The organism is Paraburkholderia sp. J76 (genome assembly GCF_905220295.1).
Taxonomy (GTDB): Bacteria; Pseudomonadota; Gammaproteobacteria; order Burkholderiales; family Burkholderiaceae; genus Paraburkholderia.
The window spans coordinates 171,329-228,360 of record NZ_CAJMZJ010000007.1 but is presented as its reverse complement, the minus strand read 5'-3'; the positions used below and the strand labels follow the sequence as shown (position 1 = coordinate 228,360).

48 protein-coding genes and 1 tRNA gene (2 of these 49 running past the window's edge) are annotated in these 57,032 nt (G+C 65.7%); 29 read left to right on the top strand and 20 right to left on the bottom strand.

Annotation, left to right across the window (positions count from 1 at the left end):
* Positions 1 to 83: the end of a precorrin-4 C(11)-methyltransferase gene (cobM, locus tag U5768_RS15995; protein WP_322031381.1), read on the top strand. The gene continues 649 nt to the left of window position 1, outside the view; only the last 83 of its 732 coding nucleotides appear in the window; its start codon lies beyond the left edge, outside the window; it ends in the stop codon at positions 81 to 83.
* A gap of 2 nt (positions 84 to 85) precedes the next feature.
* On the opposite strand, the gene U5768_RS15990 is transcribed toward cobM, so the two are convergent.
* The gene (locus tag U5768_RS15990) at positions 86 to 532 is read right to left on the bottom strand and encodes a MarR family transcriptional regulator (RefSeq protein ID WP_322031380.1); all 447 of its coding nucleotides are present in this window, start codon (positions 530 to 532) and stop codon (positions 86 to 88) included.
* 116 nt (positions 533 to 648) lie between these two features.
* Here U5768_RS15990 and U5768_RS15985 point away from each other — a divergent pair, with 116 nt between their 5' ends.
* Complete coding sequence (locus U5768_RS15985; RefSeq protein WP_322031379.1) at positions 649 to 1,014, top strand: hypothetical protein; 366 nt, start codon at positions 649 to 651, stop codon at positions 1,012 to 1,014.
* Positions 1,015 to 1,027: 13 nt separating this feature from the next.
* Positions 1,028 to 1,645, top strand: coding sequence for a glutathione S-transferase family protein (locus U5768_RS15980; protein WP_322031378.1), 618 nt, complete (start codon positions 1,028 to 1,030; stop codon positions 1,643 to 1,645).
* Positions 1,646 to 1,706: 61 nt separating this feature from the next.
* Here U5768_RS15980 and U5768_RS15975 read toward each other — a convergent pair whose 3' ends face one another.
* Positions 1,707 to 3,182, bottom strand: coding sequence for a sodium:solute symporter (locus tag U5768_RS15975; RefSeq protein WP_322031377.1), 1,476 nt, complete (start codon positions 3,180 to 3,182; stop codon positions 1,707 to 1,709).
* The gene (locus U5768_RS15970; protein WP_322031376.1) at positions 3,179 to 3,406 is read right to left on the bottom strand and encodes a DUF3311 domain-containing protein; all 228 of its coding nucleotides are present in this window, start codon (positions 3,404 to 3,406) and stop codon (positions 3,179 to 3,181) included. Before U5768_RS15970 ends, U5768_RS15975 begins: the two co-directional genes overlap by 4 nt.
* A gap of 240 nt (positions 3,407 to 3,646) precedes the next feature.
* Between U5768_RS15970 and U5768_RS15965 the strand changes: the two genes are divergently transcribed.
* Together U5768_RS15965 and U5768_RS15960 are read left to right on the top strand one after the other, a co-directional pair.
* A complete protein-coding gene (locus U5768_RS15965; RefSeq protein ID WP_322031375.1) occupies positions 3,647 to 4,324 on the top strand; it encodes a MarC family protein in 678 nt (225 codons plus the stop codon).
* Between the two features lie 53 nt (positions 4,325 to 4,377).
* Positions 4,378 to 5,211 (top strand): class II glutamine amidotransferase, encoded by an 834-nt coding sequence (locus tag U5768_RS15960; protein WP_322031374.1) that lies wholly within the window; start codon positions 4,378 to 4,380, stop codon positions 5,209 to 5,211.
* 27 nt (positions 5,212 to 5,238) lie between these two features.
* Here the strand turns inward: U5768_RS15960 and U5768_RS15955 are convergent, their stop codons facing one another.
* From U5768_RS15955 to treF, 4 genes are all read right to left on the bottom strand, one after another.
* Positions 5,239 to 7,218: a PAS domain S-box protein gene (locus U5768_RS15955; RefSeq protein ID WP_415913914.1), complete on the bottom strand. Its 1,980-nt coding sequence runs from the start codon at positions 7,216 to 7,218 to the stop codon at positions 5,239 to 5,241.
* Positions 7,219 to 7,289: 71 nt separating this feature from the next.
* On the bottom strand, positions 7,290 to 8,204 hold the full coding sequence (locus U5768_RS15950; RefSeq protein WP_322031372.1) for a glycosyltransferase family 2 protein: 915 nt from the start codon (positions 8,202 to 8,204) through the stop codon (positions 7,290 to 7,292).
* Positions 8,205 to 8,445: 241 nt separating this feature from the next.
* Complete coding sequence (locus U5768_RS15945) at positions 8,446 to 9,120, bottom strand: HAD family hydrolase (protein ID WP_322031371.1); 675 nt, start codon at positions 9,118 to 9,120, stop codon at positions 8,446 to 8,448.
* 72 nt (positions 9,121 to 9,192) lie between these two features.
* The gene (gene treF, locus U5768_RS15940; protein WP_322031370.1) at positions 9,193 to 11,022 is read right to left on the bottom strand and encodes an alpha,alpha-trehalase TreF; all 1,830 of its coding nucleotides are present in this window, start codon (positions 11,020 to 11,022) and stop codon (positions 9,193 to 9,195) included.
* Between the two features lie 230 nt (positions 11,023 to 11,252).
* Here treF and U5768_RS15935 point away from each other — a divergent pair, with 230 nt between their 5' ends.
* Positions 11,253 to 12,425: a 4-hydroxybenzoate 3-monooxygenase gene (locus tag U5768_RS15935; protein WP_322031369.1), complete on the top strand. Its 1,173-nt coding sequence runs from the start codon at positions 11,253 to 11,255 to the stop codon at positions 12,423 to 12,425.
* A 59-nt stretch (positions 12,426 to 12,484) separates the two neighbouring features.
* Here the strand turns inward: U5768_RS15935 and U5768_RS15930 are convergent, their stop codons facing one another.
* The 4 genes from U5768_RS15930 to U5768_RS15915 form a co-directional block, all read right to left on the bottom strand.
* Entirely contained in the window at positions 12,485 to 13,540 is a 1,056-nt protein-coding gene (locus tag U5768_RS15930; RefSeq protein ID WP_322031368.1) for an Ldh family oxidoreductase, read from the bottom strand.
* A gap of 41 nt (positions 13,541 to 13,581) precedes the next feature.
* Complete coding sequence (locus U5768_RS15925) at positions 13,582 to 15,078, bottom strand: DASS family sodium-coupled anion symporter (RefSeq protein WP_322031367.1); 1,497 nt, start codon at positions 15,076 to 15,078, stop codon at positions 13,582 to 13,584.
* 304 nt (positions 15,079 to 15,382) lie between these two features.
* Positions 15,383 to 15,703 (bottom strand): DUF4148 domain-containing protein, encoded by a 321-nt coding sequence (locus U5768_RS15920; protein ID WP_322031366.1) that lies wholly within the window; start codon positions 15,701 to 15,703, stop codon positions 15,383 to 15,385.
* Between the two features lie 196 nt (positions 15,704 to 15,899).
* Entirely contained in the window at positions 15,900 to 16,583 is a 684-nt protein-coding gene (locus tag U5768_RS15915) for a DJ-1/PfpI family protein (protein ID WP_322031365.1), read from the bottom strand.
* 177 nt (positions 16,584 to 16,760) lie between these two features.
* On the opposite strand from U5768_RS15915, the gene U5768_RS15910 reads away from it, so the two are divergent.
* Complete coding sequence (locus U5768_RS15910; protein ID WP_322031364.1) at positions 16,761 to 18,287, top strand: oligopeptide:H+ symporter; 1,527 nt, start codon at positions 16,761 to 16,763, stop codon at positions 18,285 to 18,287.
* A gap of 95 nt (positions 18,288 to 18,382) precedes the next feature.
* Here U5768_RS15910 and U5768_RS15905 read toward each other — a convergent pair whose 3' ends face one another.
* Positions 18,383 to 18,820 (bottom strand): carboxymuconolactone decarboxylase family protein, encoded by a 438-nt coding sequence (locus tag U5768_RS15905; protein WP_322031363.1) that lies wholly within the window; start codon positions 18,818 to 18,820, stop codon positions 18,383 to 18,385.
* Positions 18,821 to 18,956: 136 nt separating this feature from the next.
* Between U5768_RS15905 and U5768_RS15900 the strand changes: the two genes are divergently transcribed.
* From U5768_RS15900 to U5768_RS15890, 3 genes are all read left to right on the top strand, one after another.
* Positions 18,957 to 20,444: a PLP-dependent aminotransferase family protein gene (locus U5768_RS15900; RefSeq protein WP_322031362.1), complete on the top strand. Its 1,488-nt coding sequence runs from the start codon at positions 18,957 to 18,959 to the stop codon at positions 20,442 to 20,444.
* Between the two features lie 323 nt (positions 20,445 to 20,767).
* The gene (locus U5768_RS15895; protein WP_158760958.1) at positions 20,768 to 21,214 is read left to right on the top strand and encodes an HU family DNA-binding protein; all 447 of its coding nucleotides are present in this window, start codon (positions 20,768 to 20,770) and stop codon (positions 21,212 to 21,214) included.
* Between the two features lie 253 nt (positions 21,215 to 21,467).
* Positions 21,468 to 22,367 (top strand): LysR substrate-binding domain-containing protein, encoded by a 900-nt coding sequence (locus U5768_RS15890; protein WP_322031361.1) that lies wholly within the window; start codon positions 21,468 to 21,470, stop codon positions 22,365 to 22,367.
* A gap of 207 nt (positions 22,368 to 22,574) precedes the next feature.
* Here U5768_RS15890 and U5768_RS15885 read toward each other — a convergent pair whose 3' ends face one another.
* Positions 22,575 to 23,759, bottom strand: a complete 1,185-nt coding sequence (locus U5768_RS15885) for a porin (protein ID WP_322031360.1) — start codon at positions 23,757 to 23,759, stop codon at positions 22,575 to 22,577.
* Between the two features lie 220 nt (positions 23,760 to 23,979).
* The gene (locus tag U5768_RS15880) at positions 23,980 to 25,389 is read right to left on the bottom strand and encodes a YihY/virulence factor BrkB family protein (RefSeq protein WP_322031359.1); all 1,410 of its coding nucleotides are present in this window, start codon (positions 25,387 to 25,389) and stop codon (positions 23,980 to 23,982) included.
* A 184-nt stretch (positions 25,390 to 25,573) separates the two neighbouring features.
* Here U5768_RS15880 and fdnG point away from each other — a divergent pair, with 184 nt between their 5' ends.
* The 8 genes from fdnG (at position 25,574) to U5768_RS15840 (ending at position 36,044) form a co-directional block, all read left to right on the top strand.
* The gene (gene fdnG, locus U5768_RS15875) at positions 25,574 to 28,645 is read left to right on the top strand and encodes a formate dehydrogenase-N subunit alpha (protein WP_322031358.1); all 3,072 of its coding nucleotides are present in this window, start codon (positions 25,574 to 25,576) and stop codon (positions 28,643 to 28,645) included.
* Positions 28,646 to 28,657: 12 nt separating this feature from the next.
* Complete coding sequence (gene fdxH / locus U5768_RS15870; protein WP_322031357.1) at positions 28,658 to 29,596, top strand: formate dehydrogenase subunit beta; 939 nt, start codon at positions 28,658 to 28,660, stop codon at positions 29,594 to 29,596.
* Positions 29,583 to 30,209, top strand: a complete 627-nt coding sequence (locus tag U5768_RS15865) for a formate dehydrogenase subunit gamma (protein ID WP_322031356.1) — start codon at positions 29,583 to 29,585, stop codon at positions 30,207 to 30,209. The genes fdxH and U5768_RS15865 overlap by 14 nt, the downstream gene beginning before the upstream one ends.
* Before the next feature lie 131 nt (positions 30,210 to 30,340).
* Positions 30,341 to 31,273, top strand: a complete 933-nt coding sequence (gene fdhE, locus U5768_RS15860) for a formate dehydrogenase accessory protein FdhE (RefSeq protein WP_322031355.1) — start codon at positions 30,341 to 30,343, stop codon at positions 31,271 to 31,273.
* A 15-nt stretch (positions 31,274 to 31,288) separates the two neighbouring features.
* Positions 31,289 to 32,755: an L-seryl-tRNA(Sec) selenium transferase gene (gene selA, locus U5768_RS15855; RefSeq protein WP_322031354.1), complete on the top strand. Its 1,467-nt coding sequence runs from the start codon at positions 31,289 to 31,291 to the stop codon at positions 32,753 to 32,755.
* Positions 32,752 to 34,680 carry a selenocysteine-specific translation elongation factor gene (gene selB / locus U5768_RS15850; RefSeq protein WP_322031353.1) on the top strand — a complete coding sequence of 643 codons (1,929 nt, stop codon included), beginning with the start codon at positions 32,752 to 32,754 and terminating at the stop codon, positions 34,678 to 34,680. The genes selA and selB overlap by 4 nt, the downstream gene beginning before the upstream one ends.
* 59 nt (positions 34,681 to 34,739) lie before the next feature.
* Positions 34,740 to 34,835, top strand: a tRNA-Sec gene (locus tag U5768_RS15845).
* A gap of 129 nt (positions 34,836 to 34,964) precedes the next feature.
* Positions 34,965 to 36,044, top strand: coding sequence for a tartrate dehydrogenase (locus tag U5768_RS15840; protein ID WP_322031352.1), 1,080 nt, complete (start codon positions 34,965 to 34,967; stop codon positions 36,042 to 36,044).
* Between the two features lie 25 nt (positions 36,045 to 36,069).
* Here U5768_RS15840 and U5768_RS15835 read toward each other — a convergent pair whose 3' ends face one another.
* The 4 genes from U5768_RS15835 to U5768_RS15820 all read right to left on the bottom strand — a co-directional run bounded on the left by U5768_RS15835 (position 36,070) and on the right by U5768_RS15820 (position 41,513).
* Positions 36,070 to 37,167, bottom strand: coding sequence for a PAS domain-containing protein (locus U5768_RS15835; protein ID WP_322031351.1), 1,098 nt, complete (start codon positions 37,165 to 37,167; stop codon positions 36,070 to 36,072).
* A gap of 673 nt (positions 37,168 to 37,840) precedes the next feature.
* Positions 37,841 to 38,803, bottom strand: a complete 963-nt coding sequence (locus U5768_RS15830; protein WP_322031350.1) for a PDR/VanB family oxidoreductase — start codon at positions 38,801 to 38,803, stop codon at positions 37,841 to 37,843.
* A gap of 79 nt (positions 38,804 to 38,882) precedes the next feature.
* Complete coding sequence (locus U5768_RS15825) at positions 38,883 to 40,355, bottom strand: NAD-dependent succinate-semialdehyde dehydrogenase (RefSeq protein ID WP_322031349.1); 1,473 nt, start codon at positions 40,353 to 40,355, stop codon at positions 38,883 to 38,885.
* A gap of 9 nt (positions 40,356 to 40,364) precedes the next feature.
* Positions 40,365 to 41,513 (bottom strand): ring-hydroxylating oxygenase subunit alpha, encoded by a 1,149-nt coding sequence (locus U5768_RS15820; protein WP_322031348.1) that lies wholly within the window; start codon positions 41,511 to 41,513, stop codon positions 40,365 to 40,367.
* Positions 41,514 to 41,914: 401 nt separating this feature from the next.
* On the opposite strand from U5768_RS15820, the gene U5768_RS15815 reads away from it, so the two are divergent.
* From U5768_RS15815 to U5768_RS15800, 4 genes are read left to right on the top strand one after another with little or no spacing between them, the layout of a single operon-like run.
* Positions 41,915 to 43,360 carry a cytosine permease gene (locus tag U5768_RS15815; protein WP_322031347.1) on the top strand — a complete coding sequence of 482 codons (1,446 nt, stop codon included), beginning with the start codon at positions 41,915 to 41,917 and terminating at the stop codon, positions 43,358 to 43,360.
* A gap of 33 nt (positions 43,361 to 43,393) precedes the next feature.
* Positions 43,394 to 44,536, top strand: a complete 1,143-nt coding sequence (locus tag U5768_RS15810) for a porin (protein WP_415913918.1) — start codon at positions 43,394 to 43,396, stop codon at positions 44,534 to 44,536.
* The gene (locus U5768_RS15805) at positions 44,536 to 45,546 is read left to right on the top strand and encodes a LysR substrate-binding domain-containing protein (protein WP_322031345.1); all 1,011 of its coding nucleotides are present in this window, start codon (positions 44,536 to 44,538) and stop codon (positions 45,544 to 45,546) included. The genes U5768_RS15810 and U5768_RS15805 overlap by 1 nt, the downstream gene beginning before the upstream one ends.
* On the top strand, positions 45,543 to 46,799 hold the full coding sequence (locus U5768_RS15800; protein WP_322031344.1) for an aromatic ring-hydroxylating dioxygenase subunit alpha: 1,257 nt from the start codon (positions 45,543 to 45,545) through the stop codon (positions 46,797 to 46,799). Before U5768_RS15805 ends, U5768_RS15800 begins: the two co-directional genes overlap by 4 nt.
* Before the next feature lie 13 nt (positions 46,800 to 46,812).
* Here the strand turns inward: U5768_RS15800 and U5768_RS15795 are convergent, their stop codons facing one another.
* Complete coding sequence (locus tag U5768_RS15795; protein WP_322031343.1) at positions 46,813 to 47,577, bottom strand: IclR family transcriptional regulator; 765 nt, start codon at positions 47,575 to 47,577, stop codon at positions 46,813 to 46,815.
* A gap of 222 nt (positions 47,578 to 47,799) precedes the next feature.
* Between U5768_RS15795 and sauS the strand changes: the two genes are divergently transcribed.
* The 3 genes from sauS to U5768_RS15780 all read left to right on the top strand — a co-directional run bounded on the left by sauS (position 47,800) and on the right by U5768_RS15780 (position 52,265).
* The gene (gene sauS / locus U5768_RS15790) at positions 47,800 to 49,245 is read left to right on the top strand and encodes an acylating sulfoacetaldehyde dehydrogenase (protein WP_322031342.1); all 1,446 of its coding nucleotides are present in this window, start codon (positions 47,800 to 47,802) and stop codon (positions 49,243 to 49,245) included.
* Complete coding sequence (locus tag U5768_RS15785) at positions 49,242 to 50,807, top strand: AMP-binding protein (RefSeq protein WP_322031341.1); 1,566 nt, start codon at positions 49,242 to 49,244, stop codon at positions 50,805 to 50,807. The genes sauS and U5768_RS15785 overlap by 4 nt, the downstream gene beginning before the upstream one ends.
* A 75-nt stretch (positions 50,808 to 50,882) precedes the next feature.
* Complete coding sequence (locus U5768_RS15780) at positions 50,883 to 52,265, top strand: MFS transporter (RefSeq protein WP_322031340.1); 1,383 nt, start codon at positions 50,883 to 50,885, stop codon at positions 52,263 to 52,265.
* Between the two features lie 41 nt (positions 52,266 to 52,306).
* Here the strand turns inward: U5768_RS15780 and U5768_RS15775 are convergent, their stop codons facing one another.
* A complete protein-coding gene (locus U5768_RS15775; protein ID WP_322031339.1) occupies positions 52,307 to 53,227 on the bottom strand; it encodes an NAD(P)-dependent oxidoreductase in 921 nt (306 codons plus the stop codon).
* Positions 53,228 to 53,410: 183 nt separating this feature from the next.
* Here U5768_RS15775 and U5768_RS15770 point away from each other — a divergent pair, with 183 nt between their 5' ends.
* From U5768_RS15770 to U5768_RS15755, 4 genes are all read left to right on the top strand, one after another.
* Positions 53,411 to 53,614, top strand: a complete 204-nt coding sequence (locus tag U5768_RS15770; protein WP_322031338.1) for a DUF3311 domain-containing protein — start codon at positions 53,411 to 53,413, stop codon at positions 53,612 to 53,614.
* A gap of 66 nt (positions 53,615 to 53,680) precedes the next feature.
* Positions 53,681 to 55,093, top strand: a complete 1,413-nt coding sequence (locus tag U5768_RS15765; RefSeq protein ID WP_322031337.1) for a sodium:solute symporter family protein — start codon at positions 53,681 to 53,683, stop codon at positions 55,091 to 55,093.
* Between the two features lie 15 nt (positions 55,094 to 55,108).
* Positions 55,109 to 56,785 (top strand): amidohydrolase, encoded by a 1,677-nt coding sequence (locus U5768_RS15760; protein ID WP_322031336.1) that lies wholly within the window; start codon positions 55,109 to 55,111, stop codon positions 56,783 to 56,785.
* Positions 56,782 to 57,032: the start of a CobW family GTP-binding protein gene (locus U5768_RS15755; RefSeq protein ID WP_322031335.1), read on the top strand. The gene runs 775 nt beyond the window's last position; only the first 251 of its 1,026 coding nucleotides appear in the window; its start codon is at positions 56,782 to 56,784; its stop codon lies beyond the right edge, outside the window. Before U5768_RS15760 ends, U5768_RS15755 begins: the two co-directional genes overlap by 4 nt.

Here is a 57,032-nt window from a genome sequence, read left to right as displayed (position 1 = left end):
GTACCGCGCTGATTCTCGTGGGGCGGGTGCTCGCGGCGGAAGGGTTCGCGGATTCGACGCTTTACGGGGCGGGGAAGCGGTAGGGCTACGAAAGCGCCCGCAAGTGCGCGCGTAGCTTGTCGACCTCGCCCTTTGCAAATCCCTTTTCTATCTCCTCATGCGTTTCCTGCCAGACCGGAAACGCGGCGCCGAGCAATCGATGCCCTTCGTCAGTAAGCCTGATCAAACGGCTGCGCTTGTCATCGGGGTCCTGCTCGATGACCACGAGGCCGCGCCGCTCCAGCGGCTTGAGCGCGGCCGTGAGCGTCGTGCGGTCCATGGCGAGCAGCGCCGCCACGTCTTTCATGCCGGGCGGATGCGGCCGGTTCAGCGACATCAGCAGCGAAAACTGCCCGTTCGTGAGATCGAGCGGACGCAGTACGTCGTCGAAGATGCGCGCGAGATTGCGCGCCGCCCGCTGCATATGCAGACACAGGCAGCAATCGCGCACCAATAGCGTGGTTTCGAAGGGAAGTTTCTTTGTGCGGGCCATGTTGCAATTATGTTGATATCAACCTATGCTGTCAAGGCCGGACGGGCGGCACGCCGTTGCCCCCTGTTTTTAGACCCGTAATCGAACCCGTAACCCGACCCGCAGTTGGAGGACACATGAGCGATCAGAAACTGTTTCTCGCTGTTTTTCTCGGTACCAAAGACAACGCCCCCATGAAGGCGTGGGCGGCGCTTCCCGAAGCCGATCGGCACGCGAAGGAGAAAGAGGGCATTGCCGCCTGGCATGCGTGGGTCGACAAGCACAAGGCGTCGATCGTCGATATGGGCGGTCCGCTCGGCAAGACCAAATCCATCGGCGAGCACGGCATCTCCGATACGTCCAACGCGCTAACGGGCTATACCGTGCTGCGCGCCGCATCGCACGAGGAGGCAGCGAAGCTGTTCGAAGGGCATCCGCAATTCACGATTTTTCCGGGCGCGGGCGTCGAAGTCATGCCCGTTCTGCCGATTCCCGGCGCATGAACGGAGCCGCGTCATGAAACTCTACGGTTTTGCCGGCACGCGTTCGCAACGCGCGCTATGGGGTCTCAAGGAGGTCGACGCCGATTTCGAATTCATCTCGGTCAATCTGCTCGAAGGCGAACACAAGCGGCCCGAGTACCTGCGCATCAATCCCGCGGGCAAGGTTCCGGTGCTGATCGACGGCGACCGCGTGATTCCCGAATCGGCTGCGATCGTGCTGTATCTCGCGGATAAATATCCGGAGAAGGCGCTCCTGCCCGCGGATCTCGAAGAGCGGGCGCAGGTGTATCGCTGGACGCTCTTCGCCGTCACCGAACTGGAGCAGCCGCTCTGGCGAATCACGCGGCACACGTTCGTTTATCCGCCCGAACAGCGCAGTCCCGCCGATATCGAACTGGCGCGAGAGGACTTCAAGGCGATGGCCGCGGTGCTCGAAAAGCATCTCGAAGGGCGCGAGTTCATCGTCGGCAACCAGCTCTCGGTGGCGGACTGCGTGACGGTTTATCTGATGGACTGGGCGAGCGTAGTCCAACTGCTGGATGGCTTCCCGCGTTTGCAGGCGTATCTGGACCGCCTCTACGCGCGCCCCGAGGCGCCGCAGCGCATAGCGGAAACGCGCAGGGCGGCATAAATGGAAAACGGCCCAATCGGATCACACCGATTGGACCGCTTCGTTACCGCACTACCTGAATTCAATGCGCCCGCGCATGCTCATGATCGACATGCGTGCGCGGCTGCGTCACCGTACTCACCACCGCAAGCACGATCACGTTCACGAACAGCGCGAGGAAGCCGATGTTGATGTCCTTGAACGCATCCGGCGCGAACGGAATCAACTGCGCCACGCTCACATGCGTGAGCGTCGTGACGATCACCACGAGCACGCCCGCCACGATGCCGCAGAACGCGCCTTGCTTCGTCACGCGGTTGCGCGCGGAGAGGCTGCACACCATCGCCGGGAAAAGCTGCGTGACGAAGTTGTAGCCCATCAGCAGCAGCGCGACGATGGTGTCGCCGCCATTGAGCGTGAAGCCCACCGCGACGAGCGCGACGATCGGCACGAAAATACGCGCGAGCTTCGCGACTCGCGCGTCGTCCGCGCTCTTCGCGAGGCCGCCGCGATAGATGTCGTTGGCGAGCAGCGTCGAAGCCGTGGTGAGAATCATCGAGCCCGGCACGAGCGCGGTGAGCACGCCCGCCGCGCCGATCACGCCCACGAACCACGGATCGAACGTCTGCAGCGCGAGGCGAAAGAGCGAGAGGTCGATGTCGCCGCCCTTCAGGCCCGGCACCTTGAGCACGGCCGCGAAGCCGCAGAAGAACACGAATAGCAGGATGAGCTGGTAGAGCGGCAGAATCATCGCGTTGCGGCGGAAGATGCGCTCGTTCTTCGCGGTGTAGACCGACATGAACGTGTGCGGCCACATGAAGAAGCCGAGCGCCGTGAGCAGCACGGTGGACTGGAACCATGTGACGCTCTGGCCGCGCGCCGGGAAGGTGAGGAAGCCGGGCTTGGCTGCGTCGATGGCGCGGAACATTTCGCTCAGGCTGCCGTAGTGGTGAATCGGCAGATAGATGCCGAGGAACACGGCGATGGCGAGAATCATCGTGTCTTTCACGACCGAGTTCCACGCGCAGCCGCGCACGCCCGAGACGATCACGTAGGCCGTGACCACGGCCGCGCCGATCCAGATCGCCGCCGTCGAGGAGATCGCGCCATAGGAGGCCGTCGTCACGATGATGCCGAGCCCCTTGAGTTGCAGCACGAGATACGGCACGAGCGCGAGCACGCCCACGCACGCCACCAGCACGCCAAGCGCCGGGCTCTGGTATTTGCGCGCGAAGAAGTGCGGCTGCGAAACGAGCCGGTGCTGCTTCGCGAAGCGCCATACGGGCGGCAGCATCCAGTACGAGAGGATGTACGCAAGCGTGCCGTAAGCCAGAATGTAGTAGACGGGCGCGCCCTTGCCATAAGCGAAGCCGCTGCCGCCGAGGAACGTGAAGGTCGTGTAGATCTCGCCGGCCATCAGCAGGAACACGAACGCGGTGCCGAAGCTGCGGCCGCCCACGGCCCACTGTTCGAGATTCATGTCGTGCCCGCGGCGGGCGCGCATGCCGAGATAGAGCGCGACGAGTGTCATCGCCGCGATGATGACGAGTGCGCTCATGGCCGCACCTCCGCATCGCCATCGTCCGAAAGCGCGCTCGCAAGCCGGTTGACCGGATCGAGCCGGTAGACGATCCCCATGATCGCCGCGGCCAGCACGACCCACATGACGATCCACGCCAGCACGAGCGGCATGCCGAGCACGAGCGGCTCGGTGCGATTGACGAACGGCACCCCTAAAAGGATGCCGATAAAGGGCAAGGCAGCGAGCAACCGCAGTGACATGGCAACTCCTCTTTCATATGAGAAGAAAAGAAACGTCGCGTCGGGGTGCGAGGCAAACCACTCTATGCTTGTGAACGCGCCCCGTAAAGCTGCCAAAAATACTGAAGCGTTGCCGCGCGGATTGGTGCAACGCGCCATTTCCCGCGCGCCCGCGACATCGATCAGGCACGCTAGACGCCGATCCGGCTACACTTCTCGCAGCCCGGCGCGCGCTGCGCATGCCCTTACCGGATCGCCTTCATGATCGAGAGCCTGATTTCAGACATTCTGTTCGGTTTCACCGGACTCATCAGCATCATCAATCCTTTGAGCGGCGCCTTTGTCTTTCTCGATCGCACCGCAACGCTGACCGACGAAGAGCGGCGCGTGCTCGCCAAACGCGTGGCGGTCAACGCGTTCTTCGTACTGGTCGTGGCGTTTTTCGTCGGCACGCCCATCCTGCATTTCTTCGGCATTTCCATGGAAGCGCTGCGTATCGGCGGCGGCCTCGCCGTGGCCGTGAGCGGCTGGCAAATGCTCAACGCGCCCGAGCCGGAGCCGGCCCTGGTCGATCATCCGGTCAAGCCCATGAGCCCGAGTTCGGCTGCGGGCAAGGCCTTTTTTCCGCTGACGATTCCGTTCACCACGGGGCCCGGCTCCATCGCCACAGCCATTGCGCTGAACGCCAACCGCACGCACAAGCTTTCGGCGTGGCTGCTTTCGAGCTTCGCCTCGATCGTGATTTCCGCGCTCGTCATGCTCGTGATCTATTACGTGTATAGCCGCTCCGCGCGGCTTTCGCAGTACCTGGGTGTGGAAGGCACGCGCGTGGCCATGCGCGTGTCGTCGTTTCTGCTCCTGTGCATCGGAGTGCAGATCATACTGACTGGCCTGACCGGCTTTCTCACGCCGATCGCCGACCTGCGCGCCGCGAAGTAGCGGCGCGTTCAAACGGGCCGGCGCACACGCGCCCTCACACGAAGGAGACCATCATGTGCCGCTGGCTCGCTTATACGGGCAATCCCGTGCAACTGGAAACGGTGCTGTTTCACGCACGCCATTCGCTGATCGACCAGAGCCTGCATTCGACCAAAGGCGCGACCACCACGAACGGCGACGGCTTCGGCATGGGCTGGTTCCAGGACCCGCACGACATTCCTTATCGCTATCGCAGCGTGCATCCGGCGTGGAACGACCGCAACCTGCGCGAACTCGCGCGCGCCGTGCGCGCGCCCATGTTCATCGCGCACATCCGCGCGGCCACGGACACGCCGGTGCAGGAAACGAACTGCCATCCGTTTCGTCACCGGCGCTGGATCTTCGCGCACAACGGGCTCATTCGCAGCTATCCGCTCATGCGGCGCGACCTGCTCGTGGCAATCGATCCGGATCGTTTCAACGCGCTGGAAGGTTCGACGGATTCCGAAACGATGTTCTATCTGGCCATGACGTTCGGCCTCGAAATCGATCCCGTCCCCGCGCTGGAACGCATGGCGGGTTTCGTGGAGGCCACGGCGAAAAAGCATGGCATCGAGCCGGCGCTCAACATGACCGTCTGCGCCTGCGACGGCGAGCAGATCGTCGCCGCGCGCTATTCGAGCGAGCGCAACTCGCGTTCGCTTTATCACACGACGTCGTTCCGGCATCTGCGCGAACTGTATCCCGACGACCCGCGCATCCAGGCGGCCGGCGACGACGCGTATCTGCTCGTTTCCGAGCCGCTCGGCGACACGCCCGATGTGTGGGCCGAAGTGCCGGAGTCGACGGCCATTCTCGTGCGCGGGGCAGAGGTCGAGTACCGGCCGTTCGTGCCGGTGGCGCCTTGAGCGGCGTAAGGGCGCGTTAGATCGGCGTCATGCGTTGCGGCGCATTTGCCGCGCCGCCGCGAGCGCGAGCACCTCGTCGAAGAGCGCTACATCCACAGGCTTCACGAGATGCCTCTCGAAGCCCGCTTCGCGCGTGAGTTCGATGTCGGCGGCCTGGCCGAAACCCGTCATCGCGGCGAACAGCGTGTGCTTGAGCGGCGGCAGAGCGCGCAGGGCGCGCAGCGTCGCATAGCCGTCGATCTCGGGCATGGCGATGTCGATGAGCGCGGCGTCGGGCGTGAAGCCGTCCACTTCCTTGCACGCGTGGGCGGCGCTGTACGCCACGCGCACGTCGTGCCCTTTGAGTTCGAGCAGCATGGCGAGGCTGTCGGCCGAGTCGCGGTTGTCGTCGACCACGAGCACGCGCAGCGGCGGCACGCCGGCCTCGGCGAGCGCGGCAACCTCGGCGGCGTCCGGGGCGAGCGGCGGCGCGTGCGCGCTCTCGCGCGCGAACGGCAGGCGAATCGTGAAGGTGCTGCCTTTGCCCGGCCCGTCGCTCGTGGCGGAGATGGTGCCCCCGTGCAGTTCCACAAGCGAGCGGCACAGCATGAGGCCGATGCCGAGCCCGTTTTCCGAGGGCCCCGGCACCGAGCGGTCCTGGCTGAAGAGGCCGAAAATCGACTCGTACGTGCCGGGCCGCAGCCCGCGCCCTTCGTCGCGCACCTGGATCTGCACGGCGCGCGAGATGGCGCGCACATCCACGACGATATGGCTGCTGTCGGGCGAAAACTTCGAGGCGTTGTGCAGCAGGTTCTGCAGCACCTGCACGAGCCGCGTGTGGTCGCCCATCATGGTGAGCGTCTCGTCGGGCATCTGCACGTTCACGTGCTGGCTGCGCGCCGAGGTGAACGGCTGCGCCGCGTCGATGGCGTGCGCGACCACTTCACGCAGATCGACGCTCGCCTCGCGCAACTCGATCTTGCCCGACGTGATGCGCCCGACGTCGAGCAGGTCGTCCACGAGCCGCGTGAGGTGCACGATCTGGCGGTCGATCATTTCGCTCGCGCGCTCGATGTCGGCGCTCGGCGCATCCCTCAGGCGCATGGTGGCCACGGCGTTGCGCACCGGCGCAAGCGGGTTGCGCAGTTCGTGCGCGAGCATGGCGAGGAACTGCTTCATCTGCTCGCTCGAATGCTCGAGTTCGTCGGTGCGGCGGCTCTCGGTCATGTCGCGCGTGACCTTCGCGAAACCCGTGAGGCGGCCGTGGCCGTCGTGTACGGCGGTGAGCGTAACGTTGGCCCAGAACATCGAGCCGTCCTTGCGCACGCGCCAGCCTTCCGTCGCGACGCGGCCAAAGTCCTTCGCGCGGCGCAGTTCGCGCTCGGGCAGGCCGGCGGCGACCTCCTCGGGCGGGTAGAACACGGAAAAATGCTGGCCGACGATCTCGGCCGGGCGATAACCCTTCAGGTTGGTCGCGCCGGAGTTCCAGCTCACCACGTGGCCTTGCAGGTCGAGCATGAAGATCGCGTAGTCGCTCACGCTTTCCACGAGCAGGCGAAAGCGCTCCTCGGAAAGCCGCAGCGCCTCGACCTGGCGGCGTTCGGCGGTCAGGTCGCGCGTGACCTTGGCGAAGCCGCCGAGCGAGCCGTCGCGCTCGCGCAGAGCCGTGATGACGACGTTGGCCCAGAACATGGAGCCGTCCTTGCGAACGCGCCAGCCTTCGTCGTTGAAGCGCCCATGCAGCGCGGCCTGCTCCAGTTCGTGATCGGGCCAGCGGCGCGCGTTGGCTTCATCGGTGTAGAAGCGCGAGAAGTGCTGGCCGATGATCTCGTGCGCTTCATAGCCCTTGATGCGGGCCGCGCCGCGATTCCAGCTCACAATGTAGCCATGCGCGTCGAGCAGGAAGATCGCGTAATCCTCGATCGGCTCCACGAGCGCCTCGAAGCGGCGTTCGTTGTGGCTTTCGGGGGCCACGTTGTGCGGGGCGAGGCCGGGGTCTGGCGTCGTCATGGTCCTCGGGTCTGTCATAGCGCCTGTTCACAGTCCGACAGGCTCTGGCATCTGGAAGCGGACTGCCCGCGCGCAGCGGGCGCCGCAGCTTACCACGCGCGCTGCCCGGAGCGGTCGTACTTTTCAGCCATTGCCGGAATGCCGGCGCGCACGTGGCGCTCCGCGCGGCGCACCTGGCGGGTAAGCAGCACGACGTGCGGCGGTACGACGCGGCGGGCCCGCAATGTCCAGAACGCGCCGCGCAGCAGCGCCACGCCCGCGGGTCCGAGCGAGCGCTCGCGCGCGAACACGGCGAGCGCGCGGCCGGTCGCCGCGATCGCGTCGCGCGCGGGCAAGCGCATCCACGCAACCCAGGCCGTGTTGCGCGCGAGCGCGCAATGCTGCGCGCGCGTGAACCACCGGTACAGCGGTTCGCGATGCGCGAGCGCCTGCTCGCAATAGACGATCTGGTGTCCGGCCGAAAGCATGTCGAGCGCGGCAAGCTCCTCGGCGCCGCCGTGCGAAAGCCGCTCCTCGTAGCCGCCGAGCGTGCGGAACACGGCCGCGCGGAAAATGCACGCGCCGGCCATGAAGTTCGCGAGCAAGGGGCCTGCCGCGCCTTCCGCGCCCGGCGACGTGGCGGCGAGCATCAGGCAGGCGGGATGGATTTCGCGTTCGTCGCCGCCCACCACGCGCGCGTTGAGCACGGCGACGTGTGCGTGGGCGTCCAGCAGTTGCGCCGCGCGCGCGAGGGCGCCGGGCGCGAACCAGGTGCTGTCGTCGCAGCACGCGACGTAATCGCTGCGCGCGAGCCTGACAGCGCGGTTGAACCCGGTCATGCCGTAATCGCCGAGCGACTGGACGATGCGTACTTGCGGAAATAGCGAAGCCAGCAGGGAGACGGTCGAATCCGTGGAGCCGTTGTCGGCCACGATGACGTCGGGGCGCTCGGGAAGGGCGGTGAGGCGCGCGACGGTATCGACGGTTTGACGCACGTTGTTGCGCGTGAGAACGACCACCGTCATGCGTGGCGCGCTGGGAGTTCCGGGGGCGTGGACGGAGTCGTTCATCGCAGCTAGCGGCGGGAGCCTGCCGGGGAGTTATTGAATTGATCTATGTCAGCATACGCCGATGGCGCGCGACATGCAGTACCTCAAATGTGCTAAGCGCAGCGGTGATGTTGCACTGCACGGTATGCAGATGCGCAAATTTCGCGCCGCGACCAGTGGCGCAATCGGCAGCGCGGTTAGCGGCTCACCCAGCGACTCAATCTCGGGCGCACACTTCGTCGAGATGGTCGAGCAGGTCGGCGGGATCCTCGTACACGCGCAGCGCGCCCGCGCGTTGCAGTTCCTCGGTGCCGTAGCCGCCCGACTGCAGGCCGATTCCGAGCGCCCGGCAGCGCTGGGCCGCGAGCATGTCCCAGACGCTGTCGCCCACCACGAGGCAGCGCTCGATCGGCACGTTCAGCCGCAATGCCGCGGCGACGAAAAGATCGGGGTCGGGCTTGGCGTGGCGCACTTCGTCGCGCGTGACCACGGTGGTGACGGCCGGGTCCACGCCCAGCGCCTGCAAATTCACCGAAGCCGTGGCGAGCCGCCCGCTCGTGGCGATCGCCCAGGGCACCTGCGCGGCGCTGAGCGCGTCGAGCAGCGCTCGCGCGCCGGGCAACGGGCGCACCTTGTCGGCATGGCGGCGATAGGCGTCGGCGTGTAGTTTTTGCAGGCGCGCGATGCGCTCGGGCGAGATCGCTTCGTGCGTCTCGCGCAGCAACTGGTTCATGAAGAGCCCGCCGCTCATGCCGATGCGCCGGTGAATGCGCCACACCGAAAGCTCGATGCCATCCGCGTCGAGCGCTTCCTTCCATGCGAGCACGTGCTGATAGACGCTGTCGACGAGCGTGCCGTCGAGGTCGAACAAAAAGGCCGATTCGTTGCGCATGGGTAGCTCCTCTGGCACGCGAAGATTACGTTGCGGTGGCGCAAAAAGTGTACGCCGCGCGCCGCCGCCGCGTCACGGTGCGCTGGCCGCGCTGGCTGAACTGGCGCCGGAGGCCGCCGCGCCTTGTGCGGCGCCCGCCTGCGGATACATCTGCAGCAGCACGCGCAGCACGCCGTTGGTCCACCCAAAGCCGTCCTGCAGCGGATATTCGCCGCCGCCCGCCGACGACGCCTTCGTAGCCGATTCGCTCACGTCGTACTTCTCGACCAGCTTTTGCGTGCGCGCGTAGTACGCCAGGTTTGTCGCGATCCAGCGCGTGGCGATTTCCTGGGCGAGGTCCTGTTCGCCGTAGCGGCGCAGCCCCATGACCGCGAGATATTGCAGCGGCGCCCAGCCGTTCGGCTCGTCCCACTGCTGGCCCGTGGCGATTTGCGTGGTCGCGAGGCCGCCCGGGCGCAGCAGGCCGGCGCGCACGGCGGCGGCCACGTCCTGCGCCTGCGCCTTCGTCGCGACGCCCGCATAGAGCGGATAGACGGTCGCCGCCGTGAGCCGGTGGGTGAGCGTGCGGTGCGCGAAGTCGTAGTCGCTGTACGCGTGCAACTGCGGGTCCCACAGCACGCGGTCGATGGCGTCGGCGCGTTGCTGCGCGCGCTTCGTCATCAGTTCGGCCTCGCGGGCGTCGCCCTTCAGGCCGTAGGCCTTCGCGAGCGTGCGTTCGAGAATCGCCATCAGCGAATTGAGGTCCACCGGCGCGAGCGAGGTCACGTCGATGGTCGCGAGCGTATGGCCGTCGGCGAGCCAGCGCGAGCTGTAATCCCAGCCCGTTTCCGCACCCGCGCGCAGATTGCGCCAGAGGTCCGAGGCGTCGCGCTGCGGCGTGGCCCGCGCGGTGAGGATGTCCTCGCGGTACGACTCGTCGCGCGGCCGGTTGCGCGCGTCCCAGTAACGGTTGAGCAGGGTGCCGTCGGGCAGGCGCACGAGATGGCGCGCGGCGTGGCCGGGCTTGAGCGTTTGCGCGCCGGCCATCCAGTAATCGTATTCCTTGCGCAGTTGCGGCAGATAGCGGAGGTAGACGCCGTCGCCGTCCTTTTGCGCGACGAGGCTCACCATCTGCGCGAAGAACGGCGGCTGCGAGCGGCTCAGGTAATACGTGCGATTGCCGTTCGCGATGTGCCCGTAGCGGTCGATCAGCGCGGCGAAGTTGTTCAGCTCGTCGAGCACGAGTTCGTGGCGGCCGCTCGCTTCGAGGCCGAGCATGATGAAGTACGAATCCCAGTAGTAGATCTCGTTGAAGCGTCCGCCCGGCACGACGTACGCATAGGGCAGCGGCAACAGCGACGAATACGGATTCGGCTTTGCGTCGGGGCGGCGGCTCAGCACGTCCCAAAGCGTATCGATGTGGGCCACCACGTTCTGGTTCGGATCGGAAACGTAGTGGTCCTGGGTTTGCGCCGGGGCCGTGAAGTACTGATTCACGAACTGCGTGAGGGCGGCCTTGCGCGCGGCATCGCCGGGGTCGCTCGCGTGCTGCTGGCGCCAACGTTCATAGGCCGCCCTGATCTGGGCGGGGCGCTCGTTGGGCAGCATGTCGGCGAACGTCTTGCTGTCGGGGAAGATCTGCGCGAGCTGCACGTCGTGATAAAGGCGGCCGTAGAGGTCGGCGGGCGTGGCAGGCTGGCTCTCTTTTGCCGCTTCGTGCTGCGCGGGCTCTTGTAATTCCTGCGTGCTGGCGGGCGCGCTGGCCGGGAGTGCGGTATCGGCGTCGGCGGCATAGGCGGTTGGGGCGAGCGGCCATGCGAGGCACAACGCGGCGGCGAGCGCGGCGGCAAACGAGGTGGCTAGCGGTGTGCGGCGGGTTTTCGGGGAGTATTCGGGTGAGCGGGAGCGGAGCGGCAAAGGCATGGGCTGGATGTTCTTGGTGAGCGAGGCGCGCGGGCGCATCGGTTAAGCGCAGGCGAAGCGTGCCAGGGAGCAATTCCCGTTCCGCCGAAAATCTGGCGGAAAGCGGGCAAATGCGGCGCTATTCGAAATCGGGATAGTCCATATTCTCGATATCGCGTTGCGCGATAACGGATGTCGCGGCGAAACTTGCGAAAAATCAATTCAGACAACGCCGCATCAGGAGACATCACATGCGCACTCAGGTTGGCATCATCGGCGCCGGGCCCGCGGGCCTGCTTCTTTCCCATCTTCTGCATTTGCGTGGCATCGACTCGGTCGTGCTGGAGCTGCGCGGCCGCGAGCAGATCGAATCGACCATTCGCGCCGGCGTGCTCGAACAGGGCACGATGGACGTGCTCACCGAAGCCGGCGTCGGCGCGCGAATGAAGGCCGAAGGCGCGCTGCATCACGGCTTCGAGCTGGCGTTCGAAGGCAAGCGCCGCCGCATCGATCTCACCGGTCTCACGGGCAAAGCCATCACCGTCTACGCGCAGCACGAAGTGCTCAAGGACCTCGTGGCCGCGCGCGTGGCCGCGGACGGCAAACTCTTCTTCAACGTTTCAAACACGTCGATTCACGGCGTGGAAACGAATACGCCGTCGATCCGCTTCACGCACGAAGGCGACGAGCACGAACTGCATTGCGACTACGTGATCGGCTGCGACGGTTTCCACGGCGTGTCGCGCGCCGCGATTCCGGCGGCGCTGCGCCAGGACTACGAGCGCGTGTTCCCGTTCGGCTGGTTCGGCATCCTCGCCGAGGCGCCGCCCACTTCCGGCGAACTGATCTACGCGCGCCACGATCGCGGTTTCGCGCTCATCAGCACGCGCTCGCCGAACGTGCAGCGCATGTATTTCCAGTGCGATCCGAAGGACAACGTCGAAAACTGGTCCGACGACCGCATCTGGGCCGAACTGCACGCGCGCGTCGATTCGCTCGAAGGCCATCAGGTGGTGGAAGGCAAGATCTTCCAGAAGAACATCGTGGGCATGCGCAGCTTCGTCACGACCACGATGCAGCATGGCCGCCTCTTTCTCGCGGGCGACGCGGCGCATATCGTGCCGCCTACCGGTGCGAAGGGCCTCAACCTCGCGGTGTCGGACGTGCGCGTGCTGACCGCGGCGCTCGTGGCGTTCTACAAGGAAGGCCGCACCGATCTGCTCGACGGGTATAGCGAAACGGCGCTGCGCCGCATCTGGCGCGCGGAGCACTTTTCGTACTGGATGACGCGCATGATGCACCGCCTCGACGACGCCACGCCGTTCGAGCAGCGTTTGCAGGTGGCGGAACTGGAGCATGTCACCACGTCGCGCGCCGCCGCGACGGCGATGGCCGAAAACTACGTGGGCGCGGTTGCGGTGTGAGTTAAGCGCAACGAATGAAAAGGCCGCGCGAGTCCCGAAGGGTTCACGCCCTCCTGCGTTTACGACGTCGCCGTGAGCGGCGCGATATTCAGTTCGCTGGCGATATCCGCAAAAGGCTTTCTCACGGAGTCGGGCAGCACGATGGTCTGCGTGTGCCGCGCACGATTTTCCGCTTCGTACTGGCCGGGATACTGCACCGGCTGCGCCGGGTCCTGCGGCGGGCAACTGAGCAGATAGTCGAGGAACGAACCCACCTCCTGCGAACGCCAGGTCGTGTTGAAATCGACCTGCGGATCGAGCACGAGCGCGAACAGATTATTGGTCGCCACGCCGTTGCGCGGGTTGTCCGGATGGATCGTCCCGCCGCCCGAGAGCACGCCCGCGAGCAGTTCCGCCACGAGCCCGAGCGCATAGCCCTTGTGCAGCCCGAACGGAAGCAGCGCGCCGGGCGGGTCGGCGAACAGCACGCCAGGGTCGTTGGTAGGCTGGCCGTTTGCGTCGATCACCGAGCCATCGGGTGCGGGCAGACCGTTTTCGGCGAGCACGCGCGCTTTGTTCACGGCGATGGCGCTGGTGGCGATGTCCACCACGAAGGGCGGCCGTCCGCCCGGCAGAGGACCCGCGAAGCACAGCGGGTTGGTCGTGAGCCGTGGCTCGCGGCCGCCGTATGGCGCGACGATCGGCGGCCGGTTGATCACGTTGCTGAACGCGAGCAGGACGAAACCCTGCGCCGCCACCATTTCGCCGTAATGGCCCATGCGTCCCAGGTGATGGCTGCGGCGCAGCGTCACGATGCACTGCCCGTGTTCGCGCACACGGGCGATCGCGTCTTCCATCACGACCTTGCCCACGTGCTGGCCGAAGCCGCTGTGGCCGTCGTAGCCGATCAGGCTGCCGCGATCGACCACGCGCTCGGCGCGGCCGTCGGCGGCGACGAAGCCCGCGGCGAGCACGCGCTTGTAGTTCGGCAGGATCGAGAGGCCGTGGCTCGCATAGCCCACGCGGTCTGCTTCGATCAGATGGTCGGCCACGTCGGCGGCGATGTCGTCGGGCACCGCGACGTGCGTGAGCACGGCCGTGGCGAAGCGGCGTGCGTCGTCGATATTGACTTCCATGAGCGGCTCCTCGCTAACGGTGCGACGTTCGGGTGCAGCGGTCAGATCCAGCCCAGCCAGCGCCACCACGTCGCGGCGAACAGCAGCAGGAGCACGTAGCCGACGACGGTCAGCACGATGCCCACGCGCGCGAACTGCTTCGCGGTGAACGTTTCGGTGGCGAGGCACACCATGTTTTGCGGCGCGTTGATCGGCAGGATGAAGCCGAAGCTCACGACGTAGCCGAGCAGCATCGTGAGACCGAGCCGGTTGAAGTCGCCCTGCATGGACTGCAGCACCGACACGAGAATCGGCAGCATCGCGGAGGTAAGCGCCGTCGCGCTCGCAAAACCGAGGTGAATGAGGATGAGAAACGCCGAGAGAATGGCGAAGGCCATGAACGGCGTGGCGGTGTCGAGCCCCGTGTGATGCGCGACGAGGTCGCCGAGCCATTGGCCCGCCTTCGTCGTGAGGAGCGCCGTGCCGAGACTGATGCCCACGCCGAACACGATCACCGTGCCCCAGGGAATGCGGCTTTGCACGGTTTTCCAGTCCATCACGCCAAAACGCGGCAACAGCAGCAGCACCAGACCCACGTAAGTGACCGAGGTGGTGTCGAACGGGTGCAGCTTGCCTTCGGTCGCCCAGAAGCACAGCAGGCCGATGGAAACGCCCAGCAGGCGCTTTTGCGGGCCAGTCATGGGGCCGAGTTCGCGCAGCGAGGCTTCGACGGCTTCCTTGCCGCCCGCGATGGCGTCGGCTTCGGGCGGCAGCATCTTGAGCACGATGAAGAGCAGCGCCGCCGACATCACGATCGCCCACGGCGCGCCCGCGATGAGCCAGTCGAGCCACGTGACGCGCGCGCCGAGCATCTTGTCCATGAAGCCCACGGTCAGCAGATTCTGCGCGGCGGCGGTCTGGATGCCGACGTTCCAGATGCTGGTGGCCTGCGCCACGACGATCATGATGCCCGCCGCGATGTTCGAGCGCTTGTCCACGCCGAACGCCGAAATCACGCCCACCATGATCGGCACGACGCACGCGCTGCGCGCGGTGGCGCTGGGCACCACGAGCGAGAGCACGATGGTCACGGCGACCGCGCCCATCAGGATGCGCCGCGTAGTCGTGCCGATGAGCGAGAGCGTGACGAGCGCGATGCGCCGGTCGAGACCGGTGACGGTCATCGCCGCGGAGATGAAGAGGGCGCCGGCCACGAGCGCGAGCGCGGAATTGGAGAAGCCCGCGAGCGCCATGCTGATGGCCCGGTTGGTGCCGTAATCGACGGCGGGGTTCTCGATGGTCGGCGCGGTGCCCACCAGAAACGCCATGAGCGAGGTGATGATGATGGCGCTCGCTTCGTACGACACGGCTTCGGTGAGCCAGACGACCACGGCGAACGCGAGGATGGCGAGCATGCGCTGGCCGGCGGGCGGCAAGCTGTCGGGCAGCGGCAGCAGAAGCACGACGACGAGCGCGACCACGCCCGCGATCAAGCCCACCGGGACGCCTTTTTTCTGCGGCGCGGCGCTCGCGTTGGCGGCTGGCTGGGGTGCGTTCATGGCGGTGACTCCATGTTGGGCATGCACGCGGCATCGCTGGCGATGGCTCGTGATGGCTCGCGGCGGCGCGCGTGCAGCGTCGAAAAGCGGCGGTGTTGCGGCTTGCGAACGAGTCGGCGCATTCGCTTCGCGGATGGTACTGCCATTCGACTGACGAAGCGTTTAGCGTGTGCGGCGGGAGCGCGAAAGCGGGGGGACGTGCAGCGTTCAGGCGCGCTGCGTGCAAAGAGAGGGTGAGAGCGTTTTAACCGGCTGTGCGGGGCAGCCGGTTAAAACGCGGGATGACAACTTTGCGTAGTCGGTATTACTGGCCAGCGTTAGCTTTCTTCTGTGCGTCCTGCAGGCTCTGCGGATAGTTCGGGTCGTTCAGCGCCGGCTTGTAGCCCGCATCTTCCAGCTTCTTCAACTCGGCGTTGTTCTTCGCGCGGGCTTGCTTGCGGTCGGCCTTGCGCTGCGCTTTGGCCTGAGCCTTGGCTTCTTTCTTTTGTTCCTTGGTGAGCGGTTGCGTAGCCTGGTCTGCGGCAGGCGCGCTGGCTTCCGTTTGCGCGAATGCCGGTGCGGCCACGCCGATCAGGAATGCGGCGGTAGCCGCGGCGAGAGTCAGCTTGCTGGTGGTGGAGCGCATTGATTCCCCTAATGATTGGTTTGAACGGCATACGGGGTGCCGGGAGAACGGTTGCCGGCCGCTGCGCGGAACGCCACGGCCAACACCCGTTGTTCAATGTAATCGATCCACAACAAAGACGGTAGCGAGCGCTGACCCTGGCTAGCCGTCAACCGCCGCCGCAAGCGGCTCAAGCGGCCCAAGCGCCTCAATCGCCTCAAGCGGCGAGTTTCGCGGCGGCGGCCGCCACGACGCGCGTGCGTTCGGCGAGGGACGCCGCTGTCTGCGCGCGCAACCGTTCCACGATGGCCGGCGGCGCGCTGGCGGGGTCGCCCGCGTCGAATGGCGGCGCGGGCGCGTACTCCAGTTCGAGCTGGAGCGCCTGGGCGGCTTCTTCGCCGATCAGCTCGGCGGCGAGCGTCAATGCGAAATCGATACCCGCGGTGATGCCGCCGCCGGTCAGCACGTTGCCGTCGCGCACCACGCGCGCTTTCACGGGCAGCGCGCCGAGCGGCTCCAGCAGTTCGTGGAAGGCCCAGTGCGTGGTCGCGCGGCGTCCGCGCAGCAGACCGGCCGCGCCGAGCACGAGCGCGCCCGTGCAAACCGAGGTGACATAGCGCGCCGTGCTCGCCTGGCGGCGCAGGAACGCGAGCGTTTCGTCGTCCGGGATCAGCCGGGACACGCCGCTGCCGCCCGGCACGCAGATCACGTCGAGCGGCGGGCAATCGTCGAAGGTCGTGTCGGGCGCGAGCATGAGGCCGGTGCTCGAGCGCACCGGATCGAGCGTCTTCCAGATGAGCCGCGCCCGGGTGTCCGGCATCGAGGCGAGCACGTCGTACGGGCCGGTGAGGTCGAGCTGCTGGACGTCGGGAAAGCAGAGGAATCCGATCTGTAGTGCCATGAGGTGTTTCCGGTCAAGGTTGAACCGCCGAAAGGGCCGGCGGCGTGCCGACGAACTGGAAATCACTGTAATCTCGCCACCGTGCGCGGCCGTGCCAAAAGCGGCGAAAAAACTGCCAGTGCGGCTCGCGCGAGTACAATCGCGCGCCGTGCACTACCGCAACAGGAAATACGCAACATGAATACGCCAGCCCCAGCCACGACCACCCCAAGCCGGACCCGTTCGTTCACGACGGTCTTCCTGATAGAGATGTGGGAGCGCTTCGGCTACTACGGCATGGCGGCGCTTCTGGTGCTGTTCATGGTCGAGCAGGTCGGCTTCGGCGACCGCCAGGCGAACCTCACCTGGGGCGCCTTCGTGGCGCTGGTTTTCTCGGCGCCGGCGCTTGGCGGATGGATCGGCGACCAGATTCTCGGCGCGCGGCGCTCCATGGTGGCGGGCGCCGTGATCCTCGCGGCGGGCTACTTCATGCTCGCGCTGCCCAACGACAGTTTGAGCCACATGTACGCGTCGCTGGGCGTGATCGTGGTCGGCAACGGTCTGTTCAAATCGAATGCGGCGAACCTCGTGAGGCGCATCTACGAGGGCGACGACGCGCAGCTCGACAGCGCGTTCACCATCTACTACATGGCCGTGAACATCGGCTCGACCGTCTCGATGCTCGCCACGCCGTGGATCAAGGAGCACTGGGGCTGGCACGCCGCGTTCGGCGTGTGCTGCGCGGGCATGGCGCTCGGCATCGGCAATTTCCTGCTGATGCGCCGCACGCTCGCGCGCATCGGTTCCGCTCCCGACGACCAGCCGCTGCACCTGGGCCGGGCCGCGCTCGTGGCGGTGGGCGCCGTGGCGCTCGGCGCGGCGACGATGTTCGTGCTCCAGCACGAGACGATCGCGCGCGATTGCGTCTATGCCGCGGCCGCCGCCATTCTCGCGATATTCGGCTGGATGCTCGTGCGCTGCGAGCATGCCGAGCGCGCGGGCCTGATCGCCGCGCTCATCCTCACGTGCCAGGTGATCCTGTTCTTCGTGTTCTATCAGCAGATGTCGACTTCGCTCACGCTCTTCGCGCTGCGCAACGTCGATCCGCAGTTTTCGCTGTTCGGCATCGCGCTGTTCAAATGGAGCCCGGCGCAGTTTCAGGCGCTCAACCCCATCTGGATCATGGTGCTCTCGCCGGTGCTCGCCGTGCTTTATACGTCGCTCGCCCGGCACGGCCGCGACGTGCCCGTGGCGGTGAAGTACGCGCTCGGCTTCGCCGTGGTGGCCGCGGGCTTTTTCGTGTTCGCGGCGAGCGGGCGTTACGCGGTGCAAGGGCGCGTGTCGTCGTGGTTCATGGTGGCCGGCTACGGGCTCTATTCGCTCGGTGAACTGCTCGTGAGCGGCCTCGGCCTTGCGATGATCGCGCGCTACGTGCCAGCGCGAATGAGCGGCTTCATGATGGGCGCGTACTTCGTCGCGACCCGCGTTTCGCAATATCTGGGCAGCGTGGTCGCGAATTTCGCGCAGATGCCCTCGGGCGCACTCGATCCGCTGACCTCGTTGCCGCTCTATACGCGGCTTTTCACGGGCCTCGGCTGGCTCGCATCGCTCGGCGTGCTGGTGGCCGTGCTGCTGTTGCCGCTCATGAGCCGCCTCTCGCGGGAGCATCACGCAAAATGCGGCGCGCAGGCCACGCGCGAGCCGCGAGCTGAAAGCATCGAATAATCGATTGGCGCAACGGGGGCGCGCCGCGTTCAGCCGCTGCCTGATTTGCTGCGGCTGAAGCGGCGCGTTTCCCGCTTCGAACTTCTGCTTCGCACTCAGGCGGGCATCTTGCGGAACGTCACGGCGATGCGGTTCCAGCCATTGATAGCGATGATCAGCAGCGTGAGGTCGGCGATCTCCTGATCGCTGAAGTGCGGCTTCACGCGTTCCCAAACGTCGTCGGGCACATGCGTTTGTGCGAGCAGCGTGACCGACTCGGTCCATTCGAGCGCCGCGCGCTCGCGCTCGGTGAAGAACGGCGTTTCGCGCCACACCGATACCGTGGCGAGCCGGCGCGCGGTTTCGCCGCCCTGGCGCGCGTCCGTGGTGTGCATGTCCACGCAGAACGCGCAGCCGTTGATCTGCGAAGCGCGCAGGCGCACCAGTTCCGCGAGCGGCTTTTCGATCGAGCTTCTGCTCGCCCGCTCCTCAAGTGCGATCATGGCCTTCGTGCCTTCCGGGCTGGCCTTGTAGAAATCCAGACGTTGCTGCATGAGCGTTCACCTTTTGAGTTGAATGGCGTAACCACAAGCGCACTTTAGGCGCTACGCTGGCGCGTTCACATAGCCATTCTGGCAATATTTCGGGTGACCACTTTCGCTCTCGTCGAACGCTAACAACAGCGTCATCATGGAACTCCACGTTACTGTGTCGGGCCGTCGCGACCTCGCGGGCCAGATCTATCGCCAGCTACGCGACAGCATCGTCGACGGCCGCCTCGCGGGCGGCACGCGCCTGCCGTCCACGCGCGATCTCGCGTTGCAGCTTGGCGTTTCGCGCAAGACGACGCTCGATGTCTTCGAACGCCTGCTCGCCGAAGGCTATCTGAACTCGCGGCGCGGCTCGGGCACATTCGTCGCCGACACGCTCGAACGTCTGCCCGCGCGCGAGCGCGGTCATCCGAATCCGCAGATTCGCGCGGCCACCGCGGGGGCCGGCGTCGCCACTTCGGTGCACAAGGCGCAGGCCACGCCGTGGTGGCGGCGCCAGGCCGAAGCGCTGCACGGCTCGGTGCCGCGTCTGGACCCGCGGCTCGCATGCGACTTCGCGGGCGGCATCACCGACAAGTCGCGCTTTCCCTTCGACATCTGGCGGCGCTGCATCAACGATGCGCTGCGCGTGCAGGCGCGCGGTTACGGCATGTATCGCGAACCGGCGGGCGAGGAGAAGCTGCGCCTCGCGGTGTCGCGCTATCTCGCGTTCAACCGCGCGGTGCAGGGCAACTGGCAGGACGTGATCGTCACGCAGGGCGCGCAGCAGGCGCTCGATCTGCTCGCGCGGGTGACGCTCTCGCCGGGCGACGTGGTCGCCGTGGAAGACCCGGGCTATCCGCCCGCGCGCGACATCTTCGCCGCATTGGGCGCGAAGGTCGTGCCGGTGCCCGTGGATCGCGAGGGGCTCGTCGTCGCGCGTTTGCCCAAAACGGCGCGGCTCGTCTACGTCACGCCTTCGCACCAGTTTCCGCTCGGCATGCCGATGAGTCTCGCGCGGCGCGTAGCGCTGCTCGAATGGGCGCAGGCGCGCGGCGCGCTCGTGATCGAAGACGACTACGACTGCGAATACCGCTTCGAAGGCCGCTCGATGGAGCCGCTCAAGAGCCTCGACAACGCCGGTTTCGTAGCCTACGTGGGCACGTTTTCGAAGACGATGTTCCCGGAACTGCGCGTGGGCTACATGGTGCCGCCTGCCGCGCTGGCCGCGCCGCTTGCCCGTGCGCGGCAGATCGGCGACGCCCACGGCTGCGTGCTCACGCAGACGGCGCTCGCCGACTTCATGCTCAACGGCCATTTCGCGCGCCATGTGCGGCGCATGCATCAGACGTATTCGAAGCGCCGCGACATGCTGCTCGCGCATTTGCGCGGTCCGCTTGCGCCGTGGCTCGAACCCGTCATGCCGAACACGGCGGGCCTGCATCTGGCGGCGCGGCTCGTCGCGCCGCTCGACGCCGCAGCCGTGGCGCAGGCCGCGCGCGGCGCATCGATCGGGCTGCATCCGCTCGCGCCGTTTCATCTCGAAGCGCCTGTGCAGAGCGGTTTTCTGTTCGGTTACGGCGGCGTCGACACCGAGCGTATCGACGCCGCGCTGACGTCGCTCGCCACGCTGTTGCGCACGCTTTGACTGCTGTTTGCCTTCGCGGCGAAACCGGCATGGCAGCCGAAATCATGCAAAAACGCCATACGTATGGCGTTTTCCTGACGAGCGCGCCATCCGTCGCGCTAGGCGAAGTGCGTTGCCCGCGAGTGTTTCCGTTGCGCCAGGTGCACGTTTACCCCTGTAAACAGGCGTCAAAATGTGTTCGAGAGTCAGCGCCGCGCAACAAAATCGTAACGACAATGCAAAAGCTTCACGCAAAACGCTTGCGCGTATGTAGAATCCGCCGTTGAAGCACGTGCATTCCGCAGTGCTTCTTCGATTCACTGACCAACACTGGTAGGAGAAACATGCCGACTTCCGCAAAGAAAGTGGCCAAAAAGGCAGCTGCCCCGGCCAAGAAGGTTGCCGCAAAGAAAGCGCCCGCCACCAAGACGGCCGCAGCTAAGAAGGTCGCCGTGAAGGCGTCCGGCGCACCGACGCCGATCAAGGACACCTTCACGAAGGCCTCGCTGGCTACCCACGTCGCTGAGCGTGCAGGCGTCGAACCGAAGGCTGCCAAGGCCGTGCTCGCCGCGCTGGAAGACACGATCCTCGGTTCGGTCCACAAGAAGGGCGCTGGCGAATTCACGCTGTCGGGCCTTCTGAAGATCGTCGTGCAGGCCGTGCCGGCGAAGAAGAAGCGCTTCGGCAAGGATCCGTTCACGGGCGAAGAGCGCTGGTTCCCGGCCAAGCCCGCATCGGTCCGCATCAAGGCGCGCGCCCTGAAGAAGCTGAAGGACGCAGCAGCAGCCTGATCTCGCTGATCGCGCAGCAAGCCGCGGCCTTCGGGTAGCGGCTGCCGTCAGTACCAGAAAATCCCCGTTGGCGTCGAGCCCACGGGGATTTTTCATTTGGTGCAGTTGGCGCGTACGATGTTGGTGCATCATGTTCTGATGTTATGGTAAGAAATCCGGCACAATGCTCCGTGCTTTACGGGGTATATGTCATCGATAACGTGCGTGAGCGATGCCATGCGCCGAAGATTTGGAATTTCCATAACAAGGCACTATGCAAGCAGCCGATCTCAGTTTGCGCCAGGTGGAAGCGTTTCGCGCGTTGATGCAGTGGCGCACCGTCACGCGCGCGGCGCAGGCGCTGGGCATATCGCAGCCCGCGGTGAGCCGTCTGCTCGCCGACTTCGAAGCGAAGGTCGGGTTCGCGCTTTTCGAGCGCCGCCAGAGACGTTTGCTACCCACCGCCGAGGCGCACGCGCTACAAGACGAAGTCGAGCGCGCGTTCTTCGGCTTCGAGCGCGTGGCCCAGGCCGCCGCGCAGATTCGCGCGCAACGTCGCGGCGTTGTTCGCGTCGCCGCTTCGGCCGATCTTTGCGCCGACTTCCTGCCGCGCGTGGCCGCCGCGTTCGCGAGCGAGCATGAAGGCGTCGATCTCGAACTGCTGACGGGCGAGGCCGCCGAAATAGCCGGGCGCGTCGCGGCGCAGCGCTACGATCTCGGGTTCGTCGCGCAAGCGGTCGCGCATCCTGGCGCGCGTCTCGAATATCTGGGCGAATGGCCGCTGCGCTGCATCGTGCCGCGTGGGCACCGGCTCGCGCGCAAGCGCGTGATTCATGCGCAGGATTGCGCGGGCGAACGCTTCATTTCGTTTGCCGCGGCGAGCGAGGCGCGCCTTGGCATCGACCGTCTTTTTGCCGAGTGCGGCGTGGTGCGCGAGCCTGGCGTCGAAGCGGCGCTCGCGCAATCCGTCGTGGCGATGGTGGAAGCGGGAATGGGCATCGCGCTCGTCGACGCGCTCACGGCGCAGCACGCGAGCGCGCGGGTGAGCGTGAAGCGGTTCACGCCCGCGCTGTCGAGCGGGCTCCATGTCGTGCGCGGCACGCAGCGCGCGCCCACGGCGCTGGCCGATGCGTTCGTGTGGCACGCCGTAGCCGCGCTGGCGAAGGTGCGCTGAGGCTGTTTTGGCGCGGGCGCCTGACGCGAACCGCGTGCCTTGGAGGATTGCTTCTAAAACCGCGCGGGCATAAAAAAACCAGCCAGGGCTTGCGCCCGTGGCTGGTTTGTGCAGCGTGTGGTTTTTAGCTGCGTGGTCTCGCTCGCTGTGCGGAAAGGCTCGTCAGCCAGTTCCGGCGCCGGGCCGAAGCCCGGAACAAAGCGTGGCTTAGAACTTGTGGCGGATGCCCAGGCTGACCAGGGTCTGCGAGCTGGAAGCCGAGTTGAAGCCGTACGAGCCGATCGATGCGCCGGCTGCCGTGCCTGCCGGCTCGCCCGGTTGCTGGCCGTTGGCGTGCTGCCATGCGGCGACGCCGTACAGGTCCGTGCGCTTCGACAGGTTGTAGTCCGCGCCGATCGAAACCTGGTTGTACGTGTTCGACGAGTCGCCGGCACCGTGCGTCCAGGTGTAGCCGAGGCCGAGCAGCAGGGCCGGGTTCAACTGGTAGCCGAGGAAGCCGGCAGCGACGTTGTAACGCTGGGTCGAATCGAACGTCGAGTAGCCGTCAGGACGGACTTGAACGTTGCTGTAACGTGCGCCGAACGTGAACGGGCCGGCGACGTACTGCGCAGCGACCGCAGCGGTGCCGACCGACTTGGCCGAAGCGTAAGCCGAGTTGATCTGGCTGTCGAACATGGCGCCCGAGGTTGCGCCCGAAGCCCAGCCCACCGTGCCGTCCGAAGCCGTACGAGCGGCCAGCGACGCAGCGTTGTCCATGCGGAAGTAACCAGCGGCGATGTTGAACGAGCCGACGCCGTACGTAGCAGCCGCGCCCCAGCTTTGACCCGAACCGGTCGCGCCAGCCACGCCGCCCAGTGCGTACATGCCTTCGAACTGGAAGCCTTGCAGGTTCGGCGAGACGTACTTGATGCCGTTGTTCGTGCGCGAGCTGTTGTCGTTGTTGTCGACGTCGCCCGGCGTTGCGAACGTGCTGCCGAAGTAGTTGTCGCCCGTCAGCGGCTGAATCATGTCGACCAGCGGGTCGTACTGGCGGCCGAGCGTGACCGTACCGAACTGGTCGTGCGTCAGGCCGACGAATGCCTGACGGCCGAACATCAGGCCGCCCTGACCGAGCTTGCCGGTGTTGATGTCAAAGCCGTTTTCCAATTGGAAAATTGCCTTCAGACCGCCGCCCAGATCTTCCGTGCCCTTCAGGCCCCAGCGGTTGCCCGACAGGTTGCCGCCAGCGAGACCGACGAGGTTCTTGTTCGCGCCGTTGGCGTCCATCGTGTTGTGCGCCCACTGGATCGATTCGTCGATCACACCATAGAGGGTCACGCTGCTTTGAGCGTGCGCGGTGCCGGCTGCGGCCAAGAGGGCCAGCGAGAGGGTCGAGAGAGCGACTCGTTTCATTCTGTTTTCTCCACGCAGAAATTGTGTAGTTGTTGCGCGATGGAGAATAACGCAGCAGGTCAGGCGACCTGAACTGAAAAAATAAAGTTTGTCGCAAAAACCTGACACCGCCCAGGATCCCTTGTCACACGGGGCCTGCGTCGATTATGTCGATTTTAGAAATATTGGATTGTTGACCGGGCATTATTGTTGTTTTTGATAAAAGTTCCGTAAACAACCATTATTTTTTAACCTTACTGCGGCCTTTGGTAGCGGCCCCGATCTCGCTCGAACCATGAGAGTGACGACGCCTCCCGGCGGCCGTCATGGCTAGCGCCGCGCTCGCGACGAACAGCACCGAACTCCACGGATGACGTTTGACGTAGCGGTCGGCGGCGGCCACCGTGCGGCCCGCCTGGACGAGCGTGAGCGCGGCGGCGTAGGTGGCGCTGTCCTCCATGCGCACGACCGAACGGCGGATTTGCAGCCCCGATGTCAGCCTCCCGAACGCGCCGCCGTGGGCGCTTGCGCGTCCCACCGCACCGAGCGGCGTTTCCGATAGTGTCGATTTGTCCGCCGCAACGGCCGCAGCGAGCGCCGCAGGCATGGCCGTGGCGGCGGCGCTGCCGTTTCCGATCGGCACGGCCGACGGCGCCGGCGCGGCAGAAGGGTGGTCGGCACGCGGCGTATCGTTGCGCCCGACGATGGTGGAGGCGGCGAGGACGGACGCGAGCTTGGCGCGGCTGCCCGGCGGGGTTTCCTCGAGGAAACCCCACGCGCCGCGCGGGTCGTGCATGCGTCCGCGCGCCGCCGAGAATTCCGCGCCGAGCAACAGCACCGCCGCCGAAAAATAGAGCCACATGAGCAGCACGGCGAGCGAGCCCGCGGCGCCGAAGGCCGTTGCCATGCCCGCGTGGGCGAGATAGAGCGCGAACAGCTTCTTGCCCGCCGAAAAAAGCACGGCCGCGACGATGCCGCCAACCATCGCGTCACGCCAGCGCACGTTGGCGTCAGGCAGGAAGCGCAGCAGGGCGCCGAACGCGACGGCCAGCACCACAAGGCCCACGGCAAGCTGCATCAGATTACCGATGATCACATAAGGAGAGTTGCCCCAAAGCCACTGGCCGACGAAGGTGATGGCCGTATCGAGCACGAGCGAGACGATCAGCAGGAACGCGACGCCCAGCACGAGGCTGAACGAAATGAGGCGCACGCGCACGAGCGCCATCACGCTGGACGGTTGCTGCCCCTCCGGCGGCCAGACGATGTTCAGCGCGGAATTGAGCGAGGAGAAGGTCGCCGAAGCGCCGATCACGAGCAGGGTCAGCGAGATGATCGCCGCGATGCCGCCCTTGCCGCCCGCCCGGTGCGCGTTTTGCACGATCGTGGTGATGCCCGCGGCCGCGTCGTCGCCGAGAACGCTGTGGACCTGATGGAAGAGTTCGCCGCGGGCGGCGTCGGCGCCGAAAAACCAGCCCGCCACGGCAATCACCATGACGAGCGTGGGCGCGAGCGAAAACGCCGAGTAGAACGCGATGCTCGCCGCGAGCGACGGGCAGCGGTTGGCGATGAACTGACGCAGCGCGCCCACGACCCACGACGCTTCCTTGCGTGCGGCGGACTGCAGTCGTTCAGTGGAAAGCGTTGACATGATGGAGCGCCCCGTAATGGTTCTGCAGTGGTTCGCGAGTGGCTCATTCGCCATTCAATATTAGCAAGCCTGGTTCCCGGCCGGCCCCGCGCTGCGCGCGCACAAAGCTCGTGAACATCTGGCGCGATCCGTCTCCCAAAACGTCTTATACTGAAAATACCCACAACCAAGCCGAGGACTCATCATGCTGCAGATGTCCCGGCGTCAGTTCCTCAAGGTCACGGCAACGTCGCTGGCGGGTTCCAGCCTCGCGTTGATGGGTTTCGCGCCCGACAACGCGCTTGCCGAAGTCCGACAATACAAACTGGCGCGCACCACTGAAACCCGCAACACCTGTCCGTACTGCTCGGTCGGATGCGGGATCCTCATGTACGGTCTCGGCGATGGCGCGAAGAACGCGACCACGAGCATCATCCATATCGAGGGCGATCCCGATCACCCCGTCAATCGCGGCACGCTGTGCCCGAAGGGCGCGAGCCTGATCGATTTCATTCATAGCGAAAGCCGCCTCAAGTACCCCGAGTATCGCGCGGCCGGAACGAACGAATGGAAGCGCATCTCGTGGGACGAGGCGCTCGACCGCGTGGCGAAGCTGCTCAAGGAAGATCGCGACGCGAACTTCGTCGAGAAAACCGCCGACGGCAAGACCGTGAACCGCTGGCTGACCACGGGCATGCTGGCCGCTTCGGCGGGCAGCAACGAAGTCGGCTATCTCACGCACAAAGTGGCCCGCAGCATGGGCCTGCTCGCATTCGACAACCAGGCGCGTGTCTGACACGGCCCGACGGTGGCAGGTCTTGCCCCGACGTTTGGCCGTGGTGCGATGACGAACCATTGGGTCGACATTCGCAACGCGGATGTAATTCTGGTGATGGGCGGCAATGCGGCCGAGGCGCACCCGTGCGGCTTCAAGTGGGTCACGGAGGCGAAGGCGCACCGCAAGGCGCGGCTCATCGTGGTGGACCCGCGCTTCACGCGCACGGCATCGGTCGCGGACTTCTACGCGCCGATCCGCACGGGCACGGACATCGCCTTCCTTGGCGCGGTGATCAACTATTTGCTCACCAACGACAAGATCCAGCACGAGTACGTGAAAAACTACACGGACTTCTCGTTCATCGTGCGCGAAGACTTTGCGTTCAACGACGGCATTTTTTCGGGCTACGATCCGCAGAAACATTCGTACCCGGACAAGTCGTCGTGGAACTACGAGCTTGGCGACGACGGCTTCGTGAAGACCGACGACACGCTGCAGAATCCGCGCTGCGTGTACCAGTTGCTCAAGCAGCATTACTCGCGCTACACGCCCGAGATGGTCGAAAAGGTGTGCGGCACGCCGAAGGATAAATTTCTCAAGGTGTGCGAAATGCTCGCGAGCACGGCCGAGCCGGGCCGCGCGGGCACGATCCTGTACGCGCTCGGCTGGACCCATCACTCGATCGGCTCGCAGATGATCCGCACCGGCGCGATGGTGCAACTGCTGCTCGGCAACATCGGCATCGCGGGCGGCGGCATGAACGCGCTGCGCGGCCACTCGAATATCCAGGGCCTCACCGACCTCGGGCTCATGTCGAATCTGCTCCCGGGCTACATGACGCTGCCGGTCGAGAGCGAGCAGAACTACGACGACTACATCAAGAAGCGCGCGCAGCAGCCCCTGCGGGCCAATCAATTGAGCTACTGGAAAAACTACGGCGCGTTCTTCGTGAGTTTCATGAAGGCGTGGTGGGGCGACGCGGCCACGAAGGACAACAACTGGGGCTACGACTGGCTGCCCAAGCTCGACAAGCCGTACGACCTGTTGCAGACCATCGAGCTGATGAACCAGGGCAAGATCAACGGTTATATCTGCCAGGGCTTCAACGTTCTTGCGTCCTCGCCGAACAAGGCCAAGACGGTCTCGGCGCTCAGCAAGCTCAAGTGGCTCGTGATCATGGACCCGCTTGCGGTCGAAACTTCGGAGTTCTGGAAGAAATACGGCGACTACAACGACGTCGATCCGACGTCGATCCAGACCGAAGTGTTCCGCTTGCCCACCACGTGCTTCGCCGAAGAAAACGGCTCGCTCGTGAGTTCGAGCCGCGTGCTGCAGTGGCACTGGCAGGGCGCGGAGCCGCCTGGCGAAGCGAAGAGCGATCTCGAGATCATGTCGGGACTGTTTCTGCGCGTGCGCGCGGCGTATCAGAAGGACGGCGGCAAGCTGCCCGATCCGATCGTCAAGCTCGACTGGCCGTATTCGAATCCCGCGAGCCCGACGCCGGAAGAACTGGCGAAGGAATACAACGGCCGGGCTCTCGCGGATCAAACCGATCCGAAAGACGCCACCAAGGTGGTCGCGAAGAAGGGCGAGCAGCTTTCGGGCTTCGCGCAGTTGAAGGACGACGGCACGACCGCGAGCGGCTGCTGGATTTTCTGCGGCGCGTGGACGCAGGCAGGCAACCAGATGGGCCGGCGCGACAACTCGGACCCGACCGGCATCGGCCAGACGCTGAACTGGGCCTGGGCCTGGCCGGTGAACCGGCGCGTGCTATACAACCGCGCCTCGTGCGACACGGCGGGCAAGCCTTTTGATCCCACTCGCAAGCTCATCGGCTGGAACGGCAGCGCGTGGACGGGCGCGGACATTCCCGACTACAAGGTCGACGAAGCGCCCGACCAGGGCATGGGGCCGTTCATCATGAACCCCGAGGGCGTGGCGCGCTTCTTCGCTCGCGACGGCATGAACGAAGGTCCGTTTCCGGAGCACTACGAACCGTTCGAGACTCCGCTCGGCTATAACCCGTTTCATCCGAACAATCCGGTCGCGACGAACAATCCGGCGGCGCGCGTGTTCCCCGACGACCGCAAGATGTTCGGGACCGCGCAGCAGTTCCCGCACGCGGCGACCACGTACCGGCTCACCGAGCACTTCCACTTCTGGACGAAACACGCGCGGCTGAACGCGATCATCCAGCCGCAGCAGTTCGTCGAGATCGGCGAGGCGCTCGCGAAGGAGGTGGGCGTGGTGGCGGGCGACCGCGTGAAGGTGTCGAGCAATCGCGGCTACCTGATTGCCGTGGCGGTGGTCACCAAGCGCATCAAGCCGCTCACCATCGAAGGCAAGACGGTGCATACCGTCGGCGTGCCGCTGCACTGGGGCTTCAAGGGGCTCACGAGACCGGGCTATCTGACGAATACGCTCACGCCGGCAGTCGGCGACGGCAATTCGCAGACGCCCGAGTTCAAGTCGTTCCTCGTGAAGGTCGAAAAGGCATAGGGGGCGCGAACCATGGCATTTCAATCGCTGGACATCAAGCGCCTTTCGGCCACCACCACGCCGCCGCCCGGCGTGCGCGAACCGGTCACGGGCCAGGTCGCGAAGCTCATCGACGTGACCAAGTGCATCGGCTGCAAGGCGTGTCAAACGGCATGCATGGAGTGGAACGATCTGCGCGACGAAGTGGGCGTCAATACGGGCGTGTACGACAATCCGCACGATCTCACCGAGCACTCGTGGACCGTCATGCGGTTCTCGGAATGGGAGAACCCGGACGGCAACCTCGAATGGCTGATCCGCAAGGACGGCTGCATGCATTGCGAGGACCCGGGCTGCCTGAAAGCGTGTCCCGCGCCGGGCGCGATCGTTCAATATACGAACGGCATCGTGGACTTTCACGAGGAAAAATGCATCGGCTGCGGCTTTTGCATCACGGGTTGCCCGTTCGATATTCCGCGCCTCTCGCAGAAGGACCACCGCGTGTACAAATGCACGCTCTGTTCGGACCGCGTGGCGGTGGGACAGGAACCCGCGTGCGTGAAGACCTGCCCAACCGGCGCGATCGTGTTCGGCACCAAGGAGGACATGAAGCAGCACGCGGCCGAGCGCATCGTGGACCTCAAGGAGCGCGGCTTCCAGAACGCGGGTCTTTACGATCCACCGGGCGTGAGCGGCACGCACGTCATGTACGTGCTGCATCACGCCGATCAGCCCTCGCTCTATCACGGGCTGCCCGAGCGCCCGCGCATCAGCCCGATGGTGCGGCTCTGGAAGGGCGCCGCCAAGCCGATCGCGCTCGGCGTCATGGCGCTCACCGCGCTGGCGGGTTTCTTCCATTACACGCGGGTGGGCCCGAACGAAGTCACGGAAGAAGACGAAATCGCCGCGCGCGACGAGGCGCGGCGCATGCGCGGCGAACCACCCGAGGAGCGCTACGATGAAAGACCATGAACCGCGTCTGATCCTGCGCTACACGCGCAATGAGCGCAGCAATCACTGGATCACGGCAATCACCTTCATCCTGCTCGCGCTCTCGGGCCTCGCGATGTTTCATCCGGCCATGTCGTGGCTCTATGCGGTGCTGGGCGGCGGGCAGTGGACGCGCATCTTGCATCCGTTTATCGGCGTCGTGATGTTCGTGTCGTTCCTGATTCTTGCGTTGCGCTTCTGGCATCACAACTATCTCGACAAAGCCGACATCCAGTGGATGAAACAGATGGACGACGTGCTCAACAATCGCGAAGACCGCCTGCCCGAGATCGGCCGCTACAATGCGGGCCAGAAGCTGTTATTCTTTGTGATGGTGGTTTGCCTCGTGCTGTTGCTCTTGAGCGGCATCGTGATCTGGCGGCGATATTTCTCGATGTATTTTCCGATCGGGATTATCCGGCTCTCTTCGCTCGTGCATTCGGTCGCGGCGTTCGTGCTGATATGCGGCATCATCGTCCATATTTATGCGGCGCTGTGGGTGAAGGGGTCGATTGGCGCGATGACGCGCGGTTACGTCACCTGGGGCTGGGCGCGCAAGCATCATCCGCGCTGGTTCCGCGAGAGCATCAAGTAACGCACAGGCTGCGCGCCGCCTCGCCACGCCGTTCGGCAAAGGCAGTGGCGGCGGCGCGAGCGGCAAACCGCCGGCGCCCGGAAGGGCACGGCGGTTTTTTCTTTGTGAAGCCGTTCTGGAGCAGACTCGTCGTGACGCAACGCATTCTCGACCCGCAGCAAATCGAATCGCTCGATCCTTCTGCCATTCCGCGCATTCGCCTGCCCGAGCGCTTTGCCTTTTTCAGTACGCGCGCCGTGCGCCTGCGGCATCTCGCGGACCACAATCCGATTGGCGGCTACGTGCGGTTGATGGCGGCGCTCGTCGATGCGCAGCAGGCGGCGCTCGAACAATGCAGCGCGTTCATGCCTTCGCGCGAAGCCATTGCGAACGCTCAGCATCATTCGATGCCGATATTGCCGGCGCTTTCGGGCGAGCGCGATCCGCAATGGCGCGCGGTGCTGTATCGGCTGGTCGATCGTGTCGAAGCGGCGGGCGCCGTCGCGCCTGCGCTCGCGACCGTGCTCGACGCGCTGCGCGCCATGAACGAAGCGCAACTCGACGCCCAGGCCGACGCGGTTCTCGCGCAGCGCTACAGCGAAGTCGCACCCGCCACGGCGCCGTTCATCATGGCCGCGCTGCAGGTGGTGTGGACGGACCTTGCCAGCCGCATCGACGTGCGCGACATTCCTTATGTCGACGCGCCGGGCGTGTGCCCCGTGTGCGGCTCGCCGCCCGTCGCCAGCATCGTGCGCATTGGCGGGGCGTATCAGGGTTATCGGTTTGCGCAATGCAGCCTGTGCGGGACCGAGACGCATGTGGTGCGCGTGAAGTGCACGAATTGCGATTCGACCAAGGGCATTGCGTATCACGGCATCGAAGGCGGCAACGCTGCGCTCAAGGCCGAATCGTGCGACGAATGCCATACGTATCGCAAGATCGGCTATCAGGAGAAGGATCTCGACTTCGAGCCGCTCGCCGACGACCTCGCCAGCCTCACGCTCGACTTGCTGATGAGCGATGCGGGTTATCGCCGCGCGAGCCCGAATCCGCTGCTGTGGCCCGAAGTGCCCGGCGACCAGTAAGGAGCCGCGCACGCCATGAGTGAAGCCGTGGGACAGGCAGCGGAACACGACGCGCACACGCTCAACGCGCTGCTCGCCACCATGCCGGCGGTCGAGCGCGTGATTGCCTCGGAGCAAGCGCAACCCCTGATCGCGCAGTACGGGCGCACCCAGGTGCTCGACGCGATACGCGCCACGCAGGACGCCTGGCGTCGCGACGCGCGCGCTGGCGTATTGACGCAAGACGATAAGGAAACCGAATTATTTTCGCTGGAGCGCGTGATTGCCGCCGCCGCGCAACGGTTGACGGAACGCGCGCAAAGCCGCCTGCGTCCCGTTTTCAATCTCACGGGCACCGTGCTGCACACGAATCTGGGCCGCGCGCTGCTGCCCGACGAGGCCGTAAAGGCCGTGGTGCAGGCGCTCACGCAACCCGCGAACCTCGAATTCGATCTCGCGAGCGGCAAACGCGGCGACCGCGACGATCTGATCGGCTCGCTGATCTGCGAACTCACGGGCGCCGAGGCGGCGACCGTCGTCAACAACAACGCGGCGGCGGTGCTGCTGCTGTTGAGCGCGCTCGCCAATCGCAAGGAGGTCGTCGTTTCGCGCGGCGAACTGGTCGAGATTGGCGGGGCGTTTCGCATTCCCGATATCATGAGCCGCGCGGGTGCGCGCCTGCGGGAGATCGGCACGACGAACCGGACGCATCTCAAGGACTACGAAGCGGCGATCAATGCCCGCACCGCGCTGCTGATGAAGGTGCATTGCAGCAACTATGCGATCAGCGGCTTTACGAAGAGCGTCGAACTCGACGAACTCGCGCCGCTGGCGCGTCAGCGCGGCCTGCCGATAGCGGTCGATCTGGGCAGCGGCACGCTGGTCGATCTCGCGCAGTGGGGCCTGCCCGCCGAGCCCACGGTGCGCGCGACCGTGGAAGCCGGCGCGGACCTCGTGACCTTCAGCGGCGACAAACTGCTCGGCGGCCCGCAGGCGGGACTGATCGTCGGGCGCAAGGAACTGATCGCGAAGATCAAGAAGCACCCGCTCAAGCGCGCGTTGCGGGTAGGCAAGCTCACGCTCGCCGCGCTCGAACCGGTGCTGCGGCTTTATCAGGCGCCCGAATTCCTGCAGGAGCGGCTGACGACGCTGCGCCTCCTCACACGCCCCGCCGCGCAAATGCAGGAGGCGGCGCAGCGCGCGCTGCCCGCGTTGCAGCGCGCGGTGGGCGATGCCTATGCCGCGAGCGTCGAGCCGATGTTCAGCCAGATCGGCAGCGGCGCGTTGCCCGTGGACGTGCTGCCGAGCAGCGGGCTTGTCGTGCGCCATGCGGGCAGGGGCGGTAGCGGTCGCGCGCTGCTCAAGCTCGAGCGCGCCTTGCGCGAACTGCCCCGGGCCGTAATCGGCCGCATTGCCGACGACGCCTTGCGTCTGGACCTGCGCTGCCTCGAACCGGCGGACGAAGCGGCGTTTGCCGCGCAACTTGCGGAGTTGCGCTTGTGATCGTCGGCACGGCGGGGCACATCGACCACGGCAAGACCACGCTGGTTCGCGCATTGACCGGCGTGGACACCGACCGCCTGAAAGAAGAAAAGGCGCGCGGCATTTCGATCGAACTGGGTTATGCCTACCTGCCGCTTGCCAACGGCGACGTGCTGGGCTTCATCGACGTGCCCGGCCACGAAAAGCTCGTGCATACGATGGCCGCGGGCGCGTGCGGCATCGACTTCGCCTTGCTCGTCATAGCCGCCGATGACGGCGTCATGCCGCAAACGCGCGAGCATCTCGCGATTGTGCAACTGCTGGGCGTGCCGCAAGGCGCCATTGTGCTGACCAAATGCGATCGCGTCGATCCGGCGCGGCTCGACGCCGTGCGCGCCGAAATTTCCGCGTGGCTCGCGGCCACGATGTTTGCGGACGCACCGATCTTCGAAACGAACGCAACGCAGCCGCATGACGAAGGCGTGGCGCGCCTCGAAGCCTCGCTGCGCGAGCGCGCGATGGCCTGGCGGGCGCGGCGCGACGACGGACTTTTTCGCCTCGCGGTGGATCGCGTATTTACGCTGACGGGCCAGGGAACGGTGGTCACGGGCACCGTCTTCGCCGGGCGCGTACAGGCCGGCGACGCGCTCGTGCTCGCGCCCGGCGGCGTGCCGGTGCGCGTGCGCGGCCTGCATGCGCAGAATCGCGCGGTGCAGGCCGGCGACGCGGGACATGCGGGACAGCGTTGCGCGCTCAATCTCGCGGGCATCGACAAGGAGCAGATTGCGCGCGGCGACTGGATCGTCGATGCGCGGCTGGCCGAACCGGCCGTGCGTCTGGACGTCGAACTGCAATGGCTCGGCGATGCGGGCATTACGTTGCAGCACTGGTCGCCGCTTCACGTGCACCTCGGCACGACGCATCGCATGGCGAACGTCGCGCTGCTCGAAGGCGAAACGCTCGCGCCCGGCGGGGCCGCTCGCGTGCAGCTCGTGTTCGACACGCCGTTGCACGCGTTGCCCGGCGACCGCTTCATCGTACGCAACGCGCAGGCGAACCGCACCGTAGGCGGCGGCCGCGTGCTCGATCCGTTCGGACCGCCGCGGCGGCGCAGGACGGCGGAGCGGCATGCGTGGCTCGACGCGTTGCGCACGTGGCTCGACGAAGCGAACCTCGCGCCGCTGATCGAAGAAGCGCCGCGCGGCATCGCGCGCGCGACCTTGGTGCAGTTGACCGGTTACGACGATGCCGCGCTCGCGTTGCCCGCCGACGCGATTTCCATCGCACCGCAAGGGCGCGACGACGAAGGCGCGGTGATCGCGCATGCGCATTGGACCAAGCTCGGCGAGCGCATTGTCGAGGCGCTCGCCGAATTTCATGCGCGTTCGCCCGACGAGCAGGGGCCGGACGCGGCGCGATTGCGGCGCATGGCCGCGCCGCTCGTGAGCGATGCGGTGTGGCGCGCGGCCATCGAAGCGCTGGAGCGCGAGGGACGCGTGGCGCGCAGCGGCCCGTGGCTGCATTTGCCTTCGCACGCGGTGACGCTGGACGCCGACGACGAAGCGCTCGCGGCGCGCCTCATGCCGCTGTTGGCGCTGGGGCGCTTCGATCCGCCGTGGGTGCGCGATCTCGCACGCGAAACGCGGCAGCCCGAAGAAACGGTGCGTGCGTTGCTGCGCAAGCTCGCGCGCCTTGGCATGGTGTACCAGGTCGTGCGCGATCTCTTTTACGACCGCGACGTGATGCAAACGCTCGCTCGCGCCGTTGCGCAGATCGCTGCGGAACACGGCGGCGCCGTTAACGCCGCGGCGTTTCGCGACGCCACGGCATTGGGCCGTAAAAGGGCGATCCAGATTCTGGAGTACTTCGATCGCGTTGGATATACTCGTTTTCAGCGTAATACGCATCGGCTACGGCACGATAGCCGGATGCGCGAATGGTTGTAGACGCATCGATGTCTGGTGCGATTATGTTTGACGTTGTGTTTGAACTTACGGTTGACGAGGGAAGGCATTCGTATCCGGTGGTACGGCCGGGCTTCAAACCCGGTTGGGGGCGTCAGCCGCTCCCGGGTCAGTTCGACTCTGGCTGCCTTCCGCCATAAAACGATTATTCACGTCTCGTGTTCAATGTCTCAACGCTGAAAGGCTAAATTTCTGGCGCGCTTTGAGGCATGCTTGCATCCATCGAGCGCGCCAGTTCAGGCGCGCTGCGCAACGGAGAACGCGACATGAGCAAGACATTCAGGATCGCCGCCATCGCCGGCGACGGCATTGGCCAGGAAGTGATGCCCGAGGGCGTGCGCGTGGTGGAAGCCGCCGCCAGGCAGTTCGGCTTGAACATCGAATTCACGCATTTCGACTGGGCAAGCTGCGACTACTACCTGCAGCACGGCAAGATGATGCCCGACGACTGGTTCGCCACGCTCAAGGGCTTCGACGCGATCTATTTCGGTGCGGTCGGCTGGCCCGACAAGGTGCCCGATCATATTTCGCTGTGGGGTTCGCTCCTGAAGTTCCGCCGCGAATTCGACCAGTACGTGAACCTGCGCCCGGTGCGTCTCTTGCCGGGCGTGCCGTGTCCGCTCGCCAACCGCAAGCCGGGCGACATCGACTTTCTCGTGGTGCGCGAGAACACCGAGGGCGAGTACAGCTCGGTGGGCGGCAAGATGTTCGAAGGCACGGAGCGCGAATTCGTGCTCCAGGAGTCGGTGTTCACGCGCCACGGCGTGGACCGCATTCTCAAGTACGCGTTCGAACTCGCGAATCAGCGCGGCCGCAGGAAACTCACGGCGGCCACGAAGTCCAACGGCATTTCGATCAGCATGCCGTACTGGGACGAGCGCGTGGCCGCGATGGGCGAGGCGTATCCCGACGTGAAGTGGGACAAGCAGCACATCGATATTCTGTGCGCGCGTTTCGTGCTGCAGCCCGATCGCTTCGATGTGGTCGTGGCGTCGAACCTTTTCGGCGACATTCTTTCGGATCTCGGCCCGGCATGCACGGGCACGATCGGTCTGGCGGCTTCGGCGAACCTGAACCCGGAGCGCAAGTTTCCGTCGCTGTTCGAGCCGGTGCACGGCTCCGCGCCGGACATTTTCGGCAAGCAGATCGCCAATCCCATCGCGATGATCTGGTCGGGCGCGATGATGCTCGACTTCCTCGGCAACGGCGACGCGCAATACAAGGCCGCGCACGACGCGATCATGCAGGCCATCGAGAAAGTGCTGGTGGAAGGTCCGCGCACGCCCGACATGGGCGGCACGGCGAACACGACCGAGGTGGGCAAGGCGGTCGCCGCCGTGCTTTAACGGGCAGGGCGTCCAGTGGGACGCCTCACTGTGGCGCGGCTCCCGCGCCTTCTTCGACGGCCGGTTGCGTACCGGCACCCACGGCCGCGCCCGCCGCCATATCGGCGGGCTGCGCCGCGCGGCACAGCGCCGTGAGCCACACGTCCTCGCCATGCGGCGCCACGCGCGCATAGCCTTGCTCCACCACGAGACGCCACGTATCGTCGGGCAGCGTGGCGCGATAGAGCACGCGATAGTCCGTGCGATGCGCGAACGCTTCCTTGACGGCCGCTTCGCGCGCGGCGCGGTCGTCCGGATGAATATGCTGCGAAAGCTCGACGTAGTGGCGCGGCGCTTGCCCGGGATCGACGCCGAAAAGGCGGCACCACTCGTCCGACACGACCAGTTCGTCTTGTGCGCGCAGCCAGCGCCACGCACCGAAGCCGGTAATGCGCGCGGCGTCATTGAGCAATTGCAGGCGCCGTTGCGTGGCGGACTCCGCTTCCTTGCGCGCGCTGATGTCGATTGTCGTGCCGACCACGCGCAACGGTCGTCCCGCGTCGTCGAGCAGCGTGGCAACGCGCGATTCGATCCAGCGGGTGCGTCCGTCGGGCAGGATGATGCGAAAGTCCCACACGCGCGGCGCCGTGCTCGCGATGAGTTCTTTCATCGCTTCGTCGTTCAGCCAGATCGAGTCCTCGGGATGAAGGATCTCCCAGAACTCCTCGTTGCTGTGGATCTCGCGGCCATAGACTTGCGCGCAATTGCTCGAATAGATCAGCTCGTCGGTCACGAGGTTCCATTCCCACGTGACGATGCCCGACAATTCCTGGGCCTGTTTCATGCGCGCCTCGTTCGACACGATCTCGGCGGTGTGACGGCGGCGCAGGTCGGTCATGGGCAGCTCGGTGTTGCCCGCGATGCCCAGGTCTTTCACGGCTTCGTCGCCATAGCGCAGCCAGACCCAGTTCACGTCGATGAACGCCGCGAGGCGGCGCAGGTTCGAATAGTCGATCTCGCCGCCGCGCGTCCACTTGTGGACGGCGGTGCGGGAAATGCCGACGGCGTCGGCCACTTGCTGCAAACTCAGCTTTTTATGCTCCAGCAGCACTCTCAGACGGAACGCGAACGTATCCTCGGACATCCATTTCCCTTTATGACGAATCGCGCGATCGGCACGACTCGTGCGGGCGCGTATCTTTTGATAGTTTAGCGGATTGGGGTGGGGGGCGTTTTGGGAGGGCCCTCCGGCGCGTTGTGCGGTTTGGGTGTTTTCTTGTTTTCGCGGTGGTATGCCAGCGTTGCCCCTGTGCGGGGCGGCACCTACTTTCTTTGCGGCGGCAAAGAAAGTAGGCAAAGAAAGCCGCTCAAACCGCCAGCGCCCGCCACCGTTCACCTCGCACCGTTACAGCCAGTGGCTCCGGAGCGTCTGTCACCACTCGCCCACTATCGGAGTGACAAGGCGCTCATTCTTCCGGCGACGCTACGCGCCCCGAAGGGCATAACCCAAAACCGAATGTCCTGGCAGAAGCTCGGTTTCCCACGCAGACCCGACCGCTGCGCGCGTAGCGAGCAGCGGAAACGGATGAGCCCTTAGTCACTAACCGGAATGGTGCGAGGTGGCAGACGCTCCGGAGCCACTGGCCGGGGTGGCGCGAGGTGAACGGTGGCGGGCGCTGGCGGTTTGAGCGGCTTTCTTTGCCTACTTTCTTTGCCGCCGCAAAGAAAGTAGGTGCCGCCCCGCACAGGGGCAACGCTAGCAGACCACCGCGAAAACAAGAAAAGGCACAAACCGCACAACGCCCAAAACCTCACCCCTAAAGATCAATCACAAGCCGCGCCGTACGCGCGCGCGACACACACAGCAGAACGGTTTTCTGCGCAGCCTTTTCATCGTCGTCCAGATACTGGTCACGATGATCGGCTTCGCCTTCGAGAATGGGCACCTCGCAGGTGCCGCACACGCCCTCGCGGCACAGCGACTCCACCGTCACACCAGCGCGCTCGATGGCCTTGAGAATGGTTTCGTCCTCGCCAACTTCGAGTTCGATGCCTGACCTGGCCAGCACCACGGTAAACGCCTTGCCGCTGGTTTCCGTGGCGGCGAACTGCTCCGAGTGCAGTTGCGCCTTCGGCCAGCCGAGCAGCGCCGCGTTGGCATAGACCGCGTCGTTGAGTCCTTGCGGACCGCACACATAGACATGCGCGTCGCGCGGCAGCGCGTGGAAGAGCTTGAAGAGATCGAGCTTCTGGCCTTCGCTGTCGATATAGCAATGCACGTTGGCCGAGTGCGGACCGGCCTTCAGTTCGTCCACGAAAGCGCCGTGTTCGGGGCTGCGGTACGCGTAGTGCAGTTCGAGCGCGAGATCTTCCGGGCGATGCTCGGCCAGTTGCGCGAGGAACGGCGTGATGCCGATGCCGCCCGCAATGAACACGTGGCGCTGCGCATTCGCCGCCAGTTCGAACAGGTTGGCGGGCGAGCCGATGGCGAGCCGCGTGCCCACCGCGACCTGGTTGTGCATGAACGCGGAGCCGCCGCGCGAGGCCTCTTCGCGGCGCACGGCGATCTGGTATTGGCGCGTGTCGTGCGGCGAGCTGAGGAGCGAATAGGCGTTGTGGTGCCACCGCTCGCCGTCCTGCATCGAGACGAGCACGTGGGCGCCCCCGCTGAAGGCGGGCAGCGGCGCGCCGTCGGGCAGCGCGAGCGTGAAGCGCTTGATGAGCGGAGTGAGTGGCTCGACGGCGACGACGTCGACAGTGATCGATTCGCGGGCGTTCATGTTGACTTCCTTGACTTCTGAATCCGGAAAAAGAGCGGGTGCGGCGTGGCCCGCATCCGCCCGTAGCGCAGCGCGCGGGTTAGCGAGCGCTTTGACCGTTCAACCCGGCCATGCAGAGATACTTGATCGACAGATAGTCCTCGATGCCGTACTTCGAGCCTTCGCGGCCCACGCCCGACTGCTTGACGCCGCCGAACGGCGCGACCTCGTTGGAGATCAGGCCCGTGTTGATGCCGACGATGCCGTATTCCAGTTGCTCGGCCACACGCCAGATGCGGCCGATGTCGCGGCTGTAGAAGTACGCGGCGAGCCCGTAGATCGAATCGTTCGCGAGCTGCACGACTTCGGCGTCGCTCGTGAAGCGCACGATGGGCGCGACCGGCCCGAAGATTTCTTCGGAGAGCACGGCCATGCCGGGCTTCGCGTCGGCGAGCACGGTGGGCGCGTAGAAGTTGCCGCCGCGTTCGTGCGGCGCGCCGCCCGTGATCACGCGCGCGCCTTGCGCCACGGCGTCGCGTACGAGGCCGTCCACCTTGTCGCGCGCCGCTTCGGTGATGAGCGGGCCCACGTTGACGCCCTCGGCGAAACCGTCGCCGACCTTGAAGGCGGCCACGCGTGCCGCGAAGCGCCGGCAGAACTCGTCGTAGACCGTGTCGTGCACATAGAAGCGGTTCGCGCACACGCAGGTCTGCCCCGCGTTGCGGTATTTCGAGAGCAGGGCGCCTTCGATCGCGGCGTCGAGGTCCGCGTCGTCGAACACGATGAACGGCGCGTTGCCGCCCAGTTCCAGCGACACCTTCTTGACGGTATCCGAGCACTGGCGCATCAGGAGGCGGCCCACTCCGGTCGAGCCCGTAAACGTGAGCTTCTTGACGAGCGGGCTCGCCGTCATCTCGAGGCCGATCTCGCGCGAGTTGCCCGTCACGATATTGATCACGCCGGCGGGAATGCCGGCAGCTTCGGCGAGTGCCGCGAGCGCGAACGCGGAGAGCGGCGTTTCGTTGGCGGGCTTGATGACGATGGTGCAGCCGGCGGCGAGCGCGGGCGCGGCCTTGCGGGTGATCATCGCGGCCGGGAAATTCCACGGCGTGATGGCGGCGCACACGCCCACCGGCTCCTTCGTCACGACGAGGCGCTGATCCGGGTTCGGGCTCGGGATCACGTCGCCGTCGATGCGCTTGGCCTGCTCGCCGAACCATTCGATGAACGAAGCCGCGTAGGCAATCTCGCCGCGCGCTTCCGCGAGCGGCTTGCCTTGTTCCCGCGTCATGATTTCGGCAAGCGCCTCCTGGTTCGCCATGACGAGTTCGAACCAGTTGCGCAGCAGGCGCGCGCGCTCCTTCGCGGTAGTGGCGCGCCAGGCGGGAAACGCGCGGTGCGCGGCCTCGATGGCCGCGCGCGCTTCGCTCGCGCCCATGTTCGGCGCGCTCGCGATGCGCTCGCCCGTGGAGGGATTGAGGACGTCGAGCGTCGCGCCGTCGTCGGCGCCGCGCCACTGGCCGTCGATATAGGCCTGCTCACGCAGCAGGCCGGGATGCTGGAGGGAAGTCATGCGAGCCTCTTAGTCCTGGTAGTGCTGCGCAAGCAGGTTGTGGAAGTGCGCGATGCCGTGCTCGCTCACGCCGCTGCGCGCCTTGTCGACCATGATGCGGCCCTGGCCGCGATAGCCGCGCGACTTCAGGCCCTTCTGCACGCTCTCCACGAGGCGAAGGTCTTCCGGACGGAACACCGTGCGATACCACTCGATCAGCTTTTGCTGCTCTTCGGTCGGCTCGTCGTTCAGGAAATAGATGTCGTAGTGCTGGAGCGTGACTTCGGCGCTCATCGGGAATTCGTAGATGACCGTCATGAAGTCGCTGCCCGGCGGCACGTTGAACATCGTGCACGGCCACGCCCAGTAGCCGCTGAAGCTCGGATCCTTCACGGACGGATCGAGCTTGAACGAGCGCTCCGACGACTGCGCGTGACCGAACTGCACCGTCCAGTTGCCGCTCAGCGTGTGCGTGTACTGGTCGATCTTCACGGAGTCCGAGAAGCCGGGGTGAGCCGGGCCGCAGTGGTAGCACTCCAGGTAGTTATCGACGATCGACTTCCAGTTGGCGGGCGTCTCGGTCACGAAGCGCGCGGCGAGCTTGAGGTCGTCGATGACGGGGCACGCCTTGCGCAGGCTGGCTTCGAGGCCGGGCAACTGGGCTTCCACGTCTTGCGCGTCCGGGTTCAGGTTGATGAACACGAACCCTGCGTACTCCTCCACGCGCACCGGCACGAGCGTCGAATTGTCCTTGTCGAACGATTCCACGTGATCGCAGTTGTTGGCGTGCGCGAGGGCGCCGTCGAGCTTGAACGCCCAGGCGTGGTAAGGGCAGGTGATGACGTTCTTCGCCTTGCCGCTGCCTTCGAGCAGTTGATGGCCGCGGTGCGGGCAGACGTTGTAGAACGCGCGCAGCACCTTGTCCTTGCCGCGTACGAGCAGAATGCTCTCGCCCACCACTTCGCGCGTGACGTAAGCGTTCGCTTCGGCCAGCTCGCTGCGATGCGCGACGCAGATCCACGTGTTCTCGAAGATCCTCTTTTCTTCAGCCTTGTAAACCGCTTCGGACGTGTAGTAGCTCGCCGGAATGGTCCAGGCGAGGTCGGGGTTGGCGCAGAAGTCGGCCGGCAGCTTCGGGAGTTCGGGTTGCTTGTGGAATTCGATCGGGAGATAGGTCATGGGGTCCGCCGTACTGGAGTTGATTAACTGACAGTTACAACAAAACTATTGGTTGACGGAAATATAAGAGAAAACGGGCGGAAGGTGGATCAGGGTTATCCCTCGACCCAAGCGGATGAAGGCAAGTCGTTTTTGACGCGAAACCCGTATTCCTTGTACAAGAAAGCGATGGGGCTTGACGGACGACAAGGCAAGTCGATTTCTGTGCGGGCGTCAATAGGAGGATCCGATAGTGAGACGAAACTCTCCAGGGTACGTACTATTGTTAACTGACAGTTTTGAGTTAACAGCGGGATAACAGCGTCGTGTCCGGGAACTGGAACCTCTGGTATCGGAAACGGCGTGGCAAGCGGAGCCGCGTCGTGCGGGACCGCGCGACCCACCCCACAACTGGAGGAGACATGTCCCAAGAGGCAATTGCGGACGCGCTGGCCAACGAGCCCTCGCGCGCCAGATCGCGGATCGAATCACGCTCGATCGACTACGTGCCGCTCGCCGAACGCAAGGGCAAGGCCTGGCACCTGTGGCCCGTATGGTTCACGGGCGACGCCAATCTCGCGACCGTCGCGGCCGGCGCAATCGGCATCAGCATGGGCGGCAACCTGCTGTGGAGCGCGATCGCCATCGTGCTCGGCAACGTGCTCGGCACCTTCTTCATGGCGTTCCATTCGAGCCAGGGGCCGCAACTCGGGCTGCCGCAGATGATCCAGTCGCGTCCGCAGTTCGGCTACATGGGGGCGTTGCTCGTGTGGGTGGTCGCGCTCGTCACCTATATCGGCTACAACTCGTTCAACCAGCTCATGGCGGGGCAGACCGCGCATCATCTGCTCGGCACCGAGCCGCATCTGAGCTATATCGTCTTCACGGTGATCTCGGTCGCGCTCGCGGTGTTCGGCTATGACCTGATCCACAAGGCGCAGCGCTGGCTCGCGCTCGCGCTGCTCGCCGCGCTCACGATCTTCAGCGTCGGCATGTGCGTGAAGGTGCAGTTTCCCGCGGGCCAGTTGAGCCTTGCGGGCTTCAAGACCACGCCGTTCCTCGTGCAGCTCTTCTCGGCGGCGGCCTACCAGCTTTCGTGGTCGATCTACGTTTCGGATTACTCACGATATTTGCCGCCAAAAACGGGCGTGCGCGCCACCTTCTGGTGGACCTTCCTCGGCGCGCTCATCGGCGGCGTCTGGATGATGCTGGTGGGCACCGCGGCGGCGGCGCTCAACTCGCAGATCGAGATTTCGGATGCGGTCCAGCGCGCGGGCGACATGATCTTCCCCGGCTTCGGCGCGGTCACGCTGCTGCTTTCGCTGCTGGGGCTGCTCGCCATTACCGGTTTGAACTTCTACGGCGCTTCGCTCACGCTGCTCAGCATCACCGACTCGTTCAAGCCGCTCAGGTCGAACGCGACCAAGCGCGTGGTGAGCCTCGTCGTGGTGGCGGTCGTGGCGACATCGCTCGCGTTTGCCGCGTCGGACAACTTCATGGGCAAGTTCGGGGACTTCCTCGGCATTCTCGGCTATCTGTTCACGCCGTGGACCGCGATCAATCTCGTCGACTTCTTCATCGTGCGTCACTCGCATTACTCGGTGCGCGAGATCTTCAACCCGCGCGGCATTTACGGGCGCTGGAACTGGCGCGGCCTGACCGCCTACGCGGTGGGCTTCGTCGCGATGATTCCGTTCTTCAAGACGGAGCTTTACACGGGGCCGGTCGCTCGCGCGCTGGGCGGCACCGACATCGCGATGCTCGTGGGCCTGCCCGTTGCCGCGCTGGTTTATCTGTGGGCCTGCCGCTCGCTCGACATCGAAAAAGAACGCCAGCTCGTGCGCGAAGCCGACCGTGGCCTGAACTGATCCCGCCGCAACAACGACCACGACATGAAATCGATGAATAAAGCGCGGCTCGCCGCGATGCATGCGGCTGTGCTCACACTTGCCGCACTCCCGCTGGCGGCGCATGCGCAGAGCAGCGTCACGTTCTACGGCGTGCTCGACGCGGGCGTCACTTACGTGAGCAACGCCGGCGGCGCGCATCAGGTGAAGTTCGACGACGGCATTTCCTATGCGAACCGCTGGGGCCTCATGGGCACCGAAGACCTGGGCGGCGGCGCGAAGGCCGTCTTCAGGCTGGAGAGCGGTTTTCATCTGGGCAACGGGCAGATCGCCAACGGCGGCTCGCTGTTCGGCCGCCAGGCTTACGTAGGTCTGCAAAACGACTGGGGCACGCTCACTTTCGGCAACCAGATCGACATGACGAAGGAGTTTGTCTATCTGTACAACGTCTCGGCGTGGGCGAGCGGCTACGCCATCAACCAGGGCGACTTCGACCGCATGAACGGCGACCATCTGCCGAACGCCGTGAAGTTCATGTCGAACACGTATGGCGGCTTCCAGTTTGGCGGCATGTATTCGTTCAGCAATACGCCCGGCGACTTTCACACGGGCAGCGCATGGAGCGTGGGCGCGCAGTATCAGCACGGCGCGTTCGCCATGGGCACGGCGTATACGCAGTTGAACAACCCCTCGGGCATCTATGCGTTCGACCCGTACAACATGATTGGCGTGCGCACGTTCTTCGGCAGGCCGACCGTGAGCGTCGATCCGGCTACGGGCGCCGTCACCTCGCTGTATGCCGATACGCCTTTCCCCGTGGACAAGCAGGGCGCCTTCGGCGTGGGCGCGAGCTATGCGATCGACAAGGTCACGCTGATGGGCGCCTTCACGTATACGCAGATCAAGGCGCTTGGGCAGAGCGAGCACATGCTGGTTGCCGAGGGCGGCGCGAACTGGCAGATCACGCCCGCGGCCAGTCTTGTGGGCGGCTACCAGTACACGCACTTCGATGGCCACCACTGGCATCAGTTGTCCGCGGGTGCGCATTACCTGCTTTCGAAACGCACGGACGTGTACATCTCGGGCGACTGGCTGAGGGCGTCCGAAGGCGTGGACGCGGTGATCGGCTACAGCTTCACGCCGTCTTCCACGACCACGCAGGCCGACGTGCGTATCGGCATTCGCCACTCGTTCTGATGAAATTCCCTGCCACCCCCGAACTCGACGACCTGCGGGTGTTCTGCATGGTCGCGCGCAAGTCGGGATTCAGCGCCGCCGCCGAAGCGCTTGGCGCCTCGGCGGCGTACGTGAGCAAGCGCGTGGGAATACTCGAGGCGAACCTCGGCACGCGCTTGCTGCACCGCTCGACGCGCCGCGTGGCGATCACCGCCGCAGGCGAGCGCGTCTTTTCGTGGGCCGAGAAAATCCTCGACGACGTGGACCACCTTGTCGAGGACGTTTCCAGCACGCGGCGCATTGTGCGCGGCACGTTGCGCGTGTCGAGCAGCTTCGGCTTTGGCCGCAAGTTCGTCGCGCCCGCGCTGGCGGCCTTGTCGGACCGGTGCCCGCAGTTGAATGTGCAGCTCCATTTGTTCGACCGCGTAATCGACGTGGCGGGCGAGGGCTTCGATCTCGACGTGCGCATCGGCGACGAAATCGCGGGTCATCTCATCACGAAGCGGCTCGCGATGAATTATCGGGTGCTGTGCGCGGCGCCCTCGTATCTCGCGCGGCACGGCTCGCCGCAGACCATCGCCGAACTGGAGTCGCATGCCTGCCTGGCGATCAAGGAGCGCGATCACCCTTACGGCGTCTGGCGGCTCGACGAGGACGGCAAGACGACGGCCGTGAAGGTGACGGGCCCGCTTTCGACGAATCACGGCGAGGCCGCGGTGCAATGGGCGCTGGCCGGGCGCGGCATCGTACTGCGTTCGATCTGGGACGTGCAGCCGCTGCTCGACGAAGGGCGGCTTCAGCGCGTGCTGCCCGGCGTCGTGCAACCCGCAAACGTGTGGGCCGTGTTTCCGGAGCGGCTCGCGCAGTCGGCGAAAGTGAAAGCATGCGTGGAGTTTCTCGCCGAAACGTTTGCGCAGGCCGGGTTCGGCGGCGCGGCGGGGGCAGCGCCCAATGCCGCCGAGGTGAACGGGCGCGTTGCCGTCACAACGAGGGATGCGCGCAATTCGAGTGAAAAGGAGTGTTTGACGTGATCGATTTTTCCCATGTTCGTTCGCTGCTCGGCGCGCGGCGCGAAGGCTATAGCCTCGCCGGCGACTTCTATGCCGACCCCGCGATGCACCAACTCGACATCGACGCGGTTTTCTCGAACGAGTGGTTGTTCGCGTGCAGCGTGGCCGAAATTCCGCGCGAGGGCGACTATGTCACGCTCGATATAGGCGAAACGTCGGTTGTCGTGCTGCGCGGGAAGCACGGGGACGTGGGCGCGTTCTTCAATACCTGCCGCCATCGCGGCTCGCTGCTGTGCACCGAACCGGCGGGGCACGCGAAGCGGCTGGTTTGCCCGTACCATCAATGGGTCTACGACCTCGACGGCAGCCTGCGTAGCGCGCGCCAGATGCCCGCCGGCTTCGACCGTGCCGCGCATGGCTTGCGTCCGGTTCATGTCGAGGTGATCTGCGGGATGGTCTACATCTGTATCGCCGACACGCCGCCCGATATTTCGCGCTTCAAGGCGGCGGTCACGCCTTACATCGCGCCGCACCGGCCGGACCGCACCAAGGTCGCATTTTCCATGACGATCGTCGAGGATGCGAACTGGAAGCTCGTGATCGAAAATAATCGGGAGTGCTATCACTGCATCGGGAGCCACCCGGAACTGCTGGCCACGCTGATTGAATTCGCGCTGCCCGACGACCCGCGCGCGAACCGCGATTTCCAGATTTTGATGCAGGAGAAAACGGCGCTCTGGGATAGTCTCGCTTTGCCGCATTTGCCCGCGGACGGCGGCACGGAGTTCCGCTGCATCCGCTTGCCGTTCCATCGTGGCGCCGTGTCGTTTACCGCCGACGGCCGCCCGGCATGCAATAAGCTGATGGGCGATCTGACCGAGCCCGACCTCGGTTCGGTGCGGATGTTTCGGGTTCCGAACAACTGGAATCACTTTCTCTCGGACCATATCATCCATTTCCGCGTGCTGCCCTTATCGGCTACGAAGACGGCGCTCAAGACGACCTGGCTCGTGCACGAAGATGCGGTCGAAGGCGTCGATTACGACGTGGATACGCTCACGGAAGTATGGCGCGCGACGAACGAGCAGGACGCCACGCTGGTCGCGCACAATCAGCGCGGCGTGAATTCGAAGGCGTATGCGCCGGGGCCTTATGCGCCTTCGGAGTTCATGCTGACCAACTTCACCAACTGGTATGCGGGCAAGCTGGCGCAATACGTCGAGGGGCAGCTTTCACGCAAGCCGGTTGTCCCGCTCGCGTTGGCCAAGGCTTGAGCGTTCATTTCCCCTATTCGCGGAACGTTTTCGCGGTTTCCGTCGCGGCGTGCCTCAGGTCGGGCACGAACGCGAGCAAGTCGTCGAGCGTGAGGCGGCCGACCGGTGCCTGAACGGCGATTGCCGCGCACGCGCGGTTGCGCTCGAGCATCACGGGAACCGCAATCGCGATCAACCCCTGTAAGTGCTCCTGATTATTGATCGCTAGCTGGCGGCGGCGCGTCGCGGCCAGTTCCTTGCGCAACGCTTCGCGGTCGGTAATCGTCTGCTCCGAATGGGCGCGCAGCGGGAGCGTCTCGATCATGCGGTCGCGGCGCTCCTTGGGCAAGAAGCTCAGCAGCAGCTTCCCGCTTGCGGAACAGTGCAGCGGCACGTGCGAGCCCGGCTGCAGATGCATGCGCAGCGGCCATTCCGTCTCCACGCGGTCGACGTAGACCACGTCGTTGCCCGCGAGCATGGTGAGGTTGCAGGTTTCGCCGATCTTTTCGACAAGCTGCTCCAGCAGCAGATGCCGCGCCGCCGCAGGGCCTGCATGCATCAGCACGTTCACCGCCAACGTCCGCACGCGCGCCGAGCACTCGTATAGCTTGTCGTGGGCGCCGCGCGTGACGAGCCAGGCGTCCGTGAGCTGGGCCAGGATGCGGTGCACCGTCTGCTTGGGCAGGCCGAGCGCCTGAACGAGATCCATCATCGCCAGAGGGCGGCCCGCCTGCGCAAGCGTTTCCAGCACGCGAAACGCGCGGACTGCCGCCGCGTTCGATTGATTCGATGTGGACACGCTCGTCTCCTGCGTCGGCTTTTCCGTACGGTGGGCGCCTGCCTTCCTGCCATCGATTGTGCATCCGGGAATGCATTTTTCGGGACTGGTGAAAGTCCCGAAAATCGCATATTTCGCGGCTGGCCAGCCACGTGTCGCCGATTGTTCGGGAATCGGGACTCGCGTTCGCGCGCCGATGAATAGATTGGCAGTACCGCCAAATCAATCGTTCGGAGCGCGCCCATGAATGTCAGGGACACCGTTGTCGTTGCCGCCGGTCACGGCCCAGCCGATGCGCCCGCGCCGCAGATCGCGGCACTCGTCGCGCGCGCGCGTGCAGCGCAGCAAGCGTTCGAATTCGCCGGGCAGCCGACGCTCGATACCGCAGCCGCGGCGGCCGCCTGGGCCATCATGGAACCGGGGCGAAACCGCGAACTGGCCGAACGGGCGGTGCGCGACACGGGGCTCGGCAACGCCGACGACAAGTTTCGCAAGAACTACCGCAAGACGCTCGGGCTGCTGCGCGACCTGCACGGTAAAAAGACCTCCGGTGTGATCGCGCAGGACGAAGCCAAGGGTATCGTCGAGATCGCGCGCGCGGTGGGCGTGGTTGCGGCGATCACGCCCTCGACCAACCCGGCGGCGACGCCCGCCAACAACATCGTCAACGCGCTCAAATGCGGCAATGCGGTGATCGTCGCGCCTTCGCCGAAGGGCTATGGCGCGTGCGAGGCGCTCATCGGCTTTATCCACGCGCAGTTCGCGAAAGCAGGGCTGGACCCGGCGCTCGTGCAGATGCTGCCCGCGCCCGTGGACAAGGCCGCCACCGCCGCGCTGATGCGCGAAGCGGACCTCGTGGTGGCGACGGGTTCGCAGGCGAACGTGCGGATGGCCTACACGAGCGGCACGCCGGCTTTTGGCGTGGGCGCGGGCAACGTGGCGTCGATCGTCACGGGCACCGCGAACCTTCGCGACGCGGCGCACAAGATCGCGGCGTCGAAAACCTTCGACTACGCGACGAGCTGCTCGTCGGAAAACAGTGTGGTGATCGCCGAGCCGGTGTACGAAGCCATGCTGCGCGAACTCGCGGCGTGCGGCGGCGTGCTGCTCGACACGCAGCAAAAGGCGCAACTGCAGGCGGCGATGTGGACCGACGGCAAGCTCTCCGCGCGCTGCACCGCAAAATCGGCCTCGCAGATCGCGCGCATCGCGGGCCTCGACGGCATGGCAGACCGCGAGATCGCGTTCCTGATGGTCGAGGAGAGCGGCTTCGGCGCGAGCCATCCGTTTTCCGGCGAGAAGCTCGCGCCCGTGCTCACCGTGTACCGCGCGCGCGATTTCGGCGATGCGGCGGATGTCGTGCGCAGCCTCTATGCATACATGGGCGCGGGCCATTCTGTGGGCCTGCACACGGGCGAACCGCAGCAAGCCGTGGCGCTGGGTTCGACGCTGCCGGTGGCGCGCGTGATCGTCAACCAGGCCCATTGCTTCGCGACAGGCGGCAACTTCGACAACGGCTTGCCGTTCTCGCTCTCGATGGGCTGCGGCACCTGGGGGCGCAACAATTTTTCGGACAATCTCGGCTTTCGCCAGTACCTGAACATCACGCGCGTGGCGTATCCGGTTGCGGAGCACGTTCCCGAACTCGACGCGTTGCTCGGCGACTATTTCCGGAGATTCGGACAATGAGCGCGCCCACGACGATCCGCGCGCTGATCGAAGCCCGCGCCGCGCACTATCCCGACAAGCCGTTCCTGCTGGGGGCCCCCGAGGAGGGCGCGGGCGCGACGCTCACCCTCGGCGCGCTGCTCGAACGCTGCCGCGCGCTCGACATCCGCTTTCGCGAGGCGGGCCTCGCGCCGGGCGACGTCGTTTCGGTGCTGATGGGCAACGGCATTCAGACCGCCACGCTGCTGCTCGGCGCGATGTACAGCGGACTGATCGCGCATCCGCTCAATCTGCTGTGCCAGCCGTCGCAGCTTGCCTATATCGTCGAGCATTCGGACACGCGGATGATCTTCGCGAGCACGCAGACTGCCGGCCCGCTTGCGGCGGCGCTCGCCGCGCTGCGCGAGCAGGGCGTGACGCGCGACATCGCGCTCGTGCTCACGGAGCCGGAGGCGTTTGCGCTGCCGGTGCTGCCCGCGCTGCCCGCGCCCCGAACGATAGCCGCGGCGACCCCTTGCGCACCCGCTTGCGACGATATCGCTTTGCTGATGTACACATCGGGCACGACCGGCGCGCCGAAGGGCGTGCTGCTCAGCCACGCGAACCTGTGTGCGAACGCGCGCAACATCAGCCTGGAACACCGCCTCGCCGCCGATGACCGCGTGCTCGCTTCGTTGCCGCTCTATCACATCAACGGCCTCGTGGTGACCTTGCTCGCGCCGCTCTGGCATGCGGGCTCCGTCGTCCTGACGCCGCGTTTCTCGGCCGGCACGTTCTGGCGCGACGCCGCCGGCTACGGCTGCACGTGGATCAACGTCGTGCCGACCATCGTGGCCTATCTGCTGAACGGCGACGAGCCGCGCGGGCTCGACCTCTCGGCGCTCAAGTTCTGCCGCAGCGCCTCGGCCGCGCTGCCCGGCGACCATCATCGCGCGTTCGAGGCGCGCTTCGGCATTGGCGTGATCGAAACCATGGGCATGACCGAAACCGCCGCGCCGGTATTTAGCAATCCCTACGATGCCTCGCGGCGCAGGATCGGCAGCGTGGGCCTGCCTTCGGGCGGCGAAGCGCGCGTGATCGACCGCGACGGCCGCGAATGCGGGCCGAACGAGTACGGCGAAATCGTGTTGCGCGGCGAACAGGTCATGCGCGGCTACTACAAGCGCCGCGAGGACACGGCCAAGGCGTTCACCGCCGACGGCTGGCTGCGCACCGGCGACCTGGGCTATCGCGACGACGAGGGCTACTTCTACATCAACGGGCGCTCGAAGGAACTGATCATCAAGGGCGGCGAGAACATCGCGCCGCGCGAGATCGACGAAGCGCTGCTGCGCCATCCCGGCGTGCTCGACGCGGCGACTGTCGGCGTGCCCGATCCCGCGTATGGGCAGGAGATCGTCGCGTTCGTGGTTCCGCGCGAAGGCGAGGGGCAGGGCGCGCCCGACCCCGCCGATCTGCGCGAGCACTGCCTGCGCGAACTGGGCCGCTACAAGACGCCGCGCGAATTCCGCTTCGTGAGCGAGCTGCCGCGCGGTCCCTCGGGCAAAGTCCAGCGGCTTAAGCTCGTGACGCCCACAGGCTGATATGCGAGCGCGCGACGAAGCGCATGCGGCCAGGCGGCCCCGGCGGCACAAAAAAGAGACTCAGGAGACAACGTCATGAAACAGCACGCGCAGCGCGTGAAGACGCGCCACATCATTCTCGCGGTCATGTGTTTGATGTACTTCATCTCGTACATCGACCGCGTGAACATTGCGGTGGCGGGACCGCTCATTCGCCATGAAATGGGCCTGAGCGCGGTGCAGCTCGGGCTCGTGTTCTCCGCGTTCGCGTATCCCTACGCCGTGATGCAGATCGTCGGCGGCTGGCTCTCGGACAAGTTCGGGCCGAAGCTCGTGCTCACGGTACTCTCGCTGATCTGGGGCGCGGCCACGCTTGCCACCGGCTTCGCGGGCAGCGTCGCCATGCTGGTGGGGTTGCGCTTCGCGCTCGGCGTGGGCGAGGGCGGCGCGTTTCCCACGGCCACGCGCGCGTTCACGTACTGGATGCCGGTGGGCGAGCGCGGCTTCGCGCAGGGCATCACGCACAGCTTCGCGCGCCTGGGCGGCGCGGTCACGCCGCCGCTCGTGCTCGCGGTGGTGGTGGCGGGTGGCTGGCGCTACGCGTTCGTCCTGCTCGGCATCGCAAGCCTCCTGTGGACGGTGCTCTACCTCTTCGTGTTCACGAACTCGCCGGAACAGAACCGGCGCGTCACGCCCGAAGAGACCGCCGAAATCGGCTATCGCAGGGGCGACTGCGACCGCGCGAGGCACGCGGCCACGCCGTGGCGCAAGCTCGTGCGGCGCATGTGGCTCGTCACGTTCGTCGACTTCTGCTATGGCTGGCTGCTGTGGGTGTATCTCACGTGGCTGCCGTCGTACCTGAAGGAGTCGCGCGGCTTCGACCTCAAGCAACTCGCGCTCTTCACGGCGCTCCCGCTGCTCGCGGGCGTGGTGGGCGACACGCTTGGCGGCGTGGTGTCCGACCGGCTTTACAAGTGGACGGGCCGGCTGCGCTTCGCGCGTTGCGCCGTGCTCGTGACGGGCATGGGCGGCTCACTCGCTTTTCTGCTGCCGATGGTGTCCGTCGCCAACCCGATGATCGCGGTGCTCTTTCTTTCCGCTTCGTTCTTCTTTCTGGAGATCACGAATCCCGTGCTGTGGACGCTGCCGCTCGACATCGCGGGCAAGTACGCCGGCACGGCGGGCGGCATGATGAACACGGGCTTCGGCATCGCGGGCATGGTGTCGCCAGTCGTGTTCGGCTATCTGATCCAGCATACGGGCAGCTATAACGTGCCCTTCATGATCTCGGCGGGGTTGCTTGCGCTTGGCATCGTCGCGGCGCTTTTCATCGATACCGCCCGCACTGTCGAGGCCGACGAGGAACGCGAACGGCGCATGGGCGCGCAGGAGGCGGGCGCCTTTGCGTTCCTCGACAGCATGCCGACGGTGCGGCTCGAACGGCACACGCTGCGGCGGCCGCTGCGCTGGTGGCGCTGAGACGCCTCCGACGCCCGCGCGCGCCGCCGTCCCGATGCGTCTTATGCGCCGCCGCCGTCGAGCTTGCGCAGGCGCCAGATGAGGCTCGATGTGTCGAAGCGGCTGCCGCCCAGGCGCTGCACGTCGCCGTAGAACTGGTCGACGAGCGCGGTGACGGGCAGCGCCGCGCCATTGCGCTTCGCTTCGTCGAGGCAGAAGCCGAGGTCTTTGCGCATCCAGTCCACGGCGAAGCCGAAGTCGAACTTGTTGGCGATCATCGTCTCGCCGCGGTTGTCCATCTGCCAGCTTGCGGCGGCGCCCTTGCCGATCACGTCGAGCACGAGCGTCATGTCGAGCCCCGAGCGCTCGCCGAAGTTGATCGCCTCGGAAAGCCCCTGCACGAGCCCCGCAATGCAGATCTGGTTGACCATCTTGGCAAGCTGGCCCGCGCCCGCCTCGCCCACCAGCGTCACGGCCGCGCCGTAGTGGCAGAGCGTGGGCCTCGCGCGCTCGAAGGCCGAGGCTTCGCCGCCGCACATGATCGTGAGCTTGCCGTTCTGGGCGCCCGCCTGGCCGCCGGAAACGGGCGCGTCGACGAAATGCAGGCCGTGTTCGGCCGCAATCGCCGAGAGTTCGCGCGCGACGTTGGCCGAGGCGGTCGTGTGGTCGGCGAACACAGCGTCGCGCGCCATGCCCGCGAATGCGCCATCCGCGCCGAGCGTGATGCTGCGCAGGTCGTCGTCGTTGCCGACGCACGCGAGCACGAGATCGGCGCCCTGGGCCGCTTCGCGCGGCGTGGCGGCCGCGCGGCCGCCGTATTCGGCGACCCATTGCGCGGCTTTTTCGGCGGTGCGGTTGTAGACCGTGACGTCGAGCCCCGCTTTGGCGAGATGACCGGCCATGGGATGGCCCATCACGCCAAGGCCCAGGAACGCGACACGGCGTACCGGATTGGGGGCGGACGAGGTTGAGGATTGGCTCACAGTGGCTCCTTGGGGTGGGGTTTGGGCTGGGGCGGCTTCATTATCTCAGCTATCGGCGCGGCGTCTGCACGCCGCTGGGCCAGCCCTCGCGCCGATTGGACCCAAAGATAGGACGTATCTGGCACTAGCCGCGCGTGTTTTTGACGGCCGATACTCGAAGCAAAAGCCACAAAGGAGACAAGGATGCTCAGGTATCTGATCGGAATCGGCCTGCCTTTTCTGGGCGTCATAGGCGCGCTGCCGTGGGCGGCCGCGCAGCAGGACCGCTACGTCTTTGGCGTGCCCTTCATCTACGCGTGGATCTTCGCGTGGTTCCTGCTGACTTCCGCGTGCCTCTTCATCTGCTGGCGCTGCTTCGACCGGCATCGCTACGCGAACGAGCACTGAAGCCCGTCTGCCGCGCCAAGCGGCGGCGCCGCCCATCCCATCGTCTCCACCCCTGGAGAGCCGCGCATGTCCACACTCGTTTTCTCGCTGTTGATCGCCTTTTCGCTCTATCTCGCCATCCGCTCCCGGCGCGGCCACGGCAAGCAGAGCGTGCACGACTTCTTCGTCGCGTCGCGACAGTTCGGCGTCGCGCTCGTGTTCTTCCTCACGGCCGGCGAGATCTACAGCATCGGCACGATGGTCGGCTTTCCGGGCGGCATCTATGCGAAAGGGCCGACTTACGGCGTCTGGTTCCTCGGCTACATCCTGCTCGCGTATCCCATCGGCTATTTCATCGGGCCGCGTATCTGGGAGGTGGGCAAGCAGCACAACGCCATCACGCAGGCCGATCTCTTCAAGGGCCATTACCGCAGCCGCGCGCTGGAGCTGATCGTCGCGGGCTCGTCCATCCTGTTCCTGATTCCATGGGGCGAACTCCAGTTCACGGGCCTGGCCGCCGCGCTCAAGGGGCTCGGCTGGCACGTTCAGCCCGTCTGGCTGATCGTCGTGTGCGCCGCGCTCGCCTTCACCTATATCGCGATTTCGGGCGTGCGCGCCTCCGCGTGGATCGCCGTGCTCAAGGATATTCTGATGCTGCTCGCCATCGTCGTAACGGGCGTGGCGGCCGCGTGGATGGCCGGCGGCACGCACGAGGTCTTTCACGCCGCGAGCCGCCAGGTGAGCAACGCGATGACGACGCCGCAGTTGCGCTTCTCCATGAGCACGATGCTGTTCCAGTCGCTCGGCTTCTACATGATGCCGTTCGCGGCGCAGGGCTTTTTCACCGCGCGCGGTCCCAACACGATTCGCCGCACGCAGATCGCGATGCCGCTCTACATGATGATGTACCCGTTTCTCGTGGTGGCTTCGTACTACGCGATCAGCGCGAACCTCAAGCTCGCCTCGCCCAACGACGCGTTCTTCGCGGCCGCCGTCCACCTGCTGCCCGACTGGCTGCTCGGTCTGGTCGCGGCGGGCGCCGCGCTTTCGGGGCTGCTCGTGCTCGCGGGCATTTGCCTCGCGATCGGGCCGATCGTCACGCGCAACCTCATTCCGAACCTGCCGGAGGCGCGCCAGAAGCGCACCGCGAAATTCGTGATCGTGGCCTACCTGCTGGTGTCGATCGCCACCACGCTGCTCACGCCGAACCTGATGCTCTCGCTCATCAACACGACCTACTATGGCGTGACGCAGTTCCTGCCGGGCATGCTGATTCTGCTCGCCGGGCGTCGCGTGCGGCCGGGCGCGGTGGCGGCCGGTATCCTCTGCGGGCAGGGGCTCGCCATCGTGTGCTACGCGCTGCATATCGGCTTCGGCGGCATTAATCTCGGGCTCGTGTGCCTGGGCGTGAACGTGCTCGTCGTGTTCGTGGGGCATATCCTGCTGCGTCCGTCCGGGCGCCGCTATGCCATGCCCGATCCGCTTCACCGTCATTCATAGGAGTCGAATCCGCCGATGAATTCGCCTGCAACGTCAGCATCCGCCGGTCAGCCGGTTACGGTTTTCGCGGCGCGCCGCATCCTCACGCTCAATCCCAACCAGCCGCACGCCACGCATGTGGCCGTACGCGAGGGCCGCATTCTTGCCGTGGGAACGGGCGAGGACGCCGCGCACTGGGCGGCGCGATTCGGCACGTGCACGCGGGACGACACGCTGCGCGACAAGGTGCTGATGCCGGGGCTCGTGGAAGGGCATTGCCACCTGATGGAAGGCGCGGTGTGGGATGCCGTGTACGTGGGCTACTACGACCGTCGCGGCCCGGACGGCAAGCTGTGGCGCGGCCTGCGCACGCTCGACGCGGTGCTCGAACGGCTTGCCGAAGCCGAACGCGACATGACCGACGACGGCCCCTTGCTCGCGTGGGGCTTCGATCCGATTTACTTCGGCGCGGCGCGCCTCACGACGCGCGAACTGGACACCGTCACGGCGCGCCGCCCCATCGCGATCCTCCATGCCAGCGTGCATTTGATGAACGTGAACAGCGCGATGCTGGCGCTCGCGGGCATCGACGAGGATACGGATGTCGACGGCATTGCGCGCGACGCGCACGGCCAGCCCACGGGCGAACTCCAGGAGTTCGCGGCGATGTTCCCGGTGTACCAGGTGATCGGCGGCAAGCTCGCGATCGCGGCCAGCGAGAAGCCGCACGCGGTGTGGAATTTCGGCCGCGTCGCGCAGCTCGCGGGCGTGACGACGGCGACCGATCTCGTGAACGATCTTTCGCCTTTGGGCAACGAGACGCTGCACAGCGTGACCGCCGACCCCGACTACCCGGTGCGCATCGTGCCCGCGTTCGCGCCGCAGCGGAACCCCGCGCAGCGCGCGGCCGGCGTGCTGGAAGCGATGGCGGGCAATACCGACAAGCTGCGCTTCGGGCCGGTGAAGTTCATCGTCGACGGCTCGATCCAGGGCTTCACGGCGCGCGTGCGCTGGCCCGGTTACGCGGGTGGACAGCCCAACGGCCTGTGGCTGATTCCGCCCGGGCAACTGGTCGAGGTGTTCGAGCCGTACCACTGCGCGGGGCTGCAACTGCATATCCACACGAACGGCGACGAAGCGACCGAAGTCGTGATCGATGCGCTCGCCACGTTGCTCGCGCGTCATCCGCGCCCCGATCACCGGCACACGCTGCAACACTGCCAGATGGCGGACGCGGCGCAATTGCGGCGCATCCGCGCGCTCGGCCTGTGCGTGAATCTCTTCGCGAACCACATCTACTACTGGGGCGACGCGCACTACAGCCAGACCATGGGCCCCGATCGCGCGAACCGCATGGACCCGGCCGGCTCCGCGCAACGCATGGGCATTCCCTACGCGTTGCATTCGGACGCGCCCATCACGGCGTTGAGTCCGCTTTTCACGGCATGGTGCGCGGTGCGGCGCGAGACGGCGTCCGGGCGCGTGCTGGGCGAGGCGGAGCGCATCACCGTGGACGAAGCGCTGCATGCGATCACGCTCGGCGCGGCGTATACGCTTCGCCTCGACCATCTGATCGGCAGCATCGAAGTGGGCAAGTTCGCCGATTTCGCCGTGCTCGACGAAGACCCGAGCACCTGTGCGCCCGAGCGCCTGAAAGACGTGCCGGTGTGGGGCACCGTGCTGGGCGGACGCGTCATGCGCGCCCCGCGATGAACGCCGCCCCGTCGCAGCCTGCGCGCGCGCCGATCGACCTCGCCGTGATCGGCGGCTACCTCGGCGCGGGCAAGACCACGGTGGTCAACCATCTGCTGGAGGCGCCGCACGGCAAGCGCATTGCGGTGCTCGTCAACGACTTCGGCGCCGTGAACATCGACGCGCGGCTCGTGCGCGCCCGCAGCGACGACGTGATCGAGCTGGACAACGGCTGCATCTGCTGCACGATTGGCGGCGCGCTCGTCGA

What these genes read in the sequence shown, in the direction of transcription:
- U5768_RS15990 (WP_322031380.1), bottom strand. Translation starts at nt 532, where the DNA reads ATGGCCCGCACAAAGAAACTTCCCTTCGAAACCACGCTATTGGTGCGC.
- U5768_RS15985 (WP_322031379.1), top strand. Translation starts at nt 649, where the DNA reads ATGAGCGATCAGAAACTGTTTCTCGCTGTTTTTCTCGGTACCAAAGAC.
- U5768_RS15980 (WP_322031378.1), top strand. Translation starts at nt 1,028, where the DNA reads ATGAAACTCTACGGTTTTGCCGGCACGCGTTCGCAACGCGCGCTATGG.
- U5768_RS15975 (WP_322031377.1), bottom strand. Translation starts at nt 3,182, where the DNA reads ATGAGCGCACTCGTCATCATCGCGGCGATGACACTCGTCGCGCTCTAT.
- U5768_RS15970 (WP_322031376.1), bottom strand. Translation starts at nt 3,406, where the DNA reads ATGTCACTGCGGTTGCTCGCTGCCTTGCCCTTTATCGGCATCCTTTTA.
- U5768_RS15965 (WP_322031375.1), top strand. Translation starts at nt 3,647, where the DNA reads ATGATCGAGAGCCTGATTTCAGACATTCTGTTCGGTTTCACCGGACTC.
- U5768_RS15960 (WP_322031374.1), top strand. Translation starts at nt 4,378, where the DNA reads ATGTGCCGCTGGCTCGCTTATACGGGCAATCCCGTGCAACTGGAAACG.
- U5768_RS15955 (WP_415913914.1), bottom strand. Translation starts at nt 7,218, where the DNA reads ATGACAGACCCGAGGACCATGACGACGCCAGACCCCGGCCTCGCCCCG.
- U5768_RS15950 (WP_322031372.1), bottom strand. Translation starts at nt 8,204, where the DNA reads ATGACGGTGGTCGTTCTCACGCGCAACAACGTGCGTCAAACCGTCGAT.
- U5768_RS15945 (WP_322031371.1), bottom strand. Translation starts at nt 9,120, where the DNA reads ATGCGCAACGAATCGGCCTTTTTGTTCGACCTCGACGGCACGCTCGTC.
- treF (WP_322031370.1), bottom strand. Translation starts at nt 11,022, where the DNA reads ATGCCTTTGCCGCTCCGCTCCCGCTCACCCGAATACTCCCCGAAAACC.
- U5768_RS15935 (WP_322031369.1), top strand. Translation starts at nt 11,253, where the DNA reads ATGCGCACTCAGGTTGGCATCATCGGCGCCGGGCCCGCGGGCCTGCTT.
- U5768_RS15930 (WP_322031368.1), bottom strand. Translation starts at nt 13,540, where the DNA reads ATGGAAGTCAATATCGACGACGCACGCCGCTTCGCCACGGCCGTGCTC.
- U5768_RS15925 (WP_322031367.1), bottom strand. Translation starts at nt 15,078, where the DNA reads ATGAACGCACCCCAGCCAGCCGCCAACGCGAGCGCCGCGCCGCAGAAA.
- U5768_RS15920 (WP_322031366.1), bottom strand. Translation starts at nt 15,703, where the DNA reads ATGCGCTCCACCACCAGCAAGCTGACTCTCGCCGCGGCTACCGCCGCA.
- U5768_RS15915 (WP_322031365.1), bottom strand. Translation starts at nt 16,583, where the DNA reads ATGGCACTACAGATCGGATTCCTCTGCTTTCCCGACGTCCAGCAGCTC.
- U5768_RS15910 (WP_322031364.1), top strand. Translation starts at nt 16,761, where the DNA reads ATGAATACGCCAGCCCCAGCCACGACCACCCCAAGCCGGACCCGTTCG.
- U5768_RS15905 (WP_322031363.1), bottom strand. Translation starts at nt 18,820, where the DNA reads ATGCAGCAACGTCTGGATTTCTACAAGGCCAGCCCGGAAGGCACGAAG.
- U5768_RS15900 (WP_322031362.1), top strand. Translation starts at nt 18,957, where the DNA reads ATGGAACTCCACGTTACTGTGTCGGGCCGTCGCGACCTCGCGGGCCAG.
- U5768_RS15895 (WP_158760958.1), top strand. Translation starts at nt 20,768, where the DNA reads ATGCCGACTTCCGCAAAGAAAGTGGCCAAAAAGGCAGCTGCCCCGGCC.
- U5768_RS15890 (WP_322031361.1), top strand. Translation starts at nt 21,468, where the DNA reads ATGCAAGCAGCCGATCTCAGTTTGCGCCAGGTGGAAGCGTTTCGCGCG.
- U5768_RS15885 (WP_322031360.1), bottom strand. Translation starts at nt 23,759, where the DNA reads ATGAAACGAGTCGCTCTCTCGACCCTCTCGCTGGCCCTCTTGGCCGCA.
- U5768_RS15880 (WP_322031359.1), bottom strand. Translation starts at nt 25,389, where the DNA reads ATGTCAACGCTTTCCACTGAACGACTGCAGTCCGCCGCACGCAAGGAA.
- fdxH (WP_322031357.1), top strand. Translation starts at nt 28,658, where the DNA reads ATGGCATTTCAATCGCTGGACATCAAGCGCCTTTCGGCCACCACCACG.
- U5768_RS15865 (WP_322031356.1), top strand. Translation starts at nt 29,583, where the DNA reads ATGAAAGACCATGAACCGCGTCTGATCCTGCGCTACACGCGCAATGAG.
- selA (WP_322031354.1), top strand. Translation starts at nt 31,289, where the DNA reads ATGAGTGAAGCCGTGGGACAGGCAGCGGAACACGACGCGCACACGCTC.
- U5768_RS15840 (WP_322031352.1), top strand. Translation starts at nt 34,965, where the DNA reads ATGAGCAAGACATTCAGGATCGCCGCCATCGCCGGCGACGGCATTGGC.
- U5768_RS15835 (WP_322031351.1), bottom strand. Translation starts at nt 37,167, where the DNA reads ATGTCCGAGGATACGTTCGCGTTCCGTCTGAGAGTGCTGCTGGAGCAT.
- U5768_RS15830 (WP_322031350.1), bottom strand. Translation starts at nt 38,803, where the DNA reads ATGAACGCCCGCGAATCGATCACTGTCGACGTCGTCGCCGTCGAGCCA.
- U5768_RS15825 (WP_322031349.1), bottom strand. Translation starts at nt 40,355, where the DNA reads ATGACTTCCCTCCAGCATCCCGGCCTGCTGCGTGAGCAGGCCTATATC.
- U5768_RS15820 (WP_322031348.1), bottom strand. Translation starts at nt 41,513, where the DNA reads ATGACCTATCTCCCGATCGAATTCCACAAGCAACCCGAACTCCCGAAG.
- U5768_RS15815 (WP_322031347.1), top strand. Translation starts at nt 41,915, where the DNA reads ATGTCCCAAGAGGCAATTGCGGACGCGCTGGCCAACGAGCCCTCGCGC.
- U5768_RS15810 (WP_415913918.1), top strand. Translation starts at nt 43,394, where the DNA reads ATGAATAAAGCGCGGCTCGCCGCGATGCATGCGGCTGTGCTCACACTT.
- U5768_RS15805 (WP_322031345.1), top strand. Translation starts at nt 44,536, where the DNA reads ATGAAATTCCCTGCCACCCCCGAACTCGACGACCTGCGGGTGTTCTGC.
- sauS (WP_322031342.1), top strand. Translation starts at nt 47,800, where the DNA reads ATGAATGTCAGGGACACCGTTGTCGTTGCCGCCGGTCACGGCCCAGCC.
- U5768_RS15785 (WP_322031341.1), top strand. Translation starts at nt 49,242, where the DNA reads ATGAGCGCGCCCACGACGATCCGCGCGCTGATCGAAGCCCGCGCCGCG.
- U5768_RS15780 (WP_322031340.1), top strand. Translation starts at nt 50,883, where the DNA reads ATGAAACAGCACGCGCAGCGCGTGAAGACGCGCCACATCATTCTCGCG.
- U5768_RS15770 (WP_322031338.1), top strand. Translation starts at nt 53,411, where the DNA reads ATGCTCAGGTATCTGATCGGAATCGGCCTGCCTTTTCTGGGCGTCATA.
- U5768_RS15765 (WP_322031337.1), top strand. Translation starts at nt 53,681, where the DNA reads ATGTCCACACTCGTTTTCTCGCTGTTGATCGCCTTTTCGCTCTATCTC.
- U5768_RS15760 (WP_322031336.1), top strand. Translation starts at nt 55,109, where the DNA reads ATGAATTCGCCTGCAACGTCAGCATCCGCCGGTCAGCCGGTTACGGTT.